Here is a 56,023-nt window from a genome sequence, read left to right on the forward strand (position 1 = left end):
GCTGATCGGTCATCAGAGCCCTTCCTCGGGACGCGGAGTTCGACCTCGACGCCCTCCCCGGGCGCCGAGTACAGCTCGGCCGTGCCGCCGAGGTCCCGCGAGACGGCGTCGCGCCACATCGGGTGGTCGTCCACGACCATCACCCGTATCGGCCGGTCAGTCGTCGGCTGATCGGTCATCAGAGCCCTTCCTCGGGACGCGGAGTTCGACCTCGACGCCCTCCCCGGGCGCCGAGTACAGCTCGGCCGTGCCGCCGAGGTCCAGCAGCCGGCCGCGGATGGACTGGGAGACGCCCAGCCGCCCGGCCCGCTCCGCCTCGCCGAGGCGGCCGGGGGCGAAGCCGGGGCCGTCGTCGCGGATGCTGACCGTGACGGCCTGCGGCTCGTCCTCCACCAGGATCCAGGCCCGGGCCCGCTCCCCGGCGTGCCGGCGGACGTTGTCGACGGCGGCGCCGACCGCCGCGGCCAGTTCGCCGGCCGCCCCGGCGGACAGCAGCACCGGCCCGCCGGGGGCGGACAGCGTGATCCGCTCGTCGGCGTACGGGCGCAGCAGCGCGGTGAGGTCCTGCGGCTCCCCGGCCCCGCGCTCCGGCGGGCGCTGCCCCGGGATCGGGCCGCCGGTCATCAGCGCCCGCAGGGCGCGCTCCTGCTCGCCGGCCAGCCGGCCGAGTTCGGCGAAGTCGGCGTCGCCGCCCGGGCGTCCACCGGCCACGGCCGCAGCGCCCTCGGCCGGCCTCGCGGTGAGTTCCGCGCCGTGGCGCTGGACGAGGGCGAGCACCTGGAGCACGCCGTCGTGGATGTCGCGGGAGAGCCGCTCGCGCTCCCGGGTGGCCGCCTCGACCTGGAGTGCCCGGGTGAGCGTCGCCTCGCTGGCGCGGGCCAGTTCGATGACGTAGCCGATGGCGCAGCCGGCCACCATCAGCAGCATGATGTTGTGGACGTTGTCGCCGGTCGCGCCGCCGTGGCCGAGGATGTTGGCGACGCCGATCACCGTGCCCGCGGCGGCCGCCCAGCGCCAGCCGCCCTTGCCGGCGAAGCCGAGCACCGTACCGGCGGCCCAGATGGTCGGCAGGGTGGGCGCGCCGTGGCTGATCCGCACCGGGTCGTCGGTCAGGCCGCTCATCACGATGCCGGTGACGGCGAGGGTGAGGTCGGTGCCGAGCACGTACCAGGTGCAGCGCTGCGGGCCGGCGAAGGCCCGGGTGCTGGCGAGCGTCCAGAGGGTGAGCGTACCGAGGAAGATCCAGCCGGCGACGGGGTGCAGGAAGTCCAGGTAGGAATTGAGGTAGCGCAGCAGGGCGTAGCAGAGGGCTAGCAGCCGGAAGTAGGAGATGGCCTTCCACAACGGCAGTTCGACGGACATGCCCCCGGCCGCGACCGCGCCGCCGACTGCCCCGGTTCTCTCGCCGTCCGTCATCCTTCCGCCCCTCCCCCGGGCCGCGCCCGCGGTCGTCAGGCCGACCCGGTCTCCTTCGGCTCCTGCCCGGACTGCTCGGCCTTCTCCGTCGCGGCGGCCTTGTCGGCGGCGGCCTTCTCGGCCTCCGCCTCCGCCTTCTCCGCCTTGGCGGCGGCCTTGCGCTCGGCGTCGGCCTTCTTCTTGTCGTCGGCGATCTGCCGCTTGGCCGCGGTCGCGTAGATGTCCACGTACTCCTGGCCGGAGAGCCGCATGATCTCGTACATCACCTCGTCCGTCACCGAACGGAGGATGAAGCGGTCGTTCTCCATGCCGTGGTAGCGGGAGAAGTCCAGCGGGCGGCCGATCCGGATGCCGGGGCGGGTACCGAAGTTGGGGATCACCTGACCGGGCGGCTGGACCTTCTCGGTGTCGATCATGGCGACCGGGATGACCGGCGCGCCGGTGGCCAGCGCGACGCGCGCCAGGCCGCCGACCTTGCCGCGGTACAGCTTGCCGTCGGGCGAGCGGGTGCCCTCGGGGTAGACGCCGAACAGCTCGCCGCCGTCCAGCACCGCGATGGCGCTGCGGATCGCGGCCTCGCCCGCGCCGCGCACGCCCGAGCGGTCCACCGGCAGCTGGCCGACGCCCTTGAAGAACGCGGCGGTCAGCCGGCCCTTGATGCCCGGGGTGTTGAAGTACTCGGCCTTCGCGATGAAGGTCACCCGGCGTTTGATCAGCGCGGGGAAGAAGAAGGAGTCCGAGAAGGACAGGTGGTTGCTCGCGATGATGGCCGCGCCCTCGGTGGGGATGTTCTCCTCACCCTCGATCCACGGCCGGAAGAAGATCCGAAGCAGTGGCGCGACGATCATCTTCATCAGTCGGTAGAACAACCCGGGCCTCCTGTTATGCGGACCGGTCGATCCTAATGCCCCGTGGGCTCGGCCCGCGCCCCGCCCCGCCCCGGCGGGCCGCCGCCGGACTCCCGCAAGCACTCGCGCGGGGGCCGCCGCGAGGGGTGTGCGGCCCGCGCGGGAGCCGCCATGAGGGGTGTACGTCCCGGGCGGGGCCGTGGGACGATGCGGATTCCCGCAGCCTCCCCCTCCAGCGTCCCTCCCCCAGCGCCACCCGCCCGCGAAGGAGTCCGCCATGCCGTTGCTGCCCGGTGCCGAACCGTACCGCCACCGCGGCGGACCGGTGGGGGTGCTGCTGTGCCACGGCTTCACCGGGTCGCCGCAGTCGCTGCGGCCCTGGGCGGAGGAACTGGCCGCGGCCGGGTTCAGCGTGTCGCTGCCGCTGCTGCCCGGGCACGGCACCCGGTGGCGGGACATGCAGGTCACCCGCTGGGAGGACTGGTACGCCGAGGTCGAGCACGAACTGCTGACGCTGTCCGCCGAGTGCGAGCAGGTCTTCGTCTGCGCGCTGTCGATGGGCGGCGCGCTGGCGCTGCGGCTGGCCGCGCTGCACGGTCCGGCGGTGTCCGGGCTGGTGCTGGTCAACCCGTCGGTGCGCTCGGACAACCCCGCGAGTGTGCTGCTGCCGGTGCTGCGGCACCTCGTGCCGAGCGTGCCCGGGATCGCCGACGACATCGCCAAGCCCGGCGCGGTCGAGCTGGGCTACGACCGGACGCCGCTGAACGCCGCCTGGTCGCTGGGCCGGCTGTGGCGGGACGTCCGACGGCGGCTGCCGCAGGTGACCCAGCCGGTGCTGCTCTTCCGCAGTCCGCAGGACCACGTCGTCTCGCCGGCCAACTCGGAACTGGTGCTGGCCCGGATATCCTCGACCGACGTGACGGAGCGGCTGTGCCAGCGCAGCTTCCACGTCGCGACGCTGGACCACGACGCGGCGGAAATATTCGCGGCCAGCCAGGACTTCATCCGACGGCTGGCCCCCGCGCACGCGGTGGGCGTCACCGGGGTCGAATCCGACGATCACCATGGCTGAAGGGCCGGAAGTGCACGAGAGCAGCACGGCGGGCGGCGGGGACGAGGCACCCCGCGAGGACGGCGCGACGAAGGACGGCACCGCGCAGAGCGGCGCCCCGGCGGACCGTCCGGGGGCGGACGGCGTCACCGCCCCGGCCGCGGAGGCCCCCGAAGCGACGGCCGCCGACCGGCGCCCGGCCGAACCGGACGCCACCGCGCCCGCGGAGCCCCGCACCCGGCGCGCCCCCGAGCGCAGCCAGGCCGAGCAGGACGAGATCTTCGCCGCCCTGGTCGCCCAGTTCGACGACCCCGTGGACCTCACCAATCCCAACTGGCCGGAGGTCGAGAACCTCCGGGCGCAGAGCGAGCTGAAGGGCGGCCTCAAGGATGCCCCCGGCTCCCGGACCGACCCGGACGACCTCGCCGACCTCGCCCCGCAGCCCCGCCCCCGCTCCGGTCGGCCGGTGATGCCGGCGGCGGGCTCGGGCCCGCGTGACTTCGAGCTGGCCGAGGAGACCGACGAGGACCACTACGTCCCGCCGGAGCCCCCGCCGCTGCCGACCGCCGACGTCACCGCGAAGTTCGCCTGGCTCGCGGTGCTCGGCGGCCCCGCCCTGCTGCTGTTCGACGCGGTGGTGTGGCGGGAGATCGCCGGCTGGCCGGCCTGGGTCGGGATCACCGCCTTCCTCGGCGGCTTCGTCACCCTGGTGACCCGGATGAAGGACCGCGACGAGGACGAGCCCGAGGACCCGGACAACGGCGCGGTCGTCTAGGTTGCCGGAGCCTCCGGCAGCTCCAGCACCGCGAGCACCGGCAGGTGGTCGGTCGCGGCGCGCAGGTCGGCCTCGGTGACGCCGGGCAGCCCGTGCGGCACCCCGCAGCCGAGGACGGTGATCCCGGGCGTGGCGAACACGGCGTCGATCCGCTGGTAGGGGCGCTCGGGGACGGACGTGAACTCGCCGCCCCAGGGCGCGGTCGGGTACCCGTCCTGGAGCCGCGCGGCCAGCAGCTGCCAGCCCCTGCCGTCCGGGTGCTCGTTGAAGTCCCCTGCCACGATGCCGTGTTCGGCGATCCCGAGCTGGTCGAGCAGCAGCTCGAACTGGCCGTACCGCTCGTCGGCGTCCAGGCTGAGGTGGCAGCTGGTGAGGGTGAACGGCGCCGCGCCGGGCAGTCGCAGCAGCGCGGTGGCGAAGCCCCGGGCGTGCAGGCCGCGGGTCTTGGGCAGCAGCCGGTCGTGCACGCCCAGCAGTTGCGCCGCGCCGGGCCGGCCGAGCAGCAGCGGCCCGGCGGCGGTCCGGCCGCCGCCGGCCAGGACGGCCGTCCCGGTGCTCCGGGCCAGCCAGGCGGCCTGGCCCTCGGGCCGCCAGTAGCGCGGCGACTCCTGGATGCAGACCAGGTCGGGCGCGCAGGCCCGGATCACCCGGGCCAGCGCCCGCCGGTCGTCCCGCAGCGAGCGGATGTTGTAGCTGAGCAGGCGCAACCGGCGCGGGCCGGGCGGCGGCGGTTCGGCGGGTGCCGTGGTCATGGTCCTGGTCCTCCCCGTACGTACGTGGTGCGTGGGACGACCGTACGGCAGGGCCGGGGGCGTGCGTCGGCGGCGGCGCGTCCGGGGTTGGTCGGGGTCCGGTCGCACCGCCGCCGGCGGGTTCGGGGGGTGGCTACGCGGTGCGGGCCAGGTCGGCGGCGCCGACGATGCCGGCGGCGGAGCCCATCGAGGCCAGCACGACCTCGGCGCGCGGGCGGTGGATACCGCCGGTGAGGTAGTGCTCGAAGGCCTTGGCGACCGGGTCGAGCAGCAGGCGGCCGGAATCGGAGACGCCGCCGCCGAGGACGAAGACGCCCGGGTCGAAGAGCGCGGCGAGGTCGGCCATGCCGCGGCCGAGCCAGTCGGCCAGTTCGGCGTAGCACTCCAGGGCGAGCGGGTCGCCCTCCTCGGCCGCCTCGGTGATGTGGATGCCGCGGATGGTCTCGGCGACGCCGTCGTTGAGCTCCAGCATCCGCCGGCCGCGCACCTGGTCGGCGGCGGCCTTCTCCCGGCCGTAGCGGCGCAGCGCCCGCCCGGAGCCGTACTGCTCCCAGCAGCCCTTGCCGCCGCAGCCGCAGGCCAGGCCGTCGGGGACCATGTTGAGGTGGCCGATCTCGCCGGCCACGCCGAACCGGCCGCGGTGCAGCCGGCCGTCGAGGACGATGCCGCCGCCGATGCCGGTGCCGACGGTGATCAGCACCATGTCCCGGTGGTCGGCGGCGGCGCCGAAGCGGAACTCGGCCCAGGCGGCGCAGTTGGCGTCGTTCTCGACGACGGTGTCCAGGCCGGCGAGCTCCTCGATGCGGCCGCGCAGCGGCTCGTTCTCCCAGTCGATGTTGGGAGCGAAGATCACCGTGGAACGGTTGCTGTCCACGAAGCCGGGGGCGCCGACGCCGACGGCGGTGACGTCGGGGTGCTGCTCCTTGAGCTCGCGCACGGCCTGCGCGATGGCATCGACCGCCCACTGCGGGTCGGCCGGGGTGGGCACCCTGGTCCGGGCCAGGATCGCGCCCGCCTCGTCGACCACGCCTGCCGCGATCTTGGTCCCGCCGACATCGACGCCGATGGTCAGAGCCATGTGTCCCTCAGCTATTCACTCGTTCCCGCTGGGCGGAACGGTACCGCCCAACCCTGCCCCCCGTACACAGCCTCGCATACATTAACCGAAGACAATCATGGACCAACCGGGCCGCCAAGCTTCAAAAGTCGTATCTAATCGCCCGCTTCGTCACGCACCAGAGCAACGCGATCACGGTTCGAAGGTTACGGATTCACTGCTTGGCGGACGCCTCGTCAGGCGTGTCGAGGTCGATCCGCTCGGTGGGGGAGCCCTCGCCAGCCGTCCAGCGGTGCTCGTGGCCGGCCACCGCGGCCCGGTAGGCGGCCAGCAGTTCGGTGCCCGCGGCGGCCAGTCCGGAGCCGGCGGCGGCGAGGTGGGAGTAGACCTCGGGCTGCTGGGTGCGCAGCCGGTCGGCCAGCCCGGAGAGGGTGATCAGGGTGTCGGCGCTCGCCTCCTGCGCCTTCTGGCCGACGGCGGAGGCGAGCTTGCGCACCTCGTCCACCAGCGGGCCCAGCTCCGGCCCGAACGGGTGGGCCTGCGGGCCGCCCGGCTCGGCGGTGGGCTCGGTCCGGTCGTCGGTGCTGGTCATCGCGGGCGCCTCCTCAGCCGTGGCCGCACCCCGCGGCCCTCGGGCCCGACGCTACCGGACAGCCGGTAGGGGCCTCGAAAGGGCTTCAGCCCCGGGGCCAGAGCGCCGGGTCGGGCGCGAACCGTACCGAGAGCGCCCCATCGTGCAGGCTCGCGCCGGCCACCGTGCAGCGGCGCAGCGCGGACGGCAGGGTGAGCACCCGGCGGTGGGCGCCGAGGCCGACGACCAGTTCGTCGCCGCGCCGGACGAGGTCCAGCTCGGCCCGGTCGGCGCCGGGCAGCGCGAGGTGCCAGACCAGCAGGCCATCCTCGGCGAGGCGGTCCTCGACCGGCCAGGGCTCGGGGGCCAGCCGCTCCGGGCCGGGCCCGCCCCCGTACAGGCGGTCGGCGACGGCCTCCAGGGTGGCCTCGGCCAGTCCGGTGGCCAGCACCGGGGCGTCGGTCTCGGCGGCGAGCTCGGCCAGTTCCTCCCGGCGGCGGCGGGCCAGCGCGGCCAGCCACGGGTCCGGCGAGTCGGCCGCGCCCTCGGGCAGCACTCCGTGCACCACGACGGCGTCCGGCCGGTGGCCGTGCAGGGCCAACCCGGCCCGGATCCGGCCCAGTTCCCGGTACGGGTGGCCGTCGGCGGGCACGACCAGGCGCACGCTGGTGCCGGGCGCGGCGATCGCGGCGCGGGACTCGGCGAGCACCGCGGCGGCCTTGGTCCGCCCCTCGTACAGCCACTCGGCGGGCATCGGCACGCCGGCCAGGCCGGCCAGCAGCGGGCGCAGCGCCCGGGCGGCCTGCCGCTGCTCGGGGACGAGCCGGTCCAGGTAGCGCTCCAGCTGCTCGGGCAGGGCGAGGGTGGCGATCAGCTCGGCGGGCGGCGGGGCGAGCACGACCAGGACGTCCTGGTCGGCGGCGGGCAGGGCGCGCAGCAGGGCGATCCGGGCGATGCCGGGGAGGGCGGTCAGCTCCTCGGGGTCGAGCTGCTCGGCGCCGAGCAGGTCGAGGGCGGGTTTGAGCCGGCTGGTGAGCTCGCCGGCGGCGTACCGGAAGGCGGCCTGCTCGTCGATCCGGGAGACGGTCAGGCCGGGTGCGTAGCGGGCCGGTTCGGGCTCCAGGCGGGTGCCGAGGACGCCGTCCAGGGCGCGGTGCGGGTCGTCGGCGGCCAGCAGCCAGGTGCGGTGGCCGCGCCGGGCGGCGTGCAGGGCGGTGGCGGCGGCCACCACGGGCGCGCCCGCGTCGCCGCTGACCAGGATGGTGCGTGTCGCCGTCATGCCGTCGGCCCCCGTTCCGCCGCGTCAGCCCTGGACGGGCTTCTTGCCGTCGGCGTCCTCGACGCGCTTCTTCAGACCGGCCAGGGCGCGGTCGATGATGACCTTCTCGGCCTTGCGCTTGATCATGCCGAGCATCGGGATCTTGACGTCCACGGCGAGCTGGTACGTCACCTCGGTGCGGCTGCCGGAGAGCGGGGCGAGGGAGTAGGAGCCGTCCAGCGAGCGGAGCATCTGGCTGCGCACGAGGGTCCAGCCGACCTCGCGGTCGCCGTCCCAGGTGTAGGCGAGGACGTGCTCGTCGCGGATGGCGCCGGCGTCGAGCAGCAGGCGGACCTGGGCGGCGCGGCCGTCCTCGCCGGCTTCCAGGACCTCGACCTCCTTGACCTCGCCGGTCCAGGCCGGGTAGGCGGCGAAGTCGGCGATCACGGCCATGACCGTGGCCGGGGTCGCGTCGATGGTGATGCTCGACCTGGTGTGCTCCGCCATGGAATGGCCCTCCGCGTCGTCCCTCTGCCTGCCGGTCCGGTCGAGCGTGCTCGGCCTTGTCCGCCCGGAGCAGGCTACCGCGACCAGCGATCGGCTCGGCCGCGCGGGCCGCGGCTCGGCGGGGGCCCGGCGCCGGTCGGCGGGGCATGCTACCGGCCGGTCACCTCGGGGCTGTCGTAGGGTGCCATTCGAACGACCCGGTCACGGCCTGGTCGGACCCGGCCGGGTGTGACACTTCGAACACCGGAGCCGACCCCCCTGGTCGAAGCTGCCTACCGGGCAGTAACGTCCTGCCGTCCCGCAGCGTCGCGAACGAGGAGCAGTCTTGCTCGACTTCAGCCTTCCGGCTCTCTATCAGGTACCCGGCGGCGGTAATCTCTCCGACCCTGTGCACCGGAACGCGGCGGAACACCCGGACGTCGCGGTGCTCAGCCGGAAGGTGGACGGCCGCTGGCAGGAGTTGACCGCGGTGCAGTTCCTGGCCGAGGTGCACGCCGCCGCCAAGGGTCTGATCGCCGCGGGCATCGAGCCGGGCGACCGGGTGGGCGTCATGTCCCGCACCCGGTACGAGTGGACGCTGCTGGACTTCGCGATCTGGACGGCCGGCGCGATCACCGTCCCGGTGTACGAGACCTCCTCCGCCGAGCAGGTCGAGTGGATCCTCGGCGACTCCGGCGCGGTCGCCGTCGTCACCGAGACCGACCAGCACGTCAAGGTGGTCGACGAGGTCCGCGGCCGGCTCACCGGGCTGAAGCACACCTGGCAGATCGAGGGCGGCGCGATCGCCGCGCTGGCCGAGGCCGGGAAGGACGTCCCGGACGAGACGGTGCAGGAGCGCCGCTCGACCGCGACCGCCGACTCGATCGCCACCATCGTCTACACCTCGGGCACCACCGGCCGCCCGAAGGGCTGTCAGCTGACGCACGCCAACTTCCTCGCCGAGTGCGGCAACGTGGTGGAGCGCCTGGCCCCGCTGTTCCGCACCGGCGACAGCTCCGTCCTGCTGTTCCTGCCGCTGGCCCACGTGCTCGGCCGGATCGCCGAGATCGCCACCGCGATGGCGCCGATCAAGCTGGGCCACGTCTCCGACGTCAGGGACGTCACCACCGAGCTGGCCGCCTTCAAGCCGAGCCTGATCCTGGGCGTGCCGAGAGTCTTCGAGAAGGTCTACAACACCGCCCGCGCCAAGGCCCAGGCCGACGGCAAGGGCAAGATCTTCGACAAGGCCGCCGACACCGCGATCGCCTACAGCCGGGCGCTGGACGCCGGCGGCGCGGGCCTGGGCCTGCGGATCAAGCACGCGGTCTTCGACAAGCTGGTCTACAGCAAGCTGCGCGCCGCCCTCGGCGGCCGGGCCACCCACGCCATCTCCGGCGGCGCCCCGCTCGGCGAGCGGCTGGGCCACTTCTACCGGGGCATCGGCTTCACCGTCCTGGAGGGCTACGGCCTGACCGAGACCTGCGCGGCCACCGCCTTCAACCCGTGGGACAAGCCGAAGATCGGCACGGTCGGCCAGCCGGTCCCCGGTGCCTCGGTGCGGATCGCCGAGGACGGCGAGGTCTTCTTCAAGGGCCCGCACGTCTTCACCGGCTACTGGAACAACCCGCAGGCCACCGCCGACACCCTCAAGGACGGCTGGATCGCCACCGGCGACCTCGGCTCGCTCGACTCCGAGGGCTACCTGACCATCACCGGCCGCAAGAAGGAGATCATCGTCACCGCGGGCGGCAAGAACGTCGCCCCGGCCGTGATCGAGGACCGCATCCGGGCGCACGCACTGGTCGGCGAGGTCATGGTGGTCGGCGACCGCAAGCCCTTCGTGGCCTGCCTGGTCACCGTCGACCCGGACTTCTTCCCCAAGTGGAAGGAGCTCAACGGCAAGCCCGCCACCGCCACGGTGGCCGAGCTGAGCCAGGATCCGGACCTGCTGGCCGCCCTCCAGGCCGCGGTGGACGACGGCAACGCGGCCGTCTCGCACGCCGAGGCGGTCAAGAAGTTCCGCCTGCTGGACACCGAGTTCTCCGAGGAGAGCGGCCACCTGACGCCCTCCCTCAAGCTCAAGCGCAACCTCGTGCTGAAGGACTTCGCCGCCGACATCGAGGCGATCTACCAGAAGTAGCCGGGTACGGGCCCCGCCTCCGGCGAAGGAGACGGGGCCCGCTCACGGGTCCGAGCCCGGTCTAGGCCGCCAACAGCGAGGTCAGCCGCCCGGCCAGCAGGTCCCAGCGCCAGGAGCGCTCCACCCAGCGCCGCCCGGCCTCGCCCATCCGCCGCCGCAGCTCCTCGTCGCCCAGCAGCCGGACGATCCGCTCGGCGGCCGCGGCGGCCGAGCCGCCCGGCACCACGTACCCGGTCTCGCCCTCCAGCACCGCGTCCGGCGCGCCGCCGGAGTCGCCGGCGACCACCGGCAGACCGGTCGCCGAGGCCTCCAGGTAGACGATGCCCAGGCCCTCGACGTCCAGCCCCCCGCGCCTGGTCCGGCAGGGCATCGCGAAGACGTCCCCGGCCCCGTAGTGGGCGGGCAGTTCCTCCCACGGCACCGAGCCGGTGAAGCGCACCGAGGCCCGGACCCCCTTGGCGTCGGCCAGCTTCTCCAGGTCCGCCCGGTACGGGCCGCCGCCGACGATCAGCAGCACGGCGTCCGGCACGTCGGCGAGGATCTGCGGCATCGCCTCGATCAGCGTGTCCTGGCCCTTGCGCGGCACCAGCCGGGAGACGCAGACCACCACCGGCCGGTCCGCCAGCCCGAGCCGGCGACGCACCTCGGCGCCCCCCGAGCCCGGGTGGAAGGTCGTCTCGTCCACGCCCGGCGGCAGCTGCACCATCCGGGCCGCGGCCTGCGGCCCGACCGCGCCCGCGATCCGGGACCGGGTGTACTCCCCCAGGTAGGTCAGCACGTCGGTGCCCGCGCCGATCCGCCGCAGCAGCTGCCGGGCGGCCGGCAGCTGGGCCCAGGCGGCCTCGTGCCCGTGGGTCATGCCGAGCAGCCGCGCCGCACCGGCCCGGCGCAGCGCGGGCGCCATCAGCCCGAGCGGGGCGGCGGCGCCGAACCAGACCGAGTCGCACTTCTCCGCCCGCAGGATCTCGGCGGCCCGCCGGGTGACCCGCGGTGTGGGAACCATCACCTTCGTCCGGTCCCGGATCACCGGGAACGGCTGCTCGGCGTCGAAGCGGGCCACCTCGCTGCCGTCCCGCCAGGTGGAGGCGTACACCACGATGCTCCCGGCGGGCTGACGCACAGCCATGTTGTGCACGAAGGCCTGGATGCCGCCGGGGCGGGGCGGGAAGTCGTTGGTGACGATCAAGGTTCGGTGCATTCAGGCCACGGCTCGCTTGTCGGGGGGTGCTCGGTGTACCGCTGGGTGATCCGTACGATAGGTCAACACCATGACCCGCCGGGAACGGATCCGCGCACGGCAACCGTTTCACCCCCGGGTCAGTCCTAGAACCTAGGCGGCCGGTGGCGGCCCGGCCAAGCGTGCCGTGCCCGCCCCTCCGACCGCCCGGGCGTCCGTCGCGCGGCGCCTCCGGTGGGACGTCCGAGACGAACGAGGGAGCGCAGTGGAGTTGGCCCCGGCCACCGAGTCCGGTACACCCAGCGGCGCGGCCGGCCCCGGCCCGACGCCGGCCGCCCGGCAGGAGCCGGCCCGTGCCCCCGGCCGGCCGTTCGGGGCGCTCGCCGCACTCGGTGCCACCTGGGTGGCCACCCGGACGGTGCTGGTGCTGCTGATGACCGGCGTGGTCAAGGGGCTCGGCGGGGACATCACCGCCGACGTCTGGATGATCTACCACGCCTGGTACGGCGTCCTGCAGACCGGCACCTTCCCGTTCGACGACGTGACCTGGCAGTACCCGCCCGGCGCGGCCCTGGTGATCCTGCTGCCCGGCCTGCTGCCCTGGTCGTACCTGGTCTCCTTCTGGGTGATCTGCGGGATCGCCGACGTCGCCGCCACCGCCCTGCTGGTCCGCACCGGACTGCGCCGGGGCCGGGCACTGACCGGCGCCTGGATGTGGGTGGTGGCCGTGCCGCTGCTCGGCCCGATGGTCTACAACCGGCTGGACATCATCGTCACCGCGATCGCCCTGGCCGGCCTGCTGGCGCTGATCCGCCGCCCGGCGATCGGCGGGATGCTGCTCGGCCTGGGCGGGATCATCAAGATCTGGCCGCTGCTCGCCCTGATCGGCACCCCCTCCGGCCGCCGCACCCGCCGCGCCTGGACGCTGGCCGCGGCCACCGCCGTCTCGGTGGGCTTCCTGCTCGCGGCCGGGATGAACGGCGCCTTCGGCTTCCTCGCCTTCCAGAAGGAGCGCGGCATCGAGGTGGAGTCGCTCGGCGCGCTGCCGCTGCACTTCGCCCGGCTCGCGGACGCCTGGGACGGCAGGGTCACCATGAACTACGGCTCCCCGGAGATGCTCGGGCCGTGGGTCCCCGTGATCAGCAAGGTGATGATGGCCGGCACCGTGCTGGGCTTCGCCTGGCTGCTGCTCTGGCGCTTCACCGCCAAGCGCCGCAACGCGGCCACCATGTACGACGCGGCGCTCAGCGCGCTGCTCATCTTCACCGTCACCAGCCGGGTGATCAGCCCGCAGTACCTGGTCTGGCTGATCGGCGTCGCCGCCGTCTGCCTGACCGTGCGCGGCAGCAGCCAGCGGCCGGTGGCCCTGCTGATCCTGCTCGCCTGCCCGCTGACGCTGGCCGAGTTCCCGCTGATGTTCAGCCGGATCCTCGCCAGCGAGCCCTGGGGCGTCACCGTGCTCAGCCTGCGCAACCTGCTGCTGCTGGCCGCCACCGTGCTCTCCTGCGTCCGGCTCTGGCGCGCCACCCGCGGCCCGGCACAGCTCCCGGCGACGGTGGTGCTGGCCAAGCCCGAGCCGGTGCCCGCCGGCGCCTACCCGGTGCGCCCCGGCATCGCCTACGAGCAGGACCTGCTGGACGGCATCGACCGGCCCGGTACCCCGGCCAGGCAGCGGCCCGGCACCCCGGCCAGGCAGCGGCGCTGAACGCCGCGCGCGCCGTCAGGCCCTGTCCGGCCGATCCTGCCGGGCCCGCGACGCCGGACAGGACCTAATCGCGCAGCGCGGCCACCTCGTCCAGCCAGAGCCGGGTGAACTCGGCCAGGCCGACGCCCGGTCCGGCCCGGAGCAGCCGGTCCAGCCGGTGGTCCCGGTCCGCCCCCTCCCCGTCGGCCGCGCCGACCGCCCGGTAGAACGCCACGAGCCGCTCGGGCCCGTAGCGCCGGGCGATCAGCTCGCAGGCGAGCCAGGCCTGCTCGTACGCCTGGGCGATGCCGTCGGCCCCCGCGGTGAAGTCCCGGTCGGCGGGCAGCGCGGTGGGCAGCCGGCCGGCGGCGACGTCCCGGGCCAGCTCGGGGGCGATCTGCTGCGGGCGCCGGCCGGAGCCCCGGTAGGCGGTCCAGTCGGCGACGCCCTCGGAGAGCCAGAGCGGTGTCCAGGCCCGGGTGTCGGCCCTGGTCGCGACGTGGGTGGCCTCGTGGGTGACGACCACCTGCCGGCCGAAGTCGCTGAGCCGCTCGAACGTGCCGGGGTTGACCAGCACCCGGTCGGCGGGGGTGTGCCAGGGCGCGCCGGGGGCGGCCGAGGTGACCGCCGCCATGCCCGCCCAGCCCGCCGGGTCGACCTCCAGCAGCCGGGCGAACTGCTCGGCGGTGGCGGGTACTTCGAGCAGCAGGCGGCCCGCCCAGCCGGTGCCCCAGACCTCGCTCACGGCGGGTGCGGCCCGGTCGGCCACCGCGACCAGACCGGCCGGGTCGGGCCCGTCGGCCAGTCCGAGCACCAGGCAGTGCGCGCCCGCCGCGGACCGGGCGGAGCCGAGGTCCCAGAGCGCCGGGGGCCCGCTCGCACTCTCCTCCCGGTCGACCCGCCAGCCGCCGCCGGCCAGGACCAGGTCGATCCGGCGCGGGTACACCACCGGGTAGTCGTCGTACCCGGTGATCCGGACCGCCAGGTCGGCGGCGGCCGTGAGCCGCTCCGGTCCGGCGTCCGCGCCGAGCACCAGGTTGCGGTAGCCGGCCTCGATCGCCGCCGGTCCGGACCAGGAGGGCAGCGCCCGGGCCCGCGCGTCCAGCAGCGCGGCCACCTCGGCCCGCCGGTCCGACGCCCACCGGTCCGACGCCCACCCGGCCGCGGAGGGGTCCGCCGGGGCCGCCGGCGGCAGCGACAGCTGGGCCAGCCCGCCGGCCGCGAGCAGCAGCGCACCGCGCCGGGACAGCGTCCGGCGGGCGCCGTCTATCGGGTGGGGGGCGTCGGGGTCGGACGGTGCCGGGCTCAGAGCCGGACCACCCCCGCGACCGGCATCGCGTTGACGCTCTCGTAGCGGACCTTGGCGCCCGGGTAGGGGGCGTGCACGATCACCCCGCCGCCGGCGTACATCCCGACGTGGTGCATGTCCCGGTAGAAGATCACCAGGTCTCCCGGCCGCGCTTCGGAGAGGCTGACCCGCTGCCCGGCGTACGCCTGGGCCTGCGAGGTGCGCGGCAGGGTCACTCCGGCCTGCCGCCAGCTGTAGTACATCAGACCGGAGCAGTCGAAGGCGCGGGGCCCGGTGGATCCGTAGAGGTAGGGCGAGCCGATCATCCGCACCGCGGCCGCCAGCGCGGCCGCCCCGCGCTCGGAGGCGGGCGGGGCCGTGCCGAGGTCCAGCCGGTCGGTGCCCCGGGTGGCGCGCTGCTCGGCCTCCCGGGCGTCCTGGGCGGCCATCCGGGCCCGCTCGGCGACGCCCAGGCTGTTGAGGAGCCGCTGGGCCTCGGTGAGCCGCTGCTGGATCTGCTGCTTGCTGTCGGCGAGCGAGCGGCGGGCCTGGTCGAGTTCGGCGAGCTTGCCGGCGGTCTCGGTGCGGCGCTGGTCGAGCCGGCGCTGGCGGGTGGCCAGTTCGTGCAGGGTCTCCTGCTGCCGCTCGGCGGCCTGGTCGAGGGTGCGGGCCCGGGACAGGTAGCCCTCCGGGTCGGTGGAGAGCATCAGCTGGACGGTCTGGGCCATGCCGCCGCCGCGGTACTCGGCGCCGGCCACGGTGGCGAGGTCGCCGCGCAACTGGTTGAGCTGGTCCTGGGCGACGGCGATCTCGCCCTGGAGGACGGTCGTCTCGCCCTGGAGCCGCTGCTGCGCCTCCTGGGCGGCGTTGTACTTCTCGGACGCCTGCTCGGCCTCGCCGTAGAGCTGCTCCACCTGCGCCTTGACGTCCTTGCGGGTGGGCGTGTCCGGCGCGGCGGGGGCGGCCTGGGCGCTGCCGCCCGTCGTCACACCCAGGGCGGTGGCGGCGGCCGCGGTCAGCACCAGCGCACGGACGAGCAGTTGGGAACGACGGTGCACGGGCATGGCGGCAGCGGCTCCGATCCGGCGGTGGGCCCCGCCGCCGCCCCAACGCGGGCGGCCCTGGAAGCGGAGTCCGGTGGCAGACGTTAGCGAGTCCGGGCAACCGAGTCCAAACCCCTGCCAACCCGAATATTTGACCCGCAATCGGACATCAGTCCGATGCGCCGGAAAAGCCACAGGCCCGGCCTTCCGTGGTGGAAGGCCGGGCCTGGGAGGGCCTGAGCGGGGATCAGACCCGCACGATGGAGGTCAGCGGCATGTTGCCGACGGCCTCGTAGCGGACCGACGCGCCCGGCTTGGGCGCGTGCAGCACCTGGCCGTTGCCCGCGTAGATGCCGACGTGGTGGGCGTCCCCGTAGAAGATCAGCAGGTCGCCGGGCTGGGCCTGGGAGAGGTCGGTGCCGATCCGGGTACCGGCGTGGGCCTGCTCCTGCGAGGTGCGCGGCAGCGAGACGTCGACCTGGTTGAACGCCCAGACCATCAGGCCCGAGCAGTCGAAGGAGCCGGGGCCGGAGGCGCCGTAGACGTACGGGCTGCCGATCTTGGAGGCGGCGATGGACAGCGCCGCGGCGCCGCGCGAGCTGCCGGCGCTCGGCTTGGTGACCGGCGCGGCGGGGGCCTGCGACGCGCTCAGGTCGGTGCGGCTGTTGTCGCGGGAGGAGCGGTCGGCGGCCTGCTGGGCCGCCGCCTGCTGCTGGGCGGCCTTCGCGGCGGCGTCGGCCTTCGACTTGGCCTCGGCGGCGGCCTTCTCCTCGGCCGCGCGGATCGCCTGGCGCTCCTGCTCGGACAGGGTGTTGAAGAGGTCCTGCGCGGCCTTGAGCTTGCCCTGGACCTCGTCCTTGGCGCTCTTCAGCTGCTGGGTGGTGGTCTCCATCTCGGCGAGCTTGCCCTGGGCCTCGGAGCGCACCTGGTCGAGCTTGCGCTGCTCGTCCTGGAGCTGCTTGAGCTGGCCCTTCTGGGTGCCGCCGGCCTGGTTCAGCGTGTCGGCCTGGCTCAGGAAGGTGTCCGGGCTGGCGGAGAACATCAGCTGGACGGTCTGGGATATGCCGCCGTTGCGGTACTGCTCGCCGGCGATCTCGGCCAGGCCGCCCTGGAGGTCGGTCACCTGCCCCTGCTGCCGCGCCACCTGGTCCTGCAGGTCGGTGACCTGCTTCTGCAACTGCTGCTGCTTCTCCTGGGCGGCGTTGAGCTTCTCGGTCGCGACCTCGGCCTGCTCGTTGAGCTGGTCGACCTGCTCCTTGACCTGGTCCTTGGTCGGCTGCGGGTCGGCGTGGGCGCCGGACTGCGCGGACAGCGCGACGGCCGCCGCGGCGAAGCCGGTCAGGATCGAGACCCGGGTGCGACTGGCGGGCTTGGGACGACGATGGGACGCCACGAAGGCGGACTCCTTCTTCCTACGCCGTCTACCGGGTGAGCTGACGGGTTCGGGCCGGAAGCGTGCCCTACGACGCCTCACGGCCGTTCCACCGGCCGACCTGGCGCCGATTCACCCCGGAGGAACGTGGTTCCCCGGCTCCGTTCGACAGCACCCCCGACTGCTGGGCTCCCCGTCGGGCAGGCACTGGGCCCGCCCCGCTGCGTCACGAACTCGACGGAAACCACCGCCGTCACCCTGGCTGGGCGATCGGGAGTGCGGTGGTTCGGGGCACGACCCTAGTAACTGAACCGTGATCCGTTCAAATCCTTGTCAGAAAAAAGACGGAAGAAGACCAAAGTTCTTTTGTGAATATGACACATAGTGATCACCGTCGTACGCAAAGCTGATCACTCTTCACCGGGGACTCGCGCTGCGGACAAAACCCGAACGCCACCCCCGGTCGGAGGGTGGCGTGGATCACAGGCCCGGACGGGGCCCTTCGGGCGTGTCGGGCCGTCAGACCCGGCGGATCGTGTTGATCGGCATCGCGTCGACCTTCATCACCTTCACCACGTCGCCGGTGTGCGGCGCGTGCACCACCATGCCGTTGCCGATGTACATCCCGACGTGGTGCCGGTCGGCGCCGTAGATGACCAGGTCGCCCGGCTGGGCCTGGTCCAGCGAGACCCTGGTGCCGACGTTGCCCTGCTCCTGCGAGGTGCGCGGCAGCGAGACGCCGGCCTGGCCGTACGCCCAGACCATCAGGCCCGAGCAGTCGAAGGTGGTCGAGCCGGTGGCGCCCCACACGTACGGCGAGCCCTGCTTGCTCATCGCCTTGGCCACGGCCACGCCCGCGTAGCCGCCGGCCTGCGGGAGGCTGCCGAGGTCGGCACGGTCGCTGCCGCGCGAGGCGCGGTCGTCCTGCTGCTGCTGGGCCCGCAGCGCGGCGCGGTCGGAGGCGCTGAGCGAGTTCAGCAGGTCCTGCGCGGCCTTCAGCTTCTGGTTGACGTCCGTCTTGGCCTGGTTCAGGTCCTTGGTGGTGGAGTCGAGCGAGGCCAGGACGGCGGCGGCCTCGGACTTCTCCTGGTCCAGCCGGCGCTGCTGGTCCAGCAGTCCCTTGAGCGCCTCCGACTCGCTGGCGCTGGCCTGCTGGGCGCTGGACGCCTTCTCCAGGTAGCCCGACGGGTCCGAGGAGAGCATCAGCTGGACGGACGGGTCGATGCCGCCGGTGCGGTACTGCTCGCCCGCCACGCCGGCCAGGCCGGTCTGGAGCTGGGTCATCTCGTCCTGGCTGCGGGCCACCTTGTCCTGCAGTTGGTCGGACTGCTTGCGGAGCTGGTCGGCCCGCTCCTTGGCGCCGTTGTACTTCTCCGCCGCCTGCTCCTGGTCCTGCTGGAGCTGGTCGATCTGCGCCTTGACGTCGCTCTTGCTCGGCTGGGGCGCGGCGTGCGCGGCGACCTGCGCGGAGAGGGCGACCGCGGTCGCCGCGGCAGCGGTGAGCACGGAGACCCGGGCGCGGCTCGGCTGCTTGGGACGGCGGTGGGAGGCCAAGGGAATTGCTCCTTCTTCCATCGGCCTCACCCGATCAGGTGAGAATCCGGAAAATAGGTTTGACGCCACACCCTAGGGAAGATCCACGGGTTTTGCCACTCCCCCGAAGGCGTGAACTCCACTTCCCCCGCAGGCTTCACTGGATGTGCACACCGCCGCAAACCGGGCGCTGACCAGGCGTCATCCCGCCGCGGCAGCCGTCAGGGCCGCGCCAGCCGGTTCAGCAGCAGAACGGAAGCCACGGGGCGCGCGCCAGCCTTCCGCACGCCCTCCGCGACCTCCCGGTCGGTGGACACCACCACCACCGGACGACCCTGCGGCTCGGCCCGCACCAGACGGCGGATCAGCTCGTCCGCGGTCTCGCCGGTCCGGCTGAACCGCACCCGCACCCCGCGCGGTGGCGCCATGATCACCGGAACGTCCAGGTCCTGCCCGTCGAACACGCAGGTGACCTCCGCCTGCGTGCGCTGGGCCAGCATCGCCAGCCCGCCCAGCAGCCGGATCCGCTGCTGCTCCAGCGGCAGCGTCGGATAGCCCGTCTTGGTCACGTTGTAGCCGTCCACCACCAGGTGCACCTGCGGGATCGCCAGCAGCTGGTCCAGCAGCGCCGGATCGTCGTCGGCCAGACCGCGCCGGGCCACGTCGTGCGGCGAGGCCGCACCCGGCACCACCGCCTCCACCAGGTCCCCCGGCCGGATCTGGGAGACCGGCAGCGCCAGCTCCCGCTGGAGCCCCTGCGCCGACTGCAGCACCGTGTCCAGCAGCAGCCGCAGCCGCATGTCCTCGACGCTGCGGCCCTCGCGGGCCGACCGGCGGCCCTGCTCGGCCGCCGTCTCCAGCTCGCCGACCCGGTGCCGCAGCCGCCGTGCCTCGGACTCCGCGGCGCCACGCTCGGCGGCCGCCTGCGCCCTCGCGGCCTCCAGCTCGGCGGTCAGCCGCCTGGTCTCGGCCTGCGCCCGGCGGGTGTCGCTCTCCAGCGAGCGCACCTTCTTCCGCAGCGACTCGGCCTCCCGGCGGACGTCCTCGGACTCCGCGCGCTGCCGCTCCAGGTCCGCCCGGGCGGCGGACCGCAGCTCGGCGAGCTCCGCCTGCAACTTCTCCGCCAGCCGGGTGGCCTCGGCAGCCGCGCCCTCGGCGCCGGCCCGCTCGGCCTCCTCCCCGGCCTCGGCCACCAGCCGGCTCCAGCCGGCCGACCGCACCAGGTAGGCGGCGGCCGCGACGTCCATCGGATCGGCGGCGCCCGGAACGCTGCCCGACTCCAACGCCTTCACCAGGTCCGGCTGGCCCAGCCTCAGCCGCTCCGCTATCCGCACCCGGAACGCCGGCTCCGACTCCAGCGCCGCGGCCAGCGCCGTGGCCGCGTACTTGGCCCGCCGGGCCGGGGTGAACTTGACGTACTGGCGCAGGCTCTGCGGCAGCTCGCCAGGCGGCAGCCCGCCGAGCGCGTCCGAGGCCAGGCCGACCACGCGCCGGCGCACGCCCTCGGGCAGCGGCCGGTCCAGCTTCTCGGCACCACGCTCCGGCGCCACCTCGCCGGAACCCGCCGCCCCGCCGGGGCCCACCGACTCATCGGAACCCGCCGCCCCGCCGACGGCCGCGGGCTCGGACGGAGCCGCGTCGGCGGCCCGCGCCTGCACGGCCGCAGCGGGCTGAAGCCCCTGCGCTTCGGCGGGCTCCCTCGCTGCGTCCACCACGTCCTCGGCTCCGATCCTGGTCCTACGGGGTCACGGCCCGCGGCCGCCGCCCTGTCGTCACGCTCCGTGCGTCCTGTCTGTATTGTCCCAGCGCGGCGGGCAGGCGCGCCGCGCACCCGCCCCCGCGCCGTCGGGCGTCAGCCCTGGTCGGCGGAGGCCTCCGCGTTCTCGGCGCCCGGACGGGCCACCAGCTCGACCTGGTCCACGGCGTTGCACCAGCGGCAGCGCACCGACTCGATCGTCTCGCTCAGCACCTCGGTATCCTCGACCTTGGACTCGCCGGCCAGGTCGAAGTGCAGGAACTCGGTGACCCGCGCGGTGCGGGTCACGTCGAAGCGGGTGAGGTTTCCGCACAGGGTGCAGCGCCAGCGCGTCTCGGCGGTCAGGGCGGGGACGGTCATCGGGGGTCCTCTCGGGTGGTCCCTGGGTGGGCTAGGCGCTCCCCCCGGAGCCCCGGCGTCGGCGGCGGGAGGCGGGATTGCCCGCCCCAAGCCTATTGCCTGAGGCAACCATCCCGGCCACCAGTCAGGAGAACGAGCGGGCTAGTCCACCTGCCGTACAAGGCCGTGTCACACGCCCGACACGGAGGGATGCTTGGCCGCATGGCACTGACGGCCCCCGGGCACACCGACGCGCGGGGCGAGCACCCGTCCGTGCCCGCCCCGGCGGTCACCTACGCCCTGATCGCGGTCAACACCCTGGTGTTCCTGCTGGGCCCGGCCGCCGGGCTCAACCCGCTGTACGGCACCGGCCAGTCCCGGCTCTGCGCGGAGCAGCGGTACGAGCAGCGCTGGGGCGTCATCCCCGCCGAGGTGCTGGCCGGCCGCCCGCTGACCGCCGAGCAGCTGGCCCAGGCCCCCGACCCGGCCCCGGGCTGCCCGGCCGCGCCCACCCCGGGCAAGCACCCGGCGCTGTCCGTCCTCACCGGGCTCTTCGTGCACGCCGGCTGGCTGCACCTGCTGGGCAACCTGCTCTTCCTCCACGTCTTCGGCCCCACCGTCGAACGGCGGCTGGGCCGGGCCCGGTTCGCCGTCTTCTACCTGGCCGCCGGCAGCCTGGCCACGTACGGCTTCGCCCTCGCCGAGGCGCACTCCCCGGGCTCCACCCGGGTGCTGATCGGCGCCTCCGGCGCGATCTCCGCCGTCCTCGGCGCCTACCTGCGCTTCCATCCGCGCGCCCGGGTGACGACGCTCGTCCCGCTGCTGCTGTTCCTGCCGCTGCGCTTCCCGGCCTGGCTGGTGCTCGGCCTCTGGTTCGCCCTGCAGTGGTGGTCGGTCCACTCGGCCGGGCCCGGGGTGGCCTATCTGGTTCACGTGATCGGCTTCTCGGCGGGCTTCCTCTACGCCTGCACGGCGGTCAGCCACCCCCCGAGACGACCCGGCTGACGCCCGATACGCTGGCGGCACCCCACAAAGGAGCCCGAACAGTGATCACCGCCATCGTCCTGATCAAGACCAGTGTCGACCGCATCCCGGAGATCGCCGAAGCCATCGCGGCCATCGAGGGCGTCAGCGAGGTGTACTCGGTGACCGGTGGCTACGACCTGGTGGCGATGGTCCGGGTGCGCCGGCACGACGATCTGGCCGCGGTCATCCCGGGCCGGCTGAACAAGGTCCCGGGCGTGGCCCACACCGAGACCCAGATCGCCTTCCGCACCTACTCCCAGCACGACCTCGAGGCCGCCTTCGCCCTCGGCCTGGACGAGTAGGCCCCTCGGCCCCGCCGACCGGGCCCCTCAGCCCTGCTGACGCCCCCGGTCGACCTGCACGGTGGCGACGCAGCGCCCGCCCTCGTTGCGGTAGTTCCACGCGGCACCGTCCGTGACCAGCTCGCGCACGGCGGTCAGGAAGCGGTCGACGTGCTCGTCCGGGGTCCCGGCCCCGAAGCTCACCCGGATCGCGTTCAGGCTGCGCTCGCCGGGCAGCGACGGCTCGGGCGCCCCGCACTCGGAGGGGGAGACCTCTTCGTCCCCGAGCAGGGTGCGCAGCAGCGGGTGCGCACAGAACAGGCCGTCGCGGACCCCGATGCCGTACTCGGCGGACAGCGCGGCCGAGAAGTGCGAGCTGTTCCAGCCCTGGACGACGAAGGACAGCACGCCCACCCGGGCCGCCTCGGCGCCGAACAGGGTCAGCACCTTGACCTGCGGGATCTCCGCCAGCCCGGCGGTCAGCCGGGCGATCAGCTGCCGCTCCCGGGCCTCCAGCACGTCGAAGCCCGCCTCGCTCAGCGCCCGGCAGGCCGAGGCGATCGCGTAGGCGCCGATGACGTTCGGCGAGCCGGCCTCGTGCCGGGCCGGACCGGAGTGCCACTGGACGGCCACCGAGCCGTCGGTCCCCCGGGCCACCGTCCGGGTCGCCCCGCCGCCGGCCAGGTACGGGTCGGCCGCGTCCAGCCAGTCCGCCCGGCCGGCCAGCACGCCGGCGCCGAAGGGCGCGTAGATCTTGTGGCCGGAGAAGGCGATCCAGTCGACGTCCAGCTCGCGCACCGAGACCCGGTGGTGCGGGGCCAGCTGGGCGGCGTCCAGCACCACCCGGGCGCCGTGCCGGTGCGCGGTCCCGGTCAGCTCGGCGACCGGCCACAGCTCGCCGGTCACGTTGGAGGCTCCGGTGACGCAGAGCAGCTTGGGGCCCTCGGGCGCCTCGGCGAGCGCGGCGTCCAGGGCGGCGACCGCCTCGGCGTGCGAGCGCGGCGCGCGCAGGTAGTGGACGTCGAGCCCGGCGTGCGCCCAGGGCAGCAGCGAGGCGTGGTGCTCGGTCTCGAAGGCGAACACCCGGGTCCCGGCCGGGACGGCCGAGGCGAGCAGGTTCAGCGAGTCGGTGGTGGCCCGGGTGAAGACCACCTGGTCGCCCTCGCGCAGGTCGAGGAACTCGGCGACGGTGCGGCGGCTCTGCTCGAACAGGTCGGTGGACAGCTGGGAGAGGTACCCCGCGCCGCGGTGCACGCTGCCGTAGTAGGGGGCGTAGGCGGAGACGTCGTCCCAGACCCGCTGGAGCGCCGGGGAGCTGGCCGCGTAGTCGAGGGCCGCGTACCCGACCTTCTCGCCGCTGGCGAGCGGGACCTGGACGTCGTGGCCGAGGACGGCGAGGGGGGCGCAGATTTCGGTGGCGATCGACATGAGGATGCACTCCTTCTGGGGGTGTGGGACCCCGGGAGTGCTAAGTCGTCGGGCGTCCGCGCTTGCCGCACGGACGATTCGCCGAGCGACCCGGTCCTCACCCAGGGCACCCCGCCACGGACGGAGGGTTGCCGGACAGCAAGCTGGGGCTTGACGCTGTCACTCATGACCTGGCCAAGACTCTAGGTCGCGCCCAGCGAGTGGTCAAACAGGCATCCACCATCCGGACAGCCGAGGAGCCCGCGCCGGCGTTCCGGCACGGGCTCCCAAGTACCGCCTCACACCCGGCTGGTGGCCTCCGACCAACGCCGCAGCAGCTCCTGCGCCGCGCCCGAGTCGATGGCCCGCTCGGCCCGCGCCATGCCCGCCGCGAGCTGTTCGGTGAGCGGCGCCTCACCCAGGTCGAGCGCGACCAGCGCCGCCGCCGTGTTCATCAGGACGGCGTCCCTCACCGCCCCGCGCTCGCCGGCCAGCAGCCGCCGCGCGACCTCGGCGTTGTACGAGGGGTCCGCCCCGCGCAGCGCCTCGATGCCGACCAGCTCGACGCCGACGTCCCGCGGGTCGAAGGCGGTCTCGGTGACGGTCCCGTCCCGCACGATCCACACCTGCGAGGTGGTGGTGATGGTCAGCTCGTCCAGGCCGTCGTCGCCCCGGAAGACCAGGCCGGTCGAGCCGCGCCGGGCGAGCACGCCGGCGATCAGTCCGGCGAGCCGGGTGTCGAAGCAGCCGATCGCGTGCGAGGTGACCTTGGCCGGGTTGGTCAGCGGGCCGAGGATGTTGAACGCGGTCGGCACCCCGAGGTCGCGCCGGGCGGTGGCGGCGTGCCGCATCGACGGGTGGAACTTGGCCGCGAAACAGAAGGTCAGCCCGACCTCCTCGGCGATCTCGGCGACCCGCCGGGCCGACAGGTCGAGGCGGACGCCGAGCTTCTCCAGCACGTCCGAGGAGCCGCTGGCCGAGGAGGAGGCCCGGTTGCCGTGCTTGACCACCTTGGCGCCGGCCGCGGCCGCGACGATCGCCGACATGGTGGAGATGTTGACGGTCTTGGCCCGGTCGCCGCCGGTGCCGACGATGTCCACGGCCGGGCCGGGGATGTCCAGCGGCTCGGCGTGCGCGTACATCGCGTCCACCAGGCCGGTGATCTCGTCGACCGTCTCACCCTTGGCCCGCAGCGCCACCATGAACCCGGCCACCTGGACGGGGGACGCCTCGCCGCTCATGATCCGGTCCATCGCCCACGCGGTGGCCGAGCGGTCGAGGTCCTCCCCCTTCAACAGCGCCGCCAGGACGTCCGGCCAGGTGCGGACCACCTGCGCGGGTGCGGTACCACCGTTCGCAGGGTTCACGTTCACCATGGCTGACTCCAGCTGTTGTCGGGTTCCCCGCGGCGGGGGGACGTCCGTACGGATGGAGTCAGCCTATCGACCGGCGGGGTTCCCCCGGCGGCGTCTTCTCTAGTTCTGAGACGGCACCGCTCAGCGGCTGACGGGCGCCCGCTTGGCCAGCCGCGCCCGCAGCAGGGTGGCGACCGCCTCGGCCAGCGCCACCGGGTCCACCGGGCGCGAGATCGCGGCGTCGGCCCGGCTCCAGGCGGCCAGCCAGGAGTCCTGCGGCCGGCCGATCAGCACCAGCACCGGCGGGCAGCCGTAGATCTCGTCCTTGAGCTGGCGGCCGAGCCCGAGCCCGCCGGCCGGCACCGCCTCGCCGTCCAGGATGCAGAGGTCCACGCCGCCCTTCTCCAGTGCCTTCAGCACCGCGGGGGTGGTTGCGCACTCCAGGTAGGACAGTTCCGGAAGGTCCTCGACGGGCCGGCGGCCGAGTGCCGTCAGCACCTGCTCTCGGGTGTTGCGGTCATCGCTGTAGACGAGGACGGTGAGCGTCTCGTCGGTCGTGTACGCCATGGGCCCTGCTCCCTCAAGTGTGATCCGGACCACGTTCGCCTGATCCGGATGCTACTCCCGATCACCCGTCGCCGAGTCCCCCTCGCGGACCTTCCTCCTCAAGCCGCCGCGCCCGCGACTCACCCGCCCGGAGGACGGCCCGTCACCCGGACCCGTCCAGACCACCCGTACGGCCGATAAGGGGCCCGCGCATTACCCCCGGAGGCTCCGCCAAGCGTGCAACGACGCGCTGGGCAACGGGGTCGCAGGCCCCTCCGAAGGAACCGTCAGAAAAGGGACACGCCGCTGCTCAGCCGCCATTGGGACCCCCCACCGCCCTCCAGGGGGGCATACCGCACGCACCGGACACTCCGAGGGACACCCCCCGGCGTGAAGACGGAATAAGGGACCGACATAATGTCCGTCGTGGCGACAGCAACAGCAGTAGAAACCGGGCACGCGCACGGATCGGTCAACCGGCCGAACATGGTCAGCGTCGGAACGATCGTCTGGCTCAGTTCCGAGTTGATGTTCTTCGCGGCCCTCTTCGCGATGTACTTCACGCTCCGCTCCGTCAAGGGAGCCGAGTTCTGGACCGAGAAGGCGCACGCCCTCAACGTGCCCTTCTCCTCGGTCAACACCACGATCCTGGTGCTCTCCTCGCTGACCTGCCAGCTCGGCGTGTTCGCTGCCGAGCGCGGGGACGTGAAGAAGCTCCGCTCGTGGTTCGTCATCACCTTCGTGATGGGCGCGATCTTCATCGGCGGCCAGATCTTCGAGTACACCGAGCTGGTCAAGAAGGACGGCCTCTCGCTGTCCTCCGACCCGTACGGCACGGTGTTCTACCTGACCACCGGCTTCCACGGTCTGCACGTGACGGGTGGTCTGATCGCCTTCCTGCTGGTCCTGGGACGGACGTACGCAGCCAAGCGCTTCACGCACGAGCAGGCCACCGCCGCGATCGTCGTGTCGTACTACTGGCACTTCGTCGACGTCGTGTGGATCGGCCTGTTCGCGACCATCTACCTGATCAAGTAACCAGCTGATCAGGTCGCTGGCCACCGGCTTCGGTCCCCGCCCTCACCGGCGTCGGGCCGATTCTGCCGGTGGCGACGCTCCCACCGACCGACCGCGCGCGCAGCCCTAGACAGGCAGCCTCGTGCCGGCCAGACCGGCCGCCGGGTGCACCCACCAGTCGACCAGATCCTGACACCGGGGTTATTCCGTGAAAAAGCTCTCCGCACGACGGCGCCACCCATTGGCGGCGCTGGTCGTCCTACTTCTCGCCCTGGCGGCAACCGGGGGGCTGTACGCCGCGTTCGCGCCCGCCGACAAGGCGCAGGCCGACGTCGCCGCGCAGTCGCTCGCGATCGATGAGGGCAAGAAGCTCTTCGCCGTGGGCTGCTCCTCGTGCCACGGCCTGAACGGCCAGGGCAGCAGCGACGGTCCGAGCCTGGTCGGCGTCGGCTCCGCCTCTGTCGACTTCCAGGTCGGTACCGGCCGCATGCCGGCCCAGCAGCCCGGCGCCCAGGTGCCGCGCAAGAAGAACATCTACTCGCAGGCGGAGATCGACCAGCTCGCCGCCTTCGTCGCCTCGCTCGGCCCCGGCCCGGTGACGCCGACCCCGGAGCAGTACACCTCGACCAACCCGGACGACATCTCCAAGGGTGGCGAGCTGTTCCGCACCAACTGCGCCCAGTGCCACAACTTCGCCGGCCAGGGCGGTGCCCTGACCAAGGGCAAGTACGCCCCGTCGCTGGAGGGCGTGGACGCCAAGCACATCTACGAGGCCATGCAGACCGGCCCGCAGAACATGCCGTCGTTCCCGGACACCACCATGCCCGAGGAGCAGAAGAAGCAGATCGTGGCCTTCGTCCGCCACACCACCTCCGATGAGCCCAACCCCGGTGGTCTCACGCTCGGCAGCCTCGGTCCGGTGACCGAGGGTCTGTTCGGCTGGATCTTCGGTCTCGGCACGCTCATCGCGGTCGCGATCTGGGTCGCCGCCCACACCACCAAGGCCAAGAAGTCATGAGCCACGACATGTCAGAAGAGAAGCTTCCGGAGTCACACGGCTCCGCCGGTGACGTCGCCGCGCACGGTGACCCGTTCGCCGACCCGGGCCTTCCGGCCCACGAGCCCCGCCGCACCGACATCGACGAGCGGGCCGCCCAGCGGGCCGAGCGCCAGGTCTCGCTGATGTTCGTGGTCTCGATGCTCGCCACCATCGGCTTCATCGCCTCGTACGTGGCCATCGACCCGGACAAGATCGTCTACATCTTCCCGCTCGGTCACGTCAGCGCGCTGAACTTCGCGCTCGGCCTGACCCTGGGCGTCGCGCTGTTCATGATCGGCGCGGGTGCGGTCCACTGGGCCCGCACGCTGATGTCGGACGTCGAGCTGCCGGCCGAGCGCCACCCGATCGAGGCTGACGACGAGGTCCGCGCGGACGTCATCGAGCAGTTCAAGACCGGTGCCGCCGAGTCCGGCTTCGGCCGCCGCAAGATGATCCGCAACACCCTCATCGGCTCCATGGCGCTGGTCCCGCTCTCCGGCGTGGTCCTGCTCCGCGACCTCGGGCCGCTGCCCGAGAAGAAGCTGAAGGAGACGGGCTGGAACGAGGCGACCCCGGCCAAGCCCCTGCAGCTCATCAACATGAGCACCAACCTGCCGATGAAGGCCGAGGACATCGTCATCGGCTCGCTGACCTTCGCCATGCCCGAGGGTCTGCACGTCCACGACGAGGACTTCCAGCAGGCGATCGCCAAGGACGCCCTGATGCTGGTGCGCATCGCGCCGGACGACATCAAGGACGACCGGTCGCGGGAGAAGGCCTTCGAGGGCATCCTCGCCTACTCCAAGATCTGCACCCACGTCGGCTGCCCGATCAGCCTGTACGAGCAGCAGACCCACCACGCGCTCTGCCCCTGCCACCAGTCGACCTTCGACCTGGCGGACGGCGCGCGCGTGATCTTCGGCCCGGCCGGCCACCCGCTGCCGCAGCTGAAGATCATCACTGACGAGAAGGGCTACCTGGTCGCCACCGGCGACTTCGACGAGCCCGTCGGCCCGAGCTACTGGGAGCGTGCTCGATGAGTACGAGCAGCACCACCGGTGCCGCCAAGCCCGCCAGCACGCGCGCCAAGCCCGCCAACAAGTGGGAGGCCGCTGCTGACTGGACGGACGGCCGGGTGGGGATCTACTCCCTCGCCAAGGCCAACCTGCGCAAGATCTTCCCGGACCACTGGTCCTTCATGCTGGGCGAGATCTGCCTCTACACGTTCGTCATCATCATCCTGACCGGTGTCTACCTGACGCTGTTCTTCAAGCCGTCGATGGCCGAGGTCGTCTACAACGGCTCGTACGTGCCGCTCAAGGGCATCGGGATGTCCGAGGCGTACGCCTCGACGGTGGACATCAGCTTCGAGGTCCGCGGCGGTCTGCTGATCCGGCAGATCCACCACTGGGCCGCCCTGGTCTTCGTGGCCGCGATGCTCGTGCACATGATGCGCGTGTTCTTCACCGGCGCGTTCCGCAAGCCGCGTGAGATCAACTGGGTCTTCGGCTTCCTGCTGCTGATCCTGGGCATGTTCGACGGCTTCTTCGGCTACTCGCTGCCGGACGACCTGCTGTCGGGTACCGGTATCCGGTTCATGGAAGGCGCGATCCTCGCCGTCCCGCTGGTCGGCACCTACATCCAGATGTTCCTGTTCGGGGGCGAGTTCCCCGGCCACGACATCGTGCCGCGCTTCTTCACGATCCACGTGCTGCTGATCCCGGGCATCATGCTCGGCCTGCTGGTGGCGCACCTGATCCTGGTCTTCTACCACAAGCACACCCAGTGGGCCGGCCCGGGCAAGACCGAGAAGAACGTCGTCGGCATGCCGCTGATGCCGGTCTACATGGCCAAGGCCGGTGGCTTCTTCTTCCTGGTGTTCGGTCTGATCGCCGCCATCTCGGCGATCGCCACCATCAACCCGATCTGGGCGTACGGCCCGTACCGCCCGGACCAGGTGTCCACGGACGCCCAGCCCGACTGGTACATGGGCTTCTCCGAAGGCCTGATCCGCGTCATGCCGGGCTGGGAGGTCGGCCTGTGGGGCCACACCCTGAACCTGGGTGTCTTCATCCCGCTGATGATCTTCCCGCTGGTCCTGGTCTCGATCGCGGTCTACCCGTTCATCGAGGGCTGGATCACCGGCGACAAGCGCGAGCACCACATCCTGGACCGCCCGCGCAACGCGCCCGTCCGCACCGCGCTCGGCGCCGCCTGGATCAGCCTGTACCTGGTGCTGCTGGTCGGTGGTGGCAACGACCTGTTCGCCACCCACCTGCACCTGTCGATCAACTCGATCACCTACTTCGTCCGCGTCGGCTTCTTCGCGGTGCCGGTCATCACCTTCATCGTCACCAAGCGCTGGTGCCTCGGCCTCCAGCGCCGGGACAAGGAGAAGGTGCTGCACGGCCGCGAGACGGGCGTCATCAAGCGCCTGCCGCACGGCGAGTTCGTCGAGGTGCACGCCCAGCTGCCGCAGAAGGACCTGTACAAGCTCACCGCGCACGAGCAGGTCCAGCCGGTCGAGCTGCCGGCCCAGACGGACGAGAACGGCGTGGCCAGCAAGGCCGGCCTGCTCGGCCGCACCCGGGCCAAGCTGTCCCGCGGCTTCTACGGCGGCGGCGCCCAGATCCCCAAGCCGACCTCCGAGGAGCACCACGAGATCACCAGCGGCCACGGCCACCACTGATCCCGTACGCCCCGCAGCGTCACACCCGAGGGCCGCTGACCAGAGTTCTTCTGGTCAGCGGCCCTCGGGCTTTCCCGTCCCCCGTCCGCACCCTCCAGGAGCTCCCGTGCAGCTGTCCGTCGACCCCGCCGCCGCCACTCCCCCGTACGAGCAGATCCGGGCCCAGATCGCCGAGCGGGCCCGTTCCGGCGAGCTGCCGACCGGGCTGCGGCTGCCCACCGTCCGGGCCCTGGCCGAGGAGCTGGGGCTGGCCGCCGGGACGGTCGCCCGGGCGTACCGGGAGCTGGAGGCGGACGGCGTGGTGGAGACCCACGGCCGGCGCGGCACGCTGATCGCGGCCACCGGCGACACCGCGCACCGGCTGGCCGCCGCGGCCGCCGCCGAGTACGCCGAGCGGGCGACCCGGCTCGGGCTCCCGCGGGCGGACGCGCTGGCCGCGGTGGACGCCGCCCTGCGGCTGGCCTACCAGGAGGCCTGAGAAGGCGCTCCAGGGGCCCTCAGGCCTCCGGGCGGATCATCCCCGAGGCGTGGGCCTGGGAGGCCGGCGCGGTGGTGCTGACGGGCTCTCCGAGGGCGCTGTGCTTGACCCAGTCCGTCCAGGAGATGTTCCAGTCCCCGAAGCCGTTGCCGAACGGCTCCATGGTGGCGCCGCGGCTGTTCACCACCGTCACCAGGTCCCCCACCCTGGTGTTCTGGAAGAACCACTTGGCGTTCTCGGTGCTCATGCCGGTACAGCCGTGGCTGACGTTCTCCAGGCCCTGCGAGCGGACCGACCAGGGCGCCGCGTGGACGTACTCGCCGCTCCAGGTGACGCGGGTGGCCCACTCCACGTTGAGGTCGTAGAACTCCGAGCTCCCGGCCTTTATCCCGATCGTCTCGCCGTTCATCCGGACGGACCGCTCCTGGCCGAGCACCACCTTGACGCCGTTGCGGGTGTCGAAGCCGGGCTTGCCGGTGGTCACCGGGATGCTCCGGACCAGCTCGCCGTCACGGCTGAGGGTGAGCACGTGGGCGGCCGCGTCGACCACCGTCTCGACCCGGGCACCGATCCGCAGGCCCAGCGTGCTGCGGTCGCCGCCGTAGAGGCCGTCCTCGATCCGGACGCCGGTGCCGTCGAAGGCCAGCGAGACGGTGGTGCCGGCCGGCCAGTACTCCTGCGGGCGGAAGTGCAGTTCCTTGTCGCCCACCCAGTACCAGGCGCCGGTGACGGCGGGCTGGGAGCTGACGGTCAGGACGCGCTCGACCTCCTGGCGGGCCTGCGGGTCCTGCACCGCCTCGGAGAGCTGCACGGTGAGCGGCTGGCCGACGCCGTAGATGCCGCTGCCGGAGGAGTCCGGGCCCAGCTTGGCGGTGAGCAGGCGCTGGGCGGCGAGGGTGCTGAAGTCCGCCGTGGTGTCGCCGCGGCCGCCCTTGCCGTCGTCGGCGGCGATCCGCACCGAGTAGTCGGTGTCGGCCTTCAGCCGGCCGGTGGTCTGCCAGCTGTGCTGGTCCTCGGCGAGCTGACCGGCCACCACCCGGCCGTCCGGGCCGGTCACGGTGACGTCGGTGAGCCGGCTGCCGGGCACGGACGTCACCGTGAGCGGCTTGGAGGGGTCGACCTTGCCCCCGCCCTCGGCCGAGAGGTGGACGAACGCGGCCGCGTCGATCCGGTGGGGGCCGACCGCCTCGCCGCCGCCGGACGAGCAGGCGGCCAGCGGGGCCAGTACTGCGAGGGTCAGCGAGATGCCGCCGATACCTGCGATTCCGCGCCTGTCGGCCATGAAACGCCTCCGAGGGTCCGCACGATTGCTCAGATCGTAGGAACGAGGCTGGCCGAAGCGACATCGGAGCGACCCCGCGTTCACCCGGGTGAGTGGTTTCGTCACCCTGGAGACGCAACGGGGCCGGTCCTCCCCGTGCGGGAGGACCGGCCCTGTCGTCGTCGGCGGAACCCGGGAACCTACTGGTTCTGGTTCTCGCCCCGGTAGAACTCGAAGACCCAGCCGAAGAGGCCGATCAGGATGATCGGGATCGACCAGAACAGCAGCCACCAGCCGAAGATCACTCCGAGGAACGCCAGCGAACCGCCGATCGCCAGGGAGAGCGGCTGCCAGCTGTGCGGGGCGAAGAAGCCCAGCTCGCCGGCGTCGTCCGCCACCTCGGCCTCGGGGTTGTCCCCCGCGCCGCTGTCCACCCGGCGGGCGGTGAAGGCGAGGTAGTACCCGATGAAGGCGCAGAGCGCGAAGGCGAGGAACAGCGCCGTGGTGCCGGCCGCCTCGATCCCGTGCTCCGAGTGGTTGGTCCACAGGCCGTAGGTGACGGCCATCGCGAGGACGAAGACGGCCAGGCCGAGGAAGATCTTTCCCTGTTCCTTCATCAGACGTCGCCCTCCTTCTTGCCCTTGTCCAGCTTCGGGGCGTCGTACTTCGCCGGGGTCACGCCGGCGAGGTGCTTGGCCGGCTCACCGTGGTTCTCCAGGTAGTCCAGCGCGGCGATCTCCGGGTGGTGGAGGTCGAAGGCCGGGGATTCGGAGCGGATCCGGGGCAGGGTGAGGAAGTTGTGCCGCGGCGGCGGGCAGGAGGTCGCCCACTCCAGCGAACGGCCGTAACCCCACGGGTCGTCGACCTCGACCTTCTCGCCGTACTTGGCCGTCTTCCACACGTTGTAGAGGAACGGCAGCATCGAGGCGCCGAGCACGAACGACCCGATGGTCGAGACGGTGTTCAGCGTGGTGAAGCCGTCCGAGGCCAGGTAGTCGGCGTAGCGGCGGGGCATGCCCTCCGCGCCGAGCCAGTGCTGGACCAGGAAGGTGGTGTGGAAGCCGAAGAACAGCGTCCAGAAGGTGATCTTGCCGAGGCGCTCGTCCAGCATCTTGCCGGTCATCTTCGGCCACCAGAAGTGGAAGCCGGCGAACATCGCGAAGACGACGGTGCCGAAGACCACGTAGTGGAAGTGGGCGACGACGAAGTACGAGTCCGAGACGTGGAAGTCGATCGGCGGGGAGGCCAGCAGCACACCGGTCAGACCACCGAAGAGGAAGGTGACCAGGAAGCCGACCGTCCAGAGCATCGGCGTCTCGAAGCTCAGCGAGCCCTTCCACATGGTGCCGACCCAGTTGAAGAACTTCACACCGGTCGGGACCGCGATCAGGAAGGTCATGAAGGAGAAGAACGGCAGCAGCACCTGCCCGGTGACGTACATGTGGTGCGCCCACACCGTCACCGACAGACCGGCGATCGCGATGGTGGCCGCGATCAGGCCGGAGTAGCCGAACATCGGCTTGCGGCTGAAGACCGGGATGATCTCCGACACGATGCCGAAGAACGGCAGCGCGATGATGTACACCTCGGGGTGGCCGAAGAACCAGAACAGGTGTTGCCACAGCATCGCCCCGCCGTTGGCGGGATCGAATACGTGGGCCCCGAATTTACGGTCCGCCTCCAGGGCGAACAGCGCGGCGGCCAGGACCGGGAAGGCCAGCAGGACCAGCACGGCGGTCAGCAGGACGTTCCAGACGAAGATCGACATCCGGAACATCGTCATGCCGGGGGCGCGCATGCAGATGATCGTGGTGATGAAGTTGACCGCACCGAGGATCGTGCCGAAGCCGGAGAAGGCCAGACCCATGATCCACATGTCGGCGCCGACGCCCGGCGAACGGACCGCGTCCGACAGCGGGGAGTAGGCGAACCAGCCGAAGTTGGCCGCGCCGTTCGGGGTCAGGAAGCCCGCCACCGCGATGGTCGAACCGAAGAGGTACAGCCAGTACGCGAACATGTTCAGACGCGGGAACGCCACGTCCGGGGCGCCGATCTGGAGCGGCATGATCCAGTTCGCGAAGCCGGCGAACAGCGGCGTCGCGAACATCAGCAGCATGATCGTGCCGTGCATCGTGAACGCCTGGTTGAACTGCTCGTTCGACAGGATCTGGGTCCCGGGACGAGCCAGCTCGGCGCGCATGACCAGCGCGAGGATGCCGCCGATCAGGAAGAAGGCGAACGACGTGCCCAGGTACAGGGTGCCGATCGTCTTGTGGTCGGTGGTGGTCAGCCACTTGATGATGGTCGAACCCGGCTTGCGGGTCCGCTGCGCCCCGACCGTGACGGCCCCGGCGCCCCCGCCGGCCGCGGCGGGCTCGTTGAGGATGGTCACTTCTCTTCACTTCCCATGGTCGTGATGCCGGAGGGCAACGCGCCGGTCTGGCCCTTGGCCCGGAGGTCCGCCAGGTGCTTGTCGTAGTCGGCGCGGTCGACGACCTTGACGTTGAACAGCATGCGCGAGTGGTCGGTGCCGCAGAGCTCCGCGCACTTGCCCATGTACTCGCCCTTGACGGTGGGGGTGACCTCGAACCTGTTCACCACGCCCGGCACGACGTCCATCTTCATCATGAAGTTGACGGGCCAGAAGTCGTGGATGACGTCACGCGAGGTCAGCCGGAACTGCACCGACTCGTCGACCGGCAGCCAGAGGGTCGGAACCTCCTTGGGCGTACCGACGTCGTACGCGGCATCCTTGTTGGCCGGGTCGGGGTTCTCGGTGTTCTCGTAGTTGAACGCCCAGCTCCACTGGAAGCCGACCACGTTGACCGTGTGCTGCGGCTTCTCGGAGACGGCGATCAGCTTCGACTCGTCGCGGGCGACGAAGTAGAAGAGCACCGACACGATGATGATGGGGACCGCGGTGTAGAGCGCCTCGATGGGCACGTTGTACCGGGTCTGCGGGGGGACCTCCACGCCGGTGCGGCTGCGCCGGTGGAAGATCACGCTCCAGATGATCAGACCCCACATCAGTACGCCGACCACCAGAGCCGCGATCCAGGAGCCCTGCCACATCTGGAGGACCATCGGCCCTTCCTTGGTGACGGGGCTCGGGAGGCCAAGCCTGGGGAGGTCGTTGGCCGAGCAGCCGGTGGCGGTCGCGATGACGAGGCCCAGTGCCAGCGCCTGAGGCAGCTTCCGCCGCATCGTGCGCCGCGGCGAGCGGTCGGAGCCGTTGGGACTCACGTAGCGCCTTCCCGAAGTCTCGCCCGCCTTCGCGTCGCCCCGCGGAGGATTGTGAGCCTCCCCGGCGACCCGTCCACGGGCACGGTTTGAATGCTTATGCGGGCCAAACCCTACTCCAGCCTTATGCGCTCCTGACGGGCAGCCCCCGGTAACGCGCCGCCCGGTCGCCCGATCAGGCCCGGCAGGGGCTGCGCCGCAGGTCATCGTAGGCATTCGAGGTCCTTACGCCCGATCGGGGGATGACCTCGAACCACGCGGGTGACGGTCCGTCGGACGCGGACGAAGCGGACATTCGGGGTGATCGACTGACGGCCGGTAAGCGACGTCGTCGGACCGGAAAGCCTCCGGGTGTGTCGTTAAATGTGACCGTGTACTTCGATGCGGCCTCGACGGCCCCTCTGCACCCCGTCGCACGACAGGCGCTGACCGCCGCCCTGGACGAGGGCTGGGCCGATCCGGCCCGGCTGTACCGCTCCGGCCGGCAGGCCCGGATGCTGCTGGACGCCGCCCGCGAGACGGTGGCCGAGGCCCTGGGAGCCCGGGCGGACGAGATCGCCTTCACCGCGAGCGGGACGCAGGCGGTGCACCTGGGCATGCTGGGCGCGCTGGCCGGCCACCGGCGGCGCGGCGGCCACCTGGTGCACTCGGCGGTCGAGCACTCCAGCGTGCTGCACGTCGCCGAGCGTCAGGAGGCGGGCGGTGGCACCGTCTCGGTGGCGCCGGTGGACCGCGCCGGGCGGGTCGACCCGGACGTGTTCGCCGCGCTGCTGCGCGCGGACACCGCGCTGGCCGTCCTGCAGAGCGCCAACCACGAGGTGGGGACGGTCCAGCCGGTCGGCGAGGTCGCCGGACACTGCCGCGAGGCCGGTGTCCCGCTGCTGGTCGACGCCGCGCAGAGCGTCGGGCGGGTGGACGTCCCGGCCGGCTGGTCGCTGCTGACCGCCAGCGCGCACAAGTGGGGCGGGCCGCCCGGCGTCGGGGTGCTGGCGGTGCGCAAGGGCGTCCGGTACGCCTCGCCGCTGCCGGCCGACGAACGCGAGGGCGGGCGGGTGCCCGGCTACGTCAACGTCCCGGCGATCGTCGCCGCGGCCGCCTCGCTGCGGGCCGTCCGGGCCGAGGCCGCGCGGGAGAACGCCCGGCTCCACGCGCTGGTGGAACGCATCCGGGCCCGGGTGCCGCAGCTGGTGCCCGAGGTGGAGGTGGTCGGCGACCCGGTGCGGCGGCTGCCGCACATCGTCACCTTCTCCTGCCTGTACGTGGACGGCGAAGTGCTGCTCACCGAACTGGACCGGGCGGGCTTCGCGGTCTCCTCCGGCTCCTCCTGCACCTCCTCCACCCTGACGCCGAGCCATGTGCTGGCCGCGATGGGGGTGCTCACCGAGGGGAACGTCCGGGTCTCGCTGCCGCCCGGGACGGCCGAGGCCGACGTCGAACGCTTCCTCACCGTGCTGCCGGAGCTGGTCGCCGGCGTCCGGGCGCCGCTCGGGCTGGACCTGTCGGCCCCGGAGCCGGAGCCGGCGGCCGGGCCCCTGCTGGTGATCGACACGCTGGGCAAGCGCTGCCCGCTGCCGGTCATCGAGCTGGCGAAGCGGATCGGCGAGGTGCCGGAGGGCGGCACGGTCGCCGTGCTCGCGGACGACGAGGCGGCCCGGCTGGACATCCCGGCCTGGTGCGGGATGCGCGGCCAGGAGTACGCGGGCGAGGCCCCGGCCGCCGACTACGGCGGCGACCGGGGCTCGGCCTACCTCGTCGTCCGGCGGACTACTTGACCAGGTGCGCGCGGATGTCCGCGGCGGCCTCGGCGCCGTAGGCGTCCTCGAAGCGCTTCAGGAAGGCGGTCGGGCGCAGCTCGTACTCCTGGGTGCCGACGGTCTCGATCACCAGGGTGGCGAGCATGCAGCCGAGCTGGGCGGCGCGCTCCAGGTCGAGCTGCCAGGACAGGCCGGTCAGGAAGCCGGCCCGGAAGGCGTCGCCGACGCCGGTCGGGTCGACCTTCGCCTCCTCGGCGGCGCAGCCGACCAGGATCGCCGCCTCGCCCTTGCGCTCGATCCGCACGCCCTTGCTGCCCAGGGTGGTGATCCGGGTGCCGACCCGGGTGAGGATCTCCTCGGCGTCCCAGCCGGTCTTGCTCTCGATCAGCGCGGCCTCGTACTCGTTGGTGAAGAGGTACGCGGCGCCGTCGACGATGTCGCGGATGTCGTCGCCCTCCAGGCGGGCCAGCTGCTGGGAGGGGTCGGCGGCGAAGGCGAAGCCGCGGGTGCGGCACTCCTGGGTGTGGCGGACCATGCCCTGCGGGTCGTCGGCGCCGATCAGGACGAGGTCGAGGCCGCCGACGCGGTCGGCGATCGGCTTGAGCTCGATGTTGCGGGCCTCCGCCATGGCGCCGGTGTAGAACGAGGCGATCTGGTTGTGGTCCTCGTCCGTGGTGCACATGAAGCGGGCGGTGTGCCGGGTCTCGGAGATGTGGACGGAGTTGCAGTCCACGTTGTTGCGCTCCAGCCAGCTGCGGTACTCGGCGAAGTCCGCGCCGGCCGCGCCGACCAGGATCGGGCGCAGCCCGAGCACGCCCATGCCGAACGCGATGTTCGGCGCGACTCCGCCGCGGCGGATGTCCAGGGTGTCGACCAGGAAGGACAGCGACACGGTGTGCAGCTGCTCGGCGACGAGCTGGTCGGCGAACCGACCGGGGAACGTCATCAGATGGTCGGTGGCGATCGAGCCGGCGACGGCGATACGCACGGGAGGTCTCCTCAGGATGGCTGCGGGGCCAACGGGCAAGCACGGGTGAACCCACACACGGTACCGGGCTTGGGGCGGGCGGCAGCAAGACCGCCGCAATCCGCCGGCCCGCAGTGCCATCGTGGCACCCGTCACCGTCGAACGTGTACTACCTCCGGGTAGCACTGGTGGGTGGGCCGAACCCCGGCCTAGGGTCGGCAGCAGGGGCCCCGCCGAGCCGGGCGGGCCCCGTCGTCGACCGTGGCAGTGCGGCCACGGCCATGGATCGGAGCGATGCCCGATGATGCCCAGCCACGCCCCGCTGCCCGCCCTCCGGACCGAAGCCGACGGCGAGAGCCTCGACGCGCTGGTGAGTTCGTCCCGGCGGCTGCGCCGGTTCTGGCCGCTGCTGGCGACCGGTCCCGAGCCGGCCGCGCCCGCCCGGGAGGGGTTCCGGGTGCCGTCCGACGCGCAGCGGCTGGTCGCCGGGATGGCCGAGTACGGCATGTGACCCGGCGCCCGCCCCGGCCCGGGGCGGGCGGAACCGAAGTGGAACCGGATCCGACCGGGTCACGTCACATCCGCGCGGAGCGGCCGAGCGGGCGGCACCGCTGAGCCCTCGGGAGGATGTGCAGATGGACCTGGAGACGATGCCCCGGCGCGGTCGGCGGGCGGTGGCCCTGGCGGGCCTGGCGCTGGCGGCGGTGGTGACGGTGGCCGGGTGCAACGGGGACGGCAAGACCTCGTCGGACTCGGCGGCGGGGGGCGCGGCCACGACCTCGGCGGGCGCGAGCGCCTCCCCGGAGGCCCCGGTGTCCTCCGGCGCCCCGTCCGCGCCGGCTCCGACGGCGAGCCCGTCGGCCACGTCGGACCAGCCCGGCCAGACGCCGCCGACCAAGTGGGCCCCCACCGCGGCCTCGCCCGCCCCGGGGCAGCCGTCGACGGCCGGTTCCGGGGGCACTCCCCCGGGCCCCGGGATCGCGGTGGGCGAGCCCGACCCGGCCGGGTCCGGGGCGCGCCCGGCGGTCTCCTACCGGGTGGACGGCAGCAACGGGCTGACCGTCTACTTCTTCGGCGGGGTCTGCCAGAAGTACGCGCTGAAGGCGGACGAGTCGCACCCCGGACGGGTGGACGTCAGGATCGTGGTGGCGGCGCCGGTGCAGCCCGGGCAGGTCTGCAACGCGCTGGCCAAGCGGCAGTCGGTGTCCGCCGATCTGCGCTCGCCGCTGGCCGGGCGGACGGTGACCGACCAGTCGAGCGGCCAGAACGTGCCGCTGGAGGCCGATCCGCACATGGGCCCGGACCCGGTCACTCCGGACGTCGCCGGCCAGTAGCCGCGACAACGGTGCGGAACGCGGAGGCGGCCCCGGGGATGATCCCCGGGGCCGCCTCCGTACCGCGGCTCGAACGAGCGTCGAGCGGTGCTGCCTAGCTGAACGAGTCGCCGCAGGCGCAGGAGCCGGTGGCGTTCGGGTTGTCGATCGTGAAGCCCTGCTTCTCGATGGTGTCGACGAAGTCGACGGTGGCGCCGCCCAGGTACGGGGCGCTCATCCGGTCGGTGACGACCTTGACACCGTCGAAGTCCTTGAGCACGTCGCCGTCGAGCGAGCGCTCGTCGAAGAACAGCTGGTAACGCAGGCCGGAGCAGCCACCGGGCTGGACGGCGACGCGAAGTGCGAGGTCGTCGCGGCCCTCCTGCTCCAGCAGGCCCTTGACCTTGGCCGCGGCGGCATCGGTAAGGAGGATGCCACTCTCGACGGTGGTCTCGTCCTGGACGGTCATCTGCTTTCTCCCGGTCTTTGACGACGGTTTGCCCCCAGTGCCAACCAACGGCCGTCCGGATTCATTTCCCGAACGGCGATTGTCTTCGTCGGCTTGCTGGTGGCGGAATTTCCGTGGGCCGGGTGTGCCACCCGCGTCCCCTACGCTCCCCATGCTCGCACAACCCGGGAGGGTGGGTCACCGCCCGAGCCGCGGAATCCGGGGAACCCGCCCCGGGCCGGGCCCGCGGACGCCAGGATGGTGGCCATGATCCTGCGCCAGGTCAGGGACACCGCCGCCGACGCGGAGGCCGTCCAGGAGCTCTCCCTCGCCGCGTTCGCCGATCCGGCCCTGCCCGGTCCGGCGCCCGCACCGACCCCGCTGCAGCTCGCCCGGACCAGACATCTGGCCCGCACCGATCCGGAGGGCTGCTGGCTGGCGGAGAGCGGCGGGGAGCCGGTCGGCGCGGTGCTGTCGATGCGCCGGGAGGGCTTGTGGGCGCCGTCGCTGTTCGCGGTCCGGCCGCAGGCGCAGGGCAAGGGCGTCGGGCGGCTGCTGCTGGAACGGGCGGCGGCACACTCGCGGGGCTGCCTGCGCGGGATGGTCTGCGCGTCGGCGTCCCCGGCGGCGGCCCGCCGCTACCGGCTGGCCGGGTTCACCCTGCACCCGGCGATGCGGCTGACCGGGCGGGTGGACCGGGCCGGGCTGCTCGACCCGGGGGACATCCCGGTGCACCGGGGCGGCGCCGTCCACCGGCACCTGCTGGACTCGGTGGACCGGCGGCTGCGCGGGTCCGCGCACGGCCCGGACCACGAGCTGATGCTGGGCCACTTCGAGGAACTGCTGATCGCCGACGCGCTGGCCGGCAGCGGCTACTGCTACCGGGACGGCGGCGAGGTGAAGCTGCTGGCGGCCACCACCAAGCGGATCGCCGCCCGGCTGCTGCGCGAGGCGCTGGCCCGGGTGCCGGACGGGGTCGAGGCGCGCGTGGAGTTCCTGACCGCCGAGCAGGAGTGGGCGCTGGACGTCGGCCTGGAGGTGGGGCTGACCCCGCGGAGCCGGGGCTTCGTCGGGCTGCGCGGGATGCGGCCGCCGGCGCCGTACCTGCCGAGCGGCGCCTTCCTCTGAACCACGGGACGACGGAACGACTGGACGACTGGACGACGGGCCCCCCGCCGGCTGCCTGCTCCGGCGGGGGCCACGGGTCACCGGGGGCCGATCAGGCCATGGTGTCCAGGATCTCCCGGACCATGTCCATCGTCGTGCCCGGGTGCAGGAAGGCGAAGCGGGCGACCGTCTCGCCGTCCCAGCCGGTGGGGGTGACGAAGCCGATCTGGTCCGCGAGCAGCTGTTGCGACCAGCGGTAGTAGTCCTCGTTGGTCCAGCCCTTGCGCTTGAAGCAGACGGCCGAGAGCTGCGGGTCGAACAGCAGCTCCAGGTGGTCGGTGTCGCGGATGAGCTGGGCGGTGTCCCGGGCGAGCGTGAGGCCGGCCTCGATGGCGTCGGTGTAGGCCTGGGTGCCGTGGACGGCGAGGGAGAACCACAGCGGCAGGCCGCGGGCGCGCCGGGTGAGGTGGTAGGCGTAGTCGGTGGGGTTCCACTCGTCGCCCTCGGTGTGCAGGACGTCGAGGTAGGAGGCGTCCTGGGTGTGCACGGCCCGGGCGAGCTGCGGGTTGCGGTAGATCAGCGCGGCGCAGTCGAAGGGGGCGAACAGCCACTTGTGCGGGTCGACGACGAAGGAGTCGGCGTGCTCGATGCCGTTGTAGCGCTCGCGCACCGAGGGGGCGAACAGGCCCGCGCCGCCGTAGGCGCCGTCGACGTGGAACCAGAGGTCCCGCTCGCGGGCGACCTCGGCCAGGCCCTTGAGGTCGTCGACGATGCCCTCGTTGGTCGTCCCGGCCGTGCCCACGACCGCGATGACGGTCTCCGGGTTCGGGTCGGCGGCCAGCGCGGCGCGCAGCGCCTCGCCGGTGAACCGGCGGTTCACGGTGGGGACCTTGAAGGCCTCGACGCCGATGATGTTGAAGGTGTTCTTGACCGAGGAGTGGACCTGGTCGGCGACGGCGATCCGCAGCCGCGCCTCCGGCCCGACGCCAAGCTTGCGGCGGGCGGTGTCGCGGGCGACGACGAGGGCGGAGAGGTTGCCCGCGGAGCCGCCGGAGACGAAGGTGCCGCCGGCCGAGGCGGGCAGGCCGGCGCGGTCGGCGATCAGGCGCAGCACCTGGTTCTCGGCGGCGATCGCGCCGGCCGCCTCCAGCCAGGAGATGCCCTGCAGGGACGCGCAGGAGACCACCATGTCGAAGAGCAGCGCGGCCTTGGTCGGGGCGCACGGGATGAACGACAGGTAGCGCGGGCTGTCGGCGGAGATCACCGCGCGGGACAGCTCGTGGTCGTAGAGCTTGAGCACGTCGGCGGGGGCGTTACCGTCCGCGTTCAGCAGACCGGCCAGCTGGGCGCGCAGGTGCTCGCCGTCACCGGGGTGGTCGAGCGGGACGGGGTCGTACTGCAGCCGGTCCCGCATGTAGTCGAAAACCAGGTCGACCAGTTCGTTGTCGGGCCGGTGCATGCGGTCGGGGGCTGCGGACACGGCTGTCCCTCTCGGCTGTGGGGTGTCGGGGGATGCCCGGTCGGCGGGGCGGTTCACCGCGTGGACCGGACGTGATCAGCGTAGGCAGCGGGAGGGGTTCGCCGCGCGTCGGAACCCGGCTGGTCAGGCAGCTTTCGGGCGTCTTCGGGCCGGTCCGCGCAGGATTCCTGCGCACCGGCCGGAGGGGGCCGGACGGGGGCCGGCGGGCTAGGGCGCGCCCTAGCCGATGAGCTGGGAGAGGACGACCGAGGAGCGGCTGCGCTGGACGCCGGGCTCGCGGCGGATGCGCTCGATGACGGCCTCCAGGTGCCGCATGTCGGCGGCGCGCAGGTGGACCAGGGCGTCCGGGTCGCCGGTGACCGTCCAGGCGGCGACCACCTCGGGGAACTGGCGCAGGCTGGCGAGGATCTCCTCGGGGGCGGTCCGCTCGCGGCAGTAGACCTCGACGAAGGCCTCGGTCTGCCAGCCGAGCACCGACGGGTCGAGCACCACGGTGAAGCCCCGCACCACGCCGCGCGCCCGCAGCCGGTCGATCCGGCGGCGCACGGCGGTGGCGGAGAGGTTGACCTGGAGGCCGATCTCGGCGTACGAGGCGCGGCCGTCGCGGCCGAGCCGGGCGAGCAGGAGCCGGTCGGTCTCGTCCAGGTCGGTCCCGACCACCTCGTGCGCTCGGCTGCTGGTCATCGGTGCGGGGCTCCACGGGTCGTACGGGTCGGTTGCGGCCTCGGGCGGCGGGCCCTCGGACGGAGGGCGGTAGGGGCGGCTGCCGAAACGGTTCGCCAACCATTCTGGCGGATGTCAGGAGCGAGTTCACCGCTGGCAGATGACGGCCGGTGGTCCGTCGGTGGTCCGCCGCCGGTCGGCAGCCGGTCCGCCGTCAGTCCGGCGTCAGTCCGCCGTCAGTCGGCCAGCAGGACGATCTTGCCCCGGGTGCGGCCCTCGGCGCTGAGCGCCTGGGCGGAGGCCGCCTGGGAGAGCGGGAAGGTGGAGGCGACGGTGACGGTCAGCCGGCCGTCGTCGGCCAGCGCAGCCAGTTCGGCGAGGTCCGCGGCGTCCGGGCGGACCCAGACGTAGTGGCCGCCGAGGGCCTTCACCCCGAAGTCGGTGATCGAGGCGATCCGGCTCTGGTCCGCCACCAGGCTCGCCGAGAGCGGGACGGCGCCGTGGCCGACCAGGTCGAGGGCCGCGTCGATCCCGCCCGGGGCGAGCGCCCGGACCCGGTCGGCCAGGCCCTCGCCGTAGAGCACCGGCTCGGCGCCGAGGCCGCGCAGGTAGTCGTGGTTGCGCTCGCCCGCGGTGCCGATCACCCGGGCTCCGAGGGCCCGGGCGATCTGGACGGCCAGGTGCCCGACCCCACCGGCCGCGGCGTGCACCAGCAGGGTCTCCCCCGCCCGCAGCCGCAGTGCCTTGAGGCTCTGCAGCGCGGTGAGCCCGGCCAGCGGCAGGCCGCCGGCCTGGGCCCAGTCCAGTGCGGCCGGCTTGCGGGCGAGGGTGCGGACCGGGGCGGAGACGAGTTCGGCGTAGGTGCCGTGCTCGACGGTGTCCTTGCGGACGTAGCCGTAGACCTCGTCGCCGGGCGCGAACTCGGTGACGCCGCCGCCGACGGCGCGGACCACGCCGGCCAGGTCCCAGCCCATGACGAGCGGGAAGTGCGCGTCCAGCAGGCCGTCCAGGGCGCCGTCCCGGATCTTCCAGTCCACCGGGTTCACCCCGGCCGCCCGCATCCGCACCAGGACCGAGTCCGGACCGACCTTGGGGTCGGGCAGGTCGGTGTACTCGACGACTTCGGGGCCGCCGTAGCGGTTGATCGCGATTGCCTTCATGGCCTCAGCCATACCCGGGCCCGGCCGGATATCGATTCGGCCACGCGAGGACCACCCCAAAACGGTCATCCGGTTCCGCCAGGGTCCGATTCGGCGAGCGGTTCTCGTCACATCGACAGGATGGCCATCGTCACTCTGACACCAACCGGTTATCATAGATAGCGTCAGATAGACGAAAAGGCTTCAGGCTTGATCGGCCGCACAGAAGGGCACCCGCCCGTGACCACCACCATCACCGAGACCCACGGCGTCGACCCCACTCCGACGCCGCTCGCTCTGCTGCTGCTCGGCCGCGAGGCCGACCCGAACAGCGAGCGCGGCGTCGAGTGCCCCGGCGACCTCCCCCCGGCCTCCGACCCGAACCTCGTCGAGCGCGCCCGCGCCGCCAAGGCCGCGCTCGGTGACCGCGTCTTCATCCTCGGACACCACTACCAGCGCGACGAGGTGATCGAGTTCGCCGACGTCACCGGCGACTCCTTCAAGCTCGCGCGGGACGCGGCGGCCCGCCCGGAGGCCGAGTACATCGTCTTCTGCGGCGTGCACTTCATGGCCGAGTCCGCCGACATCCTGACCGGCGACGCCCAGCAGGTCGTCCTCCCGGACCTCGCGGCCGGCTGCTCGATGGCCGACATGGCCACCGCCGAGCAGGTCGCCGAGTGCTGGGACGTGCTGACCGACGCCGGCATAGCCGACGTCACCGTCCCGGTCTCGTACATGAACTCCTCCGCCGACATCAAGGCCTTCACCGGCAAGCACGGCGGCACCATCTGCACCTCCTCCAACGCCGAACGCGCCCTGGAGTGGGCCTTCGAGCAGGGCCAGAAGGTCCTGTTCCTGCCCGACCAGCACCTCGGCCGCAACACCGCGGTGCGCGATCTGGGCCTCTCGCTGGACGACTGCGTCCTGTACAACCCGCACAAGCCGAACGGCGGCCTGACCGCCGAGCAGCTGCGGGACGCCAAGATGATCCTGTGGCGCGGCCACTGCTCGGTGCACGGCCGGTTCAGCGTGGACTCGGTGAACGACGTGCGCGAGCGGATCCCCGGCGTCACCGTGCTGGTGCACCCCGAGTGCAAGCACGAGGTCGTCTCGGCCGCCGACATGGTGGGCTCGACCGAGTACATCATCAAGGCGCTGGACGCCGCCGAGCCCGGCTCCAAGTGGGCCATCGGCACCGAGCTGAACCTGGTCCGCCGCCTGGCCAAGGCCCACCCGGACAAGGAGATCGTCTTCCTGGACCGGACGGTCTGCTTCTGCTCCACCATGAACCGGATCGACCTGCCGCACCTCGTCTGGGCGCTGGAGTCGCTGGTCGAGGGCCGGGTGCCGAACGTGATCACCGTCGACCCGGAGACCGAGAAGTACGCCAAGGCGGCGCTGGACCGGATGCTGGCCCTGCCGTAGCCGGCCCGGCCGCCGGGACACGACGAAGGGCGGGTCCCCTCCCACCGGAGGGGACCCGCCCTTTCGTCTGGCACCGGCCGCGGCGGCTACTCGGGGTAGCCCGGGATCACACCCTCGCCGTCGGCCATCAACATCTCGCGGACCTCGTCGATCGTCGCCTCGGCGCTCGGCAGGATCAGCTCGGACGGCGCCAGTGAATCCAGCGGCACCGGAGTGCCGAACTGCTTCACCGCGTCCAGCAGCTTGCCGTAGGCCCGACGGAAGTGCTCCTCGTCCCCCGACTCCACTGCGGTGACGAGCTCGGCGTCGAGCTCGTTGAGCAGGTTCAGGTGGGACTCGCCCACCTCGTACTGCCCCTCACCCATGACCCTCATGATCATGCCGTGCGTCTCCCTGGTTCGTGGGATGGAGCTCAGATCACTTGTTGTAGTTGATGCGCGGGGTGTCCTGCTGCGGCTGGGCCTGCGGCTGCTGCGAATTGCCCTGCTCGATCGCGGCCGGACCGGAGGACGGGCCCCCCAGCTCGGCCTTCATCCGGGCCAGCTCCAGCTCGACGTCGGTGCCGCCGGCCACCCGCTCCAGCTCGGCCTCGATGTCGTCCTTGCGGCCGAGACCGCTGGAGTCGTCGAGCGCACCGGACGCCAGCAGCTCGTCGATCGCACCGGCCCGGGCCTGCATCTGGGCCGTCTTGTCCTCGGCCCGCTGGATGGCCAGGCCGACGTCGCCCATCTCCTCCGAGATCCCGGAGAAGGACTCGGCGATGCGGGTCTGCGCCTGAGCGGCGGTGTAGGTGGCCTTGATGGTCTCCTTCTTGGTGCGGAAGGCGTCCACCTTGGCCTGCAGCCGCTGGGAGGCGAGCGTGAGCTTCTCCTCCTCGCCCTGGAGGGCCTGGTACTGCGTCTCCAGGTCGGTGATCTGGGACTGCATGTTGGCCCGGCGGGTCAGCGCCTCGCGCGCGAGGTCCTCGCGGCCCAGGGACAGCGCCTTGCGGCCCTGGTCCTCGTACTTCGCCGACTGCTGCTGGAGCTGGGTCAGCTGGAGTTCCAGGCGCTTGCGCGAGGTCGCGACGTCCGCGACGCCACGCCGTACCTTCTGCAGCAGTTCGAGCTGCTTCTGGTAGGAGTAGTCGAGCGTCTCTCGGGGATCCTCCGCCCGGTCCAAGGCCTTGTTCGCCTTGGAGCGGAAGATCAACCCCATACGCTTCATGATTCCGTCGCTCATGGGCCTCGGGTGCCCCCTTCTCCGGCCTGCGGTCTCTATCTCGATACCAGACACGACGAGTGTATGTGCAGCGAGCCCGTCGCCGCAGTGCACCTGCCTGCTACAAGACTGCTACAGCGACCAGCGGAGTTCCTCCTCCCCCGGGTGGATCCGCCTCTCATCCCCTCCATAGTCCATCCGATTGATCCCCTACGGGAAGGGGCCGGGAAACCCCGGCGGGCGCCGACCTCGCGGATTGATACGCGTTTGGGTCCGAGGGGACCCCGAGAAGCCGCCCGGCACCCCGTACGCTGGTGGTGTGTTCCGACGCCGTTCAGATGATGCAGCCGCCTCCGCCACCGTGCTGGAGAAGCCGGACGAGACCCGCCACCCCCAGGCCAAGAAGGGCCGGCCAACGCCCAAGCGCAGTGAGGCCGAGGCCAACCGGCGCACCCGGGTGACGGTGCCCAAGGACCGCAAGGAGGCCGCCCGCCAGGCCCGCGAGCGGATGCGCTCCGAGCGCGAGAAGCAGCGCACCGCGCTGCTGGAGGGCGACGAGCGCCACCTGCCGGCCCGTGACAAGGGCCCGGTGCGCAAGTTCGCCCGCGACTACGTGGACGCCCGCTGGTCGCTCGCCGAGTTCTTCCTGCCCGCCGCCGTGGTCATCCTGGTGCTGAGCATCATCAAGGTGCCCGCCATCCAGCTGCTGTCCACGCTGCTGTTCCTGCTGTTCTTCGTGCTGGTGATCCTGGACTTCGTCCGCCTCGGCTTCGGTCTGCGCAAGCAGTTCGCCGAGCGCTTCGCCGGCCAGAACACCCGCGGCGCGGTCGCCTACGGCCTGATGCGCATCCTGCAGATGCGCCGGCTGCGACTGCCCAAGCCGCAGGTGCGGCGCGGAGAGAAGCCCTGACCGCCGAACCGGTGGACTCCGGCTGGGCCCCCCCTTCCTGGGAGGGGCCCGGCCTGTACGCGTTGCCGGGGCAGGGGGACGGCGGCCACGACCGGATCGGCCAGGAGCGCCGGCTGCCCTCGCGCAGCGGCTCCTTCGCCGGCGGTACCGGCGCCTGGCTGGACCGGCTCGGCGGACTGCGCGACTTCGTCCGCCAGGAACTGGTCTCCCGGCAGCTCGCCGAGCAGCTGGCCGGCCGCACCGCGCAGCGCGTCCTCGACATCGGCTGCGGCCAGGGCACCCAGGCGCTGCGCCTGGCCCGGGCCGGCCACTACGTCACCGGCATCGACTCCGACCCGGTCGCGCTCGGCGTCGCCCAGGGGGCGCTCGCCGAGGAACCGCCGGAGGTTGCCGGCCGGCTGCAACTGCTCAGCGGCGACGCCCACCAGTGCGGGCGCTGGTTCGGCCCGCGCAGCTTCGACGTGGTGCTCTGCCACGGCGTCCTGATGTACCTGCCCGCCCCCGACCCGATGATCGCCTCGCTGGCCCGGCTGCTGGCCCCGGGCGGGCTGCTCTCGCTGCTGGTCCGCAACCGCGACGCGCTCGCCCTGCGGCCCGCCGCCGCCGGGGACTGGCGGGCCGCCCTTCACGCCTTCGAGAGCGACCGGTACTACAACCGGCTCGGGCTGGCCGCCCGCGCCGACCGCCTCGCCGACCTCACCGTCACCCTCTCCGAGGTGTCGGTGCCGCTGAAGCACTGGTACGGCGTACGGGTCTTCACCGACAACGCGCCCGACGACGCGGCCCCGCCGGTGGACGGGCGGCAGCTCGCCCAGCTGCTGGAGGCCGAGGACCGGGCCGGCCGCACCGACCCGTACCGGCAGGTCGCCGCGCTGCTGCACGTGGTCGGCGCCAAGTAGCGGCCCCGCGACGGCGGTTACGCCTCGTGCAGGCTCATCGAGTAGATCACCCGGTCGTCGTCCAGCAGGACCGCCGTGTCGATGCCGTCCTCGGCGAGCTGCTTCCAGGACTCCCCGATCCAGGTCTCGGCGTCCCCCTGACCGGCGAACTCCTCCTGAGCGCCCTCCGGCACCACCGCGGTGCCGTCCGCCTTCTCGTACCGCCACGTCCAGACCATGCCCGGCTCCTCCCACCGACGACGCTGCCTGCGTGCTGCGCACCTTAGCCTGCCCGGCCCGATCTTCCGTATGCCTGGCCGGACGGTCCGGATGCCCGGTCGGGCAGGATGGGCGGCATGGCGATCCACCACCCGCTCCCCCGCACGCTGCTGCTCGGCGGCGCCCGCTCCGGCAAGTCCACCCGGGCCGAGCAGCTGCTCGCCGACCACCCGGACGTCCTGTACGTGGCCACCGGCGGCGCCCGGGACGGCGACGCCGAGTGGGCCCAGCGGGTCGCGCTGCACCGCGAGCGGCGGCCGGCGAGCTGGCGCACCGCCGAGACCTGCGACCTGGAGGCCGTGCTGGCCGACCGGACCGACCCGGCGCCGGTGCTGGTCGACTGCCTGGCGCTGTGGCTGACCGCCGTGATGGACGAGTGCGGCGCCTGGGACGACGCGGTCTGGGCGGCGGGTGGGGAGGCCGCCGTCCAGCGGCGCTGCGAGGCCCTGGCGCGGGCCTGGGCGGCCACCGGGCGCACGGCCGTCGCGGTCAGCAACGAGGTCGGGATGGGCGTCGTCCCGGCGACCGCCGCCGGCCGGCGCTTCCGCGACACCCTGGGCCGGCTGAACATGGCCGTGGCGGACGCCTCCGAGCGTGTGCTGCTGGTCGTGGCCGGGCAGGTTCTGACCGTCAAGCCAGCCGCCGCCTGAACATCTGCGGCGTGTAGCCTTCCGGACGATGGACACGACCGTGGATCTCGATACGTTCTCCTCGCTCGTCGAGCGCCCCGACGAGAGCGCCCGACGGGCCGCCGAGGAACGCTGGCAGGAGGCCGGCCGGCCGCGCGGCGGGCTCGGCAAGCTGGAGGAGCTGGGCAGCTGGCTGTCGTCCGTACAGGGGCGATCCCCCGTGCGGCCGGTGTCGGCCCCCAAGGTGCTGCTGTTCGCCGCCGACCACGGCGTGGCCGCGCTCGGGGTGTCCCGGCTGCCCGCCAAGGGCGGCACCGCCGCGCGGGTGCGCGCCGTCCTGGACGGCACCGCGCCGGTCACCCGGCTGGCCCGGCGCTACGGCGCCGAGGTGCGGGTCGTCGACGTCGCGGTGGACGCCGACCCCGCCGACTTCCCGGACGACGTGGTCACCCACCGGATCCGGCGCGGCTCCGGCCGGATCGACGTCGAGGACGCGCTCACCCCCGAGGAGACCGCGCGGGCCTTCCGGGCCGGCATGGCCGTCGCCGACGAGGAGGCCGACGCCGGCACCGACCTGGTGCTGCTCGGCGACCTCGGCGTCGGCGCCACCACCGTCGCCGCCGTCCTGGTCGGCGCGCTGTGCGGGACGGACGCGGCTGCCGTCACCGGGCGCGGCTCGGGCGTCGACGACCGGGTCTGGATGGTCAAGTGCGCCACCATCCGCGACTCCCTGCGGCGGGCCCGGCCCGTCCTCGGCGACCAGCTGGCGCTGCTCGGCGCCACCGGCGGGGCCGACTTCGCGGCGATCACCGGCTTCCTGCTCCAGGCCGCGGCGCGACGGCTCCCGGTGGTGCTGGACGGCGTCGTCTCGGCGGCCTGCGCGCTGGTCGCGCAGCGGATCGCCTTCCGGGCGCCGGAGTGGTGGCGGGCCGGGCAGTCGAGCGGCGAGCCCGCCCAGGCCAAGGCCTACGACCGCCTCACCCTGACGCCGTTGCAGGACCAGGGGATCACCATGGGCGAGGGCCTCGGCGCGCTGCTGGCCCTACCTCTGCTCCAGGCCGCGGGCGACGCGCTCGCGGACGAGGCCCCGCGGCCGTTCGTGCCGTCGGCGCCGAAGGAGCAGCCGAAGCTGCCGTCGGCGGCGGACCTGCTGCGGCGGCTGTAGGAACCCGCAGCAACCCGTGGCACCAGGATCATGGGCGCCCCGTCCGGCACATCGGACGGGGCGCTTCCGTTCGGAGGGAAACACGTCGTGCAGGGCGCCAGTTGGGCCGAGGGGCTCCGGTTCGGGTTCGGGACGCTGTCCGTGCTGCGGGTGCGGGTGGAGCGGTGGGACCGGGCCGCGGCGGCGCGGGCGATGACGGCGGCCCCGGTGGTGGGGCTGGTGCTCGGCGCGGCGGGCGCCGGGGCGGGGGCGCTGGTGGCCTGGCGGGCCGGCGGGCTGCTCGGGGCGGTGGCGGCGGTGGGGGTGCTGGCCGCGCTCACCCGGGGGCTGCACCTGGACGGTCTGGCGGACGTGGCCGACGGCCTGGGCAGCGGGAAGCCGGCCGAGGACGCGCTGCGCATCATGAAGCAGTCCGACATCGGCCCGTTCGGCGTCCTGACCCTCGTTCTCGTGCTGCTGGCCCAGATCGCGGCGCTGGCCGGACAGTTCGCCGAGTCGACCACGCGCGGCGCGCTCGCGGTGCTGGCGTCGGCGGTGACCGCGCGGTGCGCGCTCGCCTGGGGCTGCCTGCGGTCGGTGCCGGCCGCCCGGCCGGGCGGCCTGGGCGCGATGGTGGCGGGCACCGTGGCACCCGCCGGAGCGGTCGCGGGGACGGCCGCCGCGGCGCTCGCCCTGGCCGCACTCGGACTGTTTGACGGATCGTCAATCCTCCGTCTCCCCCTGTCCGTTGTGCTCGGCGTCGGATGCGCCCAGCTGCTGCTCCGGCGCTGCGTACGGCGGTTCGACGGAATCACCGGGGACGTGCTCGGCGCGATGGCGGAAACCGCCGCGACCGCCTCGCTGTTCGCCCTGGCGTTGCTCGGCTGATACCGGGCGGCGCGTGATCCCACCATGCGGACTACCATGCGGGGAGCACCGCAGCCCTGCACCGTCGCAGGTCCTGCCCGCCCGGCGTGACCCGAGGAGCCGGGGCCTCTGGTGTGCGTGGCCGCGACCTGCGCGGGTGCGCGCGCCAGGGGGCCCGGACCCGGAGCGTGCCGGGCGGTCCGGCCTGCGACGGCGGGTTGCGCCGGTGCGGCAGCCTCGCCGCAACCGGCCGTGGACCGCGAAAGAACAGGACGCATTACGTGACTGCATTGTCTGTGAGCACCTCCTCCGCCGCCTCGCTGCGCGCGGACGCCCTGGTGGTCGGTGTCGCCAAGGGCCCCAAGGGCATCGTGCTGGCCCCCGGCTCCGAGGCCGTGAACGAGGCGTTCGAGGGCAAGCTGACCGAGGTCCTCAGCACCCTGGGCGCGACCGGCGCCGAGGGCGAGGCCGTCAAGGTGCCCTCCCCCGCCGGCCTGAAGGCCGCGCTCGTGCTCGCGGTCGGCCTCGGCGAGGCCGCCGAGGCCGGCTACCAGCTGGAGGCGCTGCGCCGCGCCGCTGGTGTCGCCGCCCGCACCCTGGCCGGCGCCAAGAAGGCCGCGCTGGCCCTGCCGACCGAGTCCGCGGACGAGGTCGAGGCCGTCGCGCTGGGCGGCCTGCTCGGCTCGTACGCCTTCGGCACCTACAAGGCCGACGGCAGCGGCAAGGAGCCGGTCGGCGAGCTGGTCGTGCTGGCCCCCCGCAAGGGCAGCAAGGACGCCAAGGCGGCCGTGGAGCGCGCCGCCGCGGTCGGCGAGGAGATGAACCGGGCCCGTGACCTGGTCAACACCGCGCCGAACGACCTGAACCCGAAGAGCTTCGCCGCGATCGCCCAGGCGGCCGGCAAGGAGCACGGCCTCAAGGTCGAGGTGCTGGACGAGAAGGCGCTGCTCAAGGGCGGCTTCGGCGGCCTGCTGGGCGTCGGCAACGGCTCGGCCAACCCGCCGCGACTGGTGAAGGTGGCCTACACCCACCCGAAGGCGAAGGCCACGCTGGCCTTCATCGGCAAGGGCATCACCTACGACTCGGGCGGCATCTCGCTGAAGCCGGCCGGCCACAACGAGACCATGAAGTGCGACATGGCCGGCGCCGCCGCCGTGTTCGCCGCCGTGGTGGCCGCCAAGCGCCTGGGCCTGGCCGTCAACGTGACCGGCTGGCTGGCGCTGGCCGAGAACATGCCGTCCGGCTCCGCCACCCGCCCCGGCGACGTGCTGCGCATGTACGGCGGCAAGACCGTCGAGGTGCTGAACACCGACGCCGAGGGCCGTCTGGTGCTGGCCGACGCGATCGTGCGCGCCGGCGAGGAGAACCCGGACGTCATCGTCGACGTGGCGACCCTGACCGGCGCCATGGTGCTGGCCCTGGGCAACCGCACCTTCGGCGTGATGTCCAACAACGACGAGCTGCGCGAGACCCTGCACACCGTCTCGGGCGAGGTCGGCGAGCAGTCCTGGCCGATGCCGCTGCCGGCCGAGCTGCGCAAGGGCATGACCGAGTCGACCATCGCCGACCTGGCGAACATGGGCGAGCGGATGGGCGGCGGCCTGGTGGCCGGCCTGTTCCTGAAGGAGTTCGTGGCCGAGGGCATCGACTGGGCGCACCTGGACATCGCCGGCCCGGCGTTCCACGAGAGCGCGCCGTTCGGCTACACCCCGAAGGGCGGCACCGCGAGCGCGGTGCGCACCCTGGTCCGGTTCGCCGAGCAGACCGCGGCGGGCAACAAGGCCTGATCAGGCACTGAGTCGACGGGGGTCCGGCGCGCGTGCGCCGGGCCCCCGTCGGCGTTCGCGCGCCGGCGCCGGTTACCCGCGAGTAGGCCGGGACCCCGCCCCGCACCTCTGTTCGCTGCGGGCGAAACTTTGTTCCACCCTGCGGAAGACATGGCGCCGCAGGGCTGCGCCGACGCCCGTCCGGCGGCTGTCAACCCCGCGTTGAGCTGCAATGATGCCCTTCCGTCGGGGGTATTCCCGCCCCGGTGACCGCTCTGTGGGACACCCCTGGGGTGGACCCGGACATCAGCCACCGCGAACAAGTGCGAAGATGTATTTCCGGCACGACTGGGCGCCTCACAAAGGCTTCCGACCCACCGGACCGCGACCGGCCCGGCGACCCACCCCATTGCATGGAGGACGTGACGTGGCGAACGACGCCAGCACCGTTTTCGACGTAGTCATTCTCGGAGGCGGAAGCGGCGGTTACGCCGCGGCGCTCCGCGCCGCTCAGCTGGGCCTGAGCGTCGCCCTGGTCGAGAAGGGGGAGCTGGGCGGCACCTGCCTGCACCGCGGCTGCATCCCGACCAAGGCTCTGCTGCACGCCGCCGAGATCGCGGACGAGACGAAGGAGGCCGCCGAGTTCGGCGTTCTGGCCACCTTCCAGGGCATCGACATCAACGGCGTCCACAAGTACAAGGACGACGTCATCGCCGGCCTGTACAAGGGCCTCCAGGGCCTGGTCGCCTCCCGCAAGGTCACCTTCATCCAGGGCGCGGGCAAGCTCTCCTCGCAGACCTCGGTGGACGTCAACGGCCAGCGCATCGAGGGCCGCCACATCGTCCTGGCCACCGGCTCCGTGCCGCGCTCGATCCCGGGCCTGGAGATCGACGGCAACCGCGTGATCTCCTCGGACCACGCCCTCAAGCTCGACCGCATCCCGAAGTCGGCCGTCATCCTCGGCGGCGGCGTGATCGGCGTCGAGTTCGCCTCGGTCTGGAAGTCCTTCGGCGTCGAGGTCACCATCGTCGAGGCGCTGCCGCACCTCGTCCCGCTGGAGGACGAGAACTCCTCCAAGCTGCTGGAGCGCGCGTTCCGCAAGCGCGGCATCAAGTTCGAGCTGAAGGCCCGCTTCTCGGGCGTCGAGTACACCGAGGCCGGTGTCCGCGTCTCCACCGAGAACGGCAAGCAGATCGACGCCGACCTGCTGCTCGTCGCCATCGGCCGCGGCCCGGTCTCGTCCGGCCTCGGCTACGAGGAGAACGGCGTCGCGATGGACCGCGGCTACGTCCTGGTCGACGAGTACATGCGCACCAACGTGCCCACCATCTCGGCCGTCGGCGACCTCGCCCCGACCCTGCAGCTGGCCCACGTCGGCTTCGCCGAGGGCATCCTGGTCGCCGAGCGCCTGGCCGGCCTCAAGCCGGTGCCGATCGACTACGACGGCGTCCCGCGCGTGACCTACTCCAACCCCGAGGTGGCCTCCGTCGGCATCTCCGAGGCCAAGGCCGTCGAGCTGTACGGCAAGGAGAAGGTCGTCACCCTCAAGTACAACCTGGCCGGCAACGGCAAGAGCAAGATCCTGAAGACCGCCGGCGAGATCAAGCTCGTCCAGGTCAAGGACGGCGCCGTGGTCGGCGTCCACATGGTCGGCGCCCGCATGGGCGAGCAGGTCGGCGAAGCTCAGCTGATCTACAACTGGGAGGCCCTGCCGGCCGAGGTCGCGCAGCTCATCCACGCGCACCCGACCCAGTCCGAGGCCCTGGGCGAGGCGCACCTGGCGCTGGCCGGCAAGCCGCTGCACGCGCACGACTGATCACGCCACCACCCCCCATTTCCAGTACGCAAGACTTGATAGGAGTCGCTGAAACCATGGCGGTCTCAGTAACACTGCCCGCGCTGGGCGAGAGCGTTTCCGAGGGCACCGTCACCCGTTGGCTGAAGGCCGAGGGTGAGCGTGTCGAGGTCGACGAGCCGCTGCTCGAGGTGTCGACCGACAAGGTCGACACCGAGATCCCGTCGCCGGCCTCCGGCATCCTGGCCTCGATCAAGGTCGGCGAGGACGAGACCGTCGACGTCGGCGCCGAGCTGGCGATCATCGACGACGGCTCCGGTGCCCCGGTCGCCGCTGCGGCCCCGGTCGCCGAGGCCGCGCCCGTCGCCGCCCCGGCCCCGGTCGTGGAGGCGCCCGCCGCCCCCGCCCCGGTCGCCGCTGCCGCCCCGGCGGCTCCGGCTGCCGCTCCGGCTGCCGACGCCACCCCGGTCCTGCTGCCCGCGCTGGGCGAGTCGGTCACCGAGGGCACCGTCACCCGTTGGCTGAAGGCCGAGGGCGAGACGGTCGAGGTCGACGAGCCGCTGCTCGAGGTCTCCACCGACAAGGTCGACACCGAGATCCCGTCGCCGATCGCCGGTGTCGTGGTGAAGATCCTGGTCGGCGAGGACGAGACCGCCGAGGTCGGCGCCCAGCTCGCGCTGATCGGTGCCGCGGGTGCCGTCGCCGCCGCCCCGGCCCCGGTCGCCGCCCCGGCCCCCGTGGCTGCCCCGGCTCCGGTCGCCGCTCCGGCTCCGGTGGCCGCTCCGGCTGCCCCGGCCCCCGTCGCTCCGGCCGCGCCGGCTCCGGTCGCCGCCGCGCCGGCCCCGGTGGCCCCGGCCGCGCCCGCTCCGGTCGCCGCTCCGGCTCCCGTCGCCCCGGCCGCGCCGGCTGCCCCGGTGGCCGACGCCGGTGACGCCTACGTCACCCCGCTGGTGCGCAAGCTCGCCGCCGAGCACGGTGTCGAGCTGTCCTCCGTCGCCGGTACCGGCGTCGGCGGCCGCATCCGCAAGCAGGACGTCGTCGCCGCCGCGGAGGCCGCCAAGGCCGCCCCGGCCCCGGTCGCCGCCGCCGCTCCGGCCGCTGCGCCGAAGGCCGCCGCCGCGCCGTCCGCCCTGCGCGGCCAGACGGTCAAGATGACCCGCATGCGCAAGGTCATCGGCGACAACATGCTGAAGGCCCTGCACGAGCAGGCCCAGCTGACCAGCGTGGTCGAGGTGGACGTCACCAAGATCATGTCGCTGCGCGGCAAGGCCAAGGAGGGCTTCCTCGCCCGCGAGGGCGTCAAGCTGTCCCCGATGCCGTTCTTCGTCAAGGCCGCCGCCCAGGCGCTGAAGACCCACGCGGTCGTCAACGCCC

Annotated in this window: 52 protein-coding genes, 1 pseudogene and 2 riboswitches (1 of these 55 running past the window's edge); of the genes and pseudogenes, 24 read left to right on the forward strand and 29 right to left on the reverse strand. The window is 72.8% G+C overall.

The window, feature by feature from the left end; translation table 11 throughout:
- Nucleotides 1-156: 156 nt before the first annotated feature.
- Nucleotides 157-1,416 carry a MacS family sensor histidine kinase gene (macS, locus tag ACIOGZ_RS27800; protein WP_400987827.1) on the reverse strand — a complete coding sequence of 420 codons (1,260 nt, stop codon included), beginning with the start codon at nt 1,414-1,416 and terminating at the stop codon, nt 157-159.
- A gap of 35 nt (nt 1,417-1,451) precedes the next feature.
- Nucleotides 1,452-2,285, reverse strand: a complete 834-nt coding sequence (locus ACIOGZ_RS27805; RefSeq protein WP_363582970.1) for a lysophospholipid acyltransferase family protein — start codon at nt 2,283-2,285, stop codon at nt 1,452-1,454.
- Nucleotides 2,286-2,541: 256 nt separating this feature from the next.
- On the opposite strand from ACIOGZ_RS27805, the gene ACIOGZ_RS27810 reads away from it, so the two are divergent.
- On the forward strand, nt 2,542-3,336 hold the full coding sequence (locus ACIOGZ_RS27810; protein ID WP_363582972.1) for an alpha/beta fold hydrolase: 795 nt from the start codon (nt 2,542-2,544) through the stop codon (nt 3,334-3,336).
- Nucleotides 3,337-3,346: 10 nt separating this feature from the next.
- Nucleotides 3,347-4,090, forward strand: a complete 744-nt coding sequence (locus tag ACIOGZ_RS27815; RefSeq protein ID WP_400987829.1) for a hypothetical protein — start codon at nt 3,347-3,349, stop codon at nt 4,088-4,090.
- Here ACIOGZ_RS27815 and ACIOGZ_RS27820 read toward each other — a convergent pair.
- The 5 genes from ACIOGZ_RS27820 to ACIOGZ_RS27840 form a co-directional block, all read right to left on the reverse strand.
- Complete coding sequence (locus ACIOGZ_RS27820; RefSeq protein WP_363582976.1) at nt 4,087-4,842, reverse strand: endonuclease/exonuclease/phosphatase family protein; 756 nt, start codon at nt 4,840-4,842, stop codon at nt 4,087-4,089. The two genes, ACIOGZ_RS27815 and ACIOGZ_RS27820, sit on opposite strands and share 4 nt — an antisense overlap.
- A gap of 133 nt (nt 4,843-4,975) precedes the next feature.
- Complete coding sequence (locus tag ACIOGZ_RS27825) at nt 4,976-5,920, reverse strand: ROK family glucokinase (RefSeq protein ID WP_363582978.1); 945 nt, start codon at nt 5,918-5,920, stop codon at nt 4,976-4,978.
- 193 nt (nt 5,921-6,113) lie between these two features.
- Complete coding sequence (locus ACIOGZ_RS27830) at nt 6,114-6,491, reverse strand: DUF5304 family protein (RefSeq protein WP_363582980.1); 378 nt, start codon at nt 6,489-6,491, stop codon at nt 6,114-6,116.
- A gap of 85 nt (nt 6,492-6,576) precedes the next feature.
- Nucleotides 6,577-7,749: an ArsA-related P-loop ATPase gene (locus tag ACIOGZ_RS27835; RefSeq protein WP_363628796.1), complete on the reverse strand. Its 1,173-nt coding sequence runs from the start codon at nt 7,747-7,749 to the stop codon at nt 6,577-6,579.
- A 24-nt stretch (nt 7,750-7,773) separates the two neighbouring features.
- On the reverse strand, nt 7,774-8,235 hold the full coding sequence (locus ACIOGZ_RS27840; RefSeq protein WP_350884431.1) for an SRPBCC family protein: 462 nt from the start codon (nt 8,233-8,235) through the stop codon (nt 7,774-7,776).
- A 325-nt stretch (nt 8,236-8,560) separates the two neighbouring features.
- Between ACIOGZ_RS27840 and ACIOGZ_RS27845 the strand changes: the two genes are divergently transcribed.
- Complete coding sequence (locus tag ACIOGZ_RS27845) at nt 8,561-10,354, forward strand: long-chain fatty acid--CoA ligase (protein ID WP_363582984.1); 1,794 nt, start codon at nt 8,561-8,563, stop codon at nt 10,352-10,354.
- 61 nt (nt 10,355-10,415) lie between these two features.
- On the opposite strand, the gene ACIOGZ_RS27850 is transcribed toward ACIOGZ_RS27845, so the two are convergent.
- Nucleotides 10,416-11,552 (reverse strand): glycosyltransferase family 4 protein, encoded by a 1,137-nt coding sequence (locus ACIOGZ_RS27850; RefSeq protein ID WP_363582986.1) that lies wholly within the window; start codon nt 11,550-11,552, stop codon nt 10,416-10,418.
- 244 nt (nt 11,553-11,796) lie between these two features.
- On the opposite strand from ACIOGZ_RS27850, the gene ACIOGZ_RS27855 reads away from it, so the two are divergent.
- Nucleotides 11,797-13,236, forward strand: a complete 1,440-nt coding sequence (locus ACIOGZ_RS27855; protein ID WP_400987832.1) for a glycosyltransferase 87 family protein — start codon at nt 11,797-11,799, stop codon at nt 13,234-13,236.
- A 64-nt stretch (nt 13,237-13,300) separates the two neighbouring features.
- Here ACIOGZ_RS27855 and ACIOGZ_RS27860 read toward each other — a convergent pair whose 3' ends face one another.
- The 6 genes from ACIOGZ_RS27860 to ACIOGZ_RS27885 form a co-directional block, all read right to left on the reverse strand.
- Nucleotides 13,301-14,332 carry a hypothetical protein gene (locus ACIOGZ_RS27860; RefSeq protein ID WP_400987834.1) on the reverse strand — a complete coding sequence of 344 codons (1,032 nt, stop codon included), beginning with the start codon at nt 14,330-14,332 and terminating at the stop codon, nt 13,301-13,303.
- Nucleotides 14,333-14,520: 188 nt separating this feature from the next.
- Nucleotides 14,521-15,567 carry an NlpC/P60 family protein gene (locus ACIOGZ_RS27865; RefSeq protein WP_400987836.1) on the reverse strand — a complete coding sequence of 349 codons (1,047 nt, stop codon included), beginning with the start codon at nt 15,565-15,567 and terminating at the stop codon, nt 14,521-14,523.
- Between the two features lie 226 nt (nt 15,568-15,793).
- Nucleotides 15,794-16,939 carry an NlpC/P60 family protein gene (locus tag ACIOGZ_RS27870; protein ID WP_400987838.1) on the reverse strand — a complete coding sequence of 382 codons (1,146 nt, stop codon included), beginning with the start codon at nt 16,937-16,939 and terminating at the stop codon, nt 15,794-15,796.
- Nucleotides 16,940-16,949: 10 nt separating this feature from the next.
- Nucleotides 16,950-17,099, reverse strand: a riboswitch (cyclic di-AMP (ydaO/yuaA leader).
- A gap of 338 nt (nt 17,100-17,437) precedes the next feature.
- Nucleotides 17,438-18,472, reverse strand: coding sequence for an NlpC/P60 family protein (locus ACIOGZ_RS27875; protein ID WP_400987840.1), 1,035 nt, complete (start codon nt 18,470-18,472; stop codon nt 17,438-17,440).
- 200 nt (nt 18,473-18,672) lie between these two features.
- Complete coding sequence (locus ACIOGZ_RS27880) at nt 18,673-20,034, reverse strand: NYN domain-containing protein (RefSeq protein WP_400805698.1); 1,362 nt, start codon at nt 20,032-20,034, stop codon at nt 18,673-18,675.
- A 269-nt stretch (nt 20,035-20,303) separates the two neighbouring features.
- A complete protein-coding gene (locus tag ACIOGZ_RS27885) occupies nt 20,304-20,567 on the reverse strand; it encodes a hypothetical protein (RefSeq protein WP_400805617.1) in 264 nt (87 codons plus the stop codon).
- 201 nt (nt 20,568-20,768) lie between these two features.
- On the opposite strand from ACIOGZ_RS27885, the gene ACIOGZ_RS27890 reads away from it, so the two are divergent.
- Together ACIOGZ_RS27890 and ACIOGZ_RS27895 are read left to right on the forward strand one after the other, a co-directional pair.
- The gene (locus ACIOGZ_RS27890; protein ID WP_363618850.1) at nt 20,769-21,551 is read left to right on the forward strand and encodes a rhomboid family intramembrane serine protease; all 783 of its coding nucleotides are present in this window, start codon (nt 20,769-20,771) and stop codon (nt 21,549-21,551) included.
- A gap of 41 nt (nt 21,552-21,592) precedes the next feature.
- Nucleotides 21,593-21,874, forward strand: coding sequence for an Lrp/AsnC ligand binding domain-containing protein (locus tag ACIOGZ_RS27895; RefSeq protein ID WP_063347281.1), 282 nt, complete (start codon nt 21,593-21,595; stop codon nt 21,872-21,874).
- 27 nt (nt 21,875-21,901) lie between these two features.
- On the opposite strand, the gene ACIOGZ_RS27900 is transcribed toward ACIOGZ_RS27895, so the two are convergent.
- The 3 genes from ACIOGZ_RS27900 to ACIOGZ_RS27910 all read right to left on the reverse strand — a co-directional run bounded on the left by ACIOGZ_RS27900 (nt 21,902) and on the right by ACIOGZ_RS27910 (nt 25,182).
- The gene (locus ACIOGZ_RS27900; RefSeq protein WP_363583002.1) at nt 21,902-23,281 is read right to left on the reverse strand and encodes an aminotransferase class V-fold PLP-dependent enzyme; all 1,380 of its coding nucleotides are present in this window, start codon (nt 23,279-23,281) and stop codon (nt 21,902-21,904) included.
- Between the two features lie 53 nt (nt 23,282-23,334).
- Nucleotides 23,335-23,452: riboswitch (SAM riboswitch) on the reverse strand.
- A 107-nt stretch (nt 23,453-23,559) separates the two neighbouring features.
- Complete coding sequence (gene trpD / locus ACIOGZ_RS27905; RefSeq protein WP_363583004.1) at nt 23,560-24,636, reverse strand: anthranilate phosphoribosyltransferase; 1,077 nt, start codon at nt 24,634-24,636, stop codon at nt 23,560-23,562.
- 120 nt (nt 24,637-24,756) lie between these two features.
- Nucleotides 24,757-25,182: a hypothetical protein gene (locus ACIOGZ_RS27910; RefSeq protein WP_350886353.1), complete on the reverse strand. Its 426-nt coding sequence runs from the start codon at nt 25,180-25,182 to the stop codon at nt 24,757-24,759.
- Nucleotides 25,183-25,578: 396 nt separating this feature from the next.
- Here ACIOGZ_RS27910 and ACIOGZ_RS27915 point away from each other — a divergent pair, with 396 nt between their 5' ends.
- The 5 genes from ACIOGZ_RS27915 to ACIOGZ_RS27935 all read left to right on the forward strand — a co-directional run bounded on the left by ACIOGZ_RS27915 (nt 25,579) and on the right by ACIOGZ_RS27935 (nt 30,384).
- The gene (locus ACIOGZ_RS27915) at nt 25,579-26,199 is read left to right on the forward strand and encodes a heme-copper oxidase subunit III (protein WP_063347284.1); all 621 of its coding nucleotides are present in this window, start codon (nt 25,579-25,581) and stop codon (nt 26,197-26,199) included.
- Nucleotides 26,200-26,386: 187 nt separating this feature from the next.
- Nucleotides 26,387-27,196, forward strand: coding sequence for a c-type cytochrome (locus ACIOGZ_RS27920; protein ID WP_063347285.1), 810 nt, complete (start codon nt 26,387-26,389; stop codon nt 27,194-27,196).
- A gap of 8 nt (nt 27,197-27,204) precedes the next feature.
- The gene (locus ACIOGZ_RS27925) at nt 27,205-28,257 is read left to right on the forward strand and encodes a Rieske 2Fe-2S domain-containing protein (RefSeq protein ID WP_363583006.1); all 1,053 of its coding nucleotides are present in this window, start codon (nt 27,205-27,207) and stop codon (nt 28,255-28,257) included.
- The gene (locus tag ACIOGZ_RS27930; protein ID WP_363628800.1) at nt 28,254-29,906 is read left to right on the forward strand and encodes a ubiquinol-cytochrome c reductase cytochrome b subunit; all 1,653 of its coding nucleotides are present in this window, start codon (nt 28,254-28,256) and stop codon (nt 29,904-29,906) included. The genes ACIOGZ_RS27925 and ACIOGZ_RS27930 overlap by 4 nt, the downstream gene beginning before the upstream one ends.
- Before the next feature lie 106 nt (nt 29,907-30,012).
- Complete coding sequence (locus ACIOGZ_RS27935; protein WP_063347288.1) at nt 30,013-30,384, forward strand: GntR family transcriptional regulator; 372 nt, start codon at nt 30,013-30,015, stop codon at nt 30,382-30,384.
- Between the two features lie 19 nt (nt 30,385-30,403).
- On the opposite strand, the gene ACIOGZ_RS27940 is transcribed toward ACIOGZ_RS27935, so the two are convergent.
- From ACIOGZ_RS27940 to coxB, 4 genes are all read right to left on the reverse strand, one after another.
- Complete coding sequence (locus ACIOGZ_RS27940) at nt 30,404-31,666, reverse strand: Ig-like domain-containing protein (protein WP_363583010.1); 1,263 nt, start codon at nt 31,664-31,666, stop codon at nt 30,404-30,406.
- A gap of 179 nt (nt 31,667-31,845) precedes the next feature.
- Entirely contained in the window at nt 31,846-32,262 is a 417-nt protein-coding gene (locus ACIOGZ_RS27945; protein ID WP_063347290.1) for a cytochrome c oxidase subunit 4, read from the reverse strand.
- Entirely contained in the window at nt 32,262-34,037 is a 1,776-nt protein-coding gene (gene ctaD, locus ACIOGZ_RS27950; RefSeq protein WP_063347291.1) for a cytochrome c oxidase subunit I, read from the reverse strand. The genes ACIOGZ_RS27945 and ctaD overlap by 1 nt, the downstream gene beginning before the upstream one ends.
- Nucleotides 34,034-34,888 (reverse strand): cytochrome c oxidase subunit II, encoded by an 855-nt coding sequence (gene coxB, locus ACIOGZ_RS27955; RefSeq protein WP_363583012.1) that lies wholly within the window; start codon nt 34,886-34,888, stop codon nt 34,034-34,036. The genes ctaD and coxB overlap by 4 nt, the downstream gene beginning before the upstream one ends.
- A gap of 368 nt (nt 34,889-35,256) precedes the next feature.
- On the opposite strand from coxB, the gene ACIOGZ_RS27960 reads away from it, so the two are divergent.
- The gene (locus ACIOGZ_RS27960; RefSeq protein WP_400805611.1) at nt 35,257-36,657 is read left to right on the forward strand and encodes a cysteine desulfurase/sulfurtransferase TusA family protein; all 1,401 of its coding nucleotides are present in this window, start codon (nt 35,257-35,259) and stop codon (nt 36,655-36,657) included.
- Here ACIOGZ_RS27960 and ACIOGZ_RS27965 read toward each other — a convergent pair.
- Nucleotides 36,650-37,627, reverse strand: a complete 978-nt coding sequence (locus tag ACIOGZ_RS27965) for a carbohydrate kinase family protein (protein WP_363622249.1) — start codon at nt 37,625-37,627, stop codon at nt 36,650-36,652. The genes ACIOGZ_RS27960 and ACIOGZ_RS27965 overlap by 8 nt on opposite strands.
- A gap of 280 nt (nt 37,628-37,907) precedes the next feature.
- On the opposite strand from ACIOGZ_RS27965, the gene ACIOGZ_RS27970 reads away from it, so the two are divergent.
- Both ACIOGZ_RS27970 and ACIOGZ_RS27975 read left to right on the forward strand, forming a co-directional pair.
- On the forward strand, nt 37,908-38,117 hold the full coding sequence (locus ACIOGZ_RS27970; RefSeq protein ID WP_350886337.1) for a hypothetical protein: 210 nt from the start codon (nt 37,908-37,910) through the stop codon (nt 38,115-38,117).
- A 124-nt stretch (nt 38,118-38,241) separates the two neighbouring features.
- Entirely contained in the window at nt 38,242-38,940 is a 699-nt protein-coding gene (locus ACIOGZ_RS27975; RefSeq protein WP_400987842.1) for a hypothetical protein, read from the forward strand.
- Nucleotides 38,941-39,034: 94 nt separating this feature from the next.
- Here the strand turns inward: ACIOGZ_RS27975 and erpA are convergent, their stop codons facing one another.
- Nucleotides 39,035-39,388: an iron-sulfur cluster insertion protein ErpA gene (erpA, locus tag ACIOGZ_RS27980; RefSeq protein ID WP_030391519.1), complete on the reverse strand. Its 354-nt coding sequence runs from the start codon at nt 39,386-39,388 to the stop codon at nt 39,035-39,037.
- A gap of 246 nt (nt 39,389-39,634) precedes the next feature.
- Between erpA and ACIOGZ_RS27985 the strand changes: the two genes are divergently transcribed.
- Nucleotides 39,635-40,495: a GNAT family N-acetyltransferase gene (locus ACIOGZ_RS27985; protein WP_363622255.1), complete on the forward strand. Its 861-nt coding sequence runs from the start codon at nt 39,635-39,637 to the stop codon at nt 40,493-40,495.
- A 91-nt stretch (nt 40,496-40,586) separates the two neighbouring features.
- On the opposite strand, the gene ACIOGZ_RS27990 is transcribed toward ACIOGZ_RS27985, so the two are convergent.
- The 3 genes from ACIOGZ_RS27990 to ACIOGZ_RS28000 all read right to left on the reverse strand — a co-directional run bounded on the left by ACIOGZ_RS27990 (nt 40,587) and on the right by ACIOGZ_RS28000 (nt 43,777).
- A complete protein-coding gene (locus ACIOGZ_RS27990; protein WP_244293334.1) occupies nt 40,587-41,954 on the reverse strand; it encodes a pyridoxal-dependent decarboxylase in 1,368 nt (455 codons plus the stop codon).
- Between the two features lie 219 nt (nt 41,955-42,173).
- Nucleotides 42,174-42,638, reverse strand: coding sequence for an Lrp/AsnC family transcriptional regulator (locus ACIOGZ_RS27995; RefSeq protein ID WP_363580968.1), 465 nt, complete (start codon nt 42,636-42,638; stop codon nt 42,174-42,176).
- 215 nt (nt 42,639-42,853) lie between these two features.
- A complete protein-coding gene (locus ACIOGZ_RS28000) occupies nt 42,854-43,777 on the reverse strand; it encodes an NADP-dependent oxidoreductase (RefSeq protein WP_363580966.1) in 924 nt (307 codons plus the stop codon).
- Nucleotides 43,778-43,996: 219 nt separating this feature from the next.
- Here ACIOGZ_RS28000 and nadA point away from each other — a divergent pair, with 219 nt between their 5' ends.
- The gene (gene nadA / locus ACIOGZ_RS28005; protein WP_400333622.1) at nt 43,997-45,181 is read left to right on the forward strand and encodes a quinolinate synthase NadA; all 1,185 of its coding nucleotides are present in this window, start codon (nt 43,997-43,999) and stop codon (nt 45,179-45,181) included.
- Between the two features lie 86 nt (nt 45,182-45,267).
- Here the strand turns inward: nadA and ACIOGZ_RS28010 are convergent, their stop codons facing one another.
- Complete coding sequence (locus ACIOGZ_RS28010; RefSeq protein WP_363622262.1) at nt 45,268-45,561, reverse strand: hypothetical protein; 294 nt, start codon at nt 45,559-45,561, stop codon at nt 45,268-45,270.
- 37 nt (nt 45,562-45,598) lie between these two features.
- On the reverse strand, nt 45,599-46,402 hold the full coding sequence (locus ACIOGZ_RS28015) for a PspA/IM30 family protein (RefSeq protein WP_363580962.1): 804 nt from the start codon (nt 46,400-46,402) through the stop codon (nt 45,599-45,601).
- Nucleotides 46,403-46,700: 298 nt separating this feature from the next.
- Between ACIOGZ_RS28015 and ACIOGZ_RS28020 the strand changes: the two genes are divergently transcribed.
- Complete coding sequence (locus tag ACIOGZ_RS28020) at nt 46,701-47,291, forward strand: DUF3043 domain-containing protein (RefSeq protein WP_350886323.1); 591 nt, start codon at nt 46,701-46,703, stop codon at nt 47,289-47,291.
- Between the two features lie 158 nt (nt 47,292-47,449).
- Nucleotides 47,450-48,190: a class I SAM-dependent methyltransferase gene (locus ACIOGZ_RS28025; protein WP_400805697.1), complete on the forward strand. Its 741-nt coding sequence runs from the start codon at nt 47,450-47,452 to the stop codon at nt 48,188-48,190.
- A 17-nt stretch (nt 48,191-48,207) separates the two neighbouring features.
- On the opposite strand, the gene ACIOGZ_RS28030 is transcribed toward ACIOGZ_RS28025, so the two are convergent.
- Entirely contained in the window at nt 48,208-48,408 is a 201-nt protein-coding gene (locus ACIOGZ_RS28030; protein ID WP_350886321.1) for a hypothetical protein, read from the reverse strand.
- A gap of 78 nt (nt 48,409-48,486) precedes the next feature.
- On the opposite strand from ACIOGZ_RS28030, the pseudogene cobU reads away from it, so the two are divergent.
- The 6 genes and pseudogenes from cobU to sucB all read left to right on the forward strand — a co-directional run.
- Nucleotides 48,487-49,098, forward strand: a pseudogene (gene cobU / locus ACIOGZ_RS28035) (bifunctional adenosylcobinamide kinase/adenosylcobinamide-phosphate guanylyltransferase); the annotation flags it as partial.
- A gap of 28 nt (nt 49,099-49,126) precedes the next feature.
- Nucleotides 49,127-50,242, forward strand: coding sequence for a nicotinate-nucleotide--dimethylbenzimidazole phosphoribosyltransferase (locus ACIOGZ_RS28040; protein ID WP_363628804.1), 1,116 nt, complete (start codon nt 49,127-49,129; stop codon nt 50,240-50,242).
- Nucleotides 50,243-50,329: 87 nt separating this feature from the next.
- Nucleotides 50,330-51,109 (forward strand): adenosylcobinamide-GDP ribazoletransferase, encoded by a 780-nt coding sequence (locus tag ACIOGZ_RS28045; RefSeq protein ID WP_363580958.1) that lies wholly within the window; start codon nt 50,330-50,332, stop codon nt 51,107-51,109.
- Between the two features lie 260 nt (nt 51,110-51,369).
- Nucleotides 51,370-52,875, forward strand: coding sequence for a leucyl aminopeptidase (locus ACIOGZ_RS28050; RefSeq protein WP_363580956.1), 1,506 nt, complete (start codon nt 51,370-51,372; stop codon nt 52,873-52,875).
- 406 nt (nt 52,876-53,281) lie between these two features.
- The gene (lpdA, locus tag ACIOGZ_RS28055; RefSeq protein WP_363580954.1) at nt 53,282-54,670 is read left to right on the forward strand and encodes a dihydrolipoyl dehydrogenase; all 1,389 of its coding nucleotides are present in this window, start codon (nt 53,282-53,284) and stop codon (nt 54,668-54,670) included.
- A gap of 56 nt (nt 54,671-54,726) precedes the next feature.
- A protein-coding gene (gene sucB / locus ACIOGZ_RS28060; protein ID WP_363628806.1) for a 2-oxoglutarate dehydrogenase, E2 component, dihydrolipoamide succinyltransferase crosses the window boundary here: on the forward strand, nt 54,727-56,023 show its 5' portion. 476 nt of this gene lie beyond the right edge of the window; 1,297 of the gene's 1,773 nt are visible here — the first part of the coding sequence; its start codon is at nt 54,727-54,729; its stop codon lies beyond the right edge, outside the window.

It is taken from the genome of Kitasatospora sp. NPDC088160 (assembly GCF_044741445.1).
Classification (GTDB): domain Bacteria; phylum Actinomycetota; class Actinomycetes; order Streptomycetales; family Streptomycetaceae; genus Kitasatospora.

Coding starts and splice junctions, on each gene's coding strand:
- macS (WP_400987827.1), bottom strand. CDS start 1,416: ATGACGGACGGCGAGAGAACCGGGGCAGTCGGCGGCGCGGTCGCGGCC.
- ACIOGZ_RS27810 (WP_363582972.1), top strand. CDS start 2,542: ATGCCGTTGCTGCCCGGTGCCGAACCGTACCGCCACCGCGGCGGACCG.
- ACIOGZ_RS27820 (WP_363582976.1), bottom strand. CDS start 4,842: ATGACCACGGCACCCGCCGAACCGCCGCCGCCCGGCCCGCGCCGGTTG.
- ACIOGZ_RS27825 (WP_363582978.1), bottom strand. CDS start 5,920: ATGGCTCTGACCATCGGCGTCGATGTCGGCGGGACCAAGATCGCGGCA.
- ACIOGZ_RS27830 (WP_363582980.1), bottom strand. CDS start 6,491: ATGACCAGCACCGACGACCGGACCGAGCCCACCGCCGAGCCGGGCGGC.
- ACIOGZ_RS27835 (WP_363628796.1), bottom strand. CDS start 7,749: ATGACGGCGACACGCACCATCCTGGTCAGCGGCGACGCGGGCGCGCCC.
- ACIOGZ_RS27840 (WP_350884431.1), bottom strand. CDS start 8,235: ATGGCGGAGCACACCAGGTCGAGCATCACCATCGACGCGACCCCGGCC.
- ACIOGZ_RS27850 (WP_363582986.1), bottom strand. CDS start 11,552: ATGCACCGAACCTTGATCGTCACCAACGACTTCCCGCCCCGCCCCGGC.
- ACIOGZ_RS27865 (WP_400987836.1), bottom strand. CDS start 15,567: ATGCCCGTGCACCGTCGTTCCCAACTGCTCGTCCGTGCGCTGGTGCTG.
- ACIOGZ_RS27885 (WP_400805617.1), bottom strand. CDS start 20,567: ATGACCGTCCCCGCCCTGACCGCCGAGACGCGCTGGCGCTGCACCCTG.
- ACIOGZ_RS27890 (WP_363618850.1), top strand. CDS start 20,769: ATGGCACTGACGGCCCCCGGGCACACCGACGCGCGGGGCGAGCACCCG.
- ACIOGZ_RS27900 (WP_363583002.1), bottom strand. CDS start 23,281: ATGTCGATCGCCACCGAAATCTGCGCCCCCCTCGCCGTCCTCGGCCAC.
- trpD (WP_363583004.1), bottom strand. CDS start 24,636: ATGGTGAACGTGAACCCTGCGAACGGTGGTACCGCACCCGCGCAGGTG.
- ACIOGZ_RS27910 (WP_350886353.1), bottom strand. CDS start 25,182: ATGGCGTACACGACCGACGAGACGCTCACCGTCCTCGTCTACAGCGAT.
- ACIOGZ_RS27915 (WP_063347284.1), top strand. CDS start 25,579: ATGTCCGTCGTGGCGACAGCAACAGCAGTAGAAACCGGGCACGCGCAC.
- ACIOGZ_RS27925 (WP_363583006.1), top strand. CDS start 27,205: ATGTCAGAAGAGAAGCTTCCGGAGTCACACGGCTCCGCCGGTGACGTC.
- ACIOGZ_RS27930 (WP_363628800.1), top strand. CDS start 28,254: ATGAGTACGAGCAGCACCACCGGTGCCGCCAAGCCCGCCAGCACGCGC.
- ACIOGZ_RS27940 (WP_363583010.1), bottom strand. CDS start 31,666: ATGGCCGACAGGCGCGGAATCGCAGGTATCGGCGGCATCTCGCTGACC.
- ACIOGZ_RS27945 (WP_063347290.1), bottom strand. CDS start 32,262: ATGAAGGAACAGGGAAAGATCTTCCTCGGCCTGGCCGTCTTCGTCCTC.
- ACIOGZ_RS27970 (WP_350886337.1), top strand. CDS start 37,908: ATGATGCCCAGCCACGCCCCGCTGCCCGCCCTCCGGACCGAAGCCGAC.
- ACIOGZ_RS27975 (WP_400987842.1), top strand. CDS start 38,242: ATGGACCTGGAGACGATGCCCCGGCGCGGTCGGCGGGCGGTGGCCCTG.
- erpA (WP_030391519.1), bottom strand. CDS start 39,388: ATGACCGTCCAGGACGAGACCACCGTCGAGAGTGGCATCCTCCTTACC.
- ACIOGZ_RS27985 (WP_363622255.1), top strand. CDS start 39,635: ATGATCCTGCGCCAGGTCAGGGACACCGCCGCCGACGCGGAGGCCGTC.
- ACIOGZ_RS27995 (WP_363580968.1), bottom strand. CDS start 42,638: ATGACCAGCAGCCGAGCGCACGAGGTGGTCGGGACCGACCTGGACGAG.
- ACIOGZ_RS28000 (WP_363580966.1), bottom strand. CDS start 43,777: ATGAAGGCAATCGCGATCAACCGCTACGGCGGCCCCGAAGTCGTCGAG.
- ACIOGZ_RS28010 (WP_363622262.1), bottom strand. CDS start 45,561: ATGATCATGAGGGTCATGGGTGAGGGGCAGTACGAGGTGGGCGAGTCC.
- ACIOGZ_RS28015 (WP_363580962.1), bottom strand. CDS start 46,402: ATGAGCGACGGAATCATGAAGCGTATGGGGTTGATCTTCCGCTCCAAG.
- ACIOGZ_RS28030 (WP_350886321.1), bottom strand. CDS start 48,408: ATGGTCTGGACGTGGCGGTACGAGAAGGCGGACGGCACCGCGGTGGTG.
- ACIOGZ_RS28040 (WP_363628804.1), top strand. CDS start 49,127: ATGGACACGACCGTGGATCTCGATACGTTCTCCTCGCTCGTCGAGCGC.